Origin of the sequence: Paenibacillus roseus, from assembly GCF_016424485.1 — a bacterium.
In the GTDB taxonomy this organism is placed as follows: Bacteria; Bacillota; Bacilli; order Paenibacillales; family Paenibacillaceae; genus Paenibacillus_D; species Paenibacillus_D roseus.
Genome location: NZ_JAELUP010000037.1, coordinates 1 through 57671 on the forward strand (window position 1 = coordinate 1; position 57671 = coordinate 57671).

Consider the following 57671-nt stretch of genomic DNA (forward strand, 5'->3'; position numbering starts at 1 on the left):
CCACAGTCTGGAGCGGTACCTCAAGTCCTCCGTTGCTTTCGAAATTCACCGTATAGTAATTCACGCTGTACTGTGCTGTTATCGTTCTGTCTGAGGTGACATTCGTATATACACCATTCCAGCCCGTAAACGTGTAGCCCGTTCGAGTCGGATCATCCGGCGCTGTTGCGTACCCGCCATGGTCCACTGTCTCGGTCTTCAATATCGAGCCATTGTCATTTTCGAATGTCACGGTGTACGTTTTAATCGTCCACTTCGCATACAGGGTCATGTCCTGTCCAGGCATCGTATCATTGCCGAAGTTCCACGCATTCGTCAGCTCCGCTTCCTTATACCAGCCGCTAAAGTTGTACCCTTCTCGCCATGGGTCTTGGGGTTTCGTTAGCTTGCCCCCAAACCATGCCGACTGTTGAGGAACGTTAGTTCCTCCGTTGCTATTGAAGAACATCGTATACGCATTGGCGTTGTACCACGCCGTTATGGTTTTGTCCGACGTCACATTCGTATACGGCTCGCTCCAGCCCGAAAAGGTATGTCCTTCCCGAACCGGATTTGCGGGCGGCGTCGCATCTCCGCCATGATTGACCGTCTGCGTCTTCAATATCGTACCGTTATAATTTTTGAAGATCACGGTGTAGGACTTGACCACCCACTTTGCATACAGCGTTGTTCCCCCTGCCGGCATCGTATCGCGTTCGAAGTCCCATGCGTGTATCAGCTCAGCTTCTTTATACCAGCCGTCGAACGTATAGCCTGTACGCCATGGATCCGCTGGCTGCCAGATTGGATCTCCGTACCAGCCGTTTACGCGATACACCTCACCATCACGGTCTACGTTGTTATGGAAGATAATCGTATACGCATTGGTGTTGTACCACGCCGTTATGGTTTTGTCCGACGTCACATTCGTATACGGCTCGCTCCAGCCCGTAAAGGTATGTCCTTCCAGGACCGGATTTGCGGGCGGCGTCGCATCTCCGCCATGATTGACCGTCTGCGTCTTCAATATCGTACCGTTATAATCTTTGAAGGTCACGGTATAGACCGCCGACGCAAACACTTGTCCCATCGACACTTGCCAAAAAAGTACCAATGACATTACGATAAAAAATATTTTTCGAGAGTAAGAACCACTGAACCCAAAAAAGTTAGCACCGACCATAAATATCCCCTTCGATTTGTTTTGGGAAATCTGCAACTATCCGTTCGCTATTAAATTTGGAGCTTGTGACCCTTGACTTTAGTACTCACGCCCCCACTCCTTCAATTAGCTATTACAATATTTCGACAGAAACTCACAAACTCCTACATAGGATTTCAGGGGCAAAATAAAAATTTTTGGCGCGGCTAAACTTGTAGAATTAAGTTTAAATGCAAGTAGGCTCTGATCCTCTATACTGAAAAAAAATATTAAAATGCAACTTCACGATAGGATGTAAAAAAAGAGGGCATAAAACCAAGATAACTCTAGAGCAAGTGTAATAAATGGAAGGATAAATTCAGAAGCAGGACGGGGCCATTGTAAACAAAGCGGCGTACATGGTGATCAGTATTGATTGGGATAACAATAAGGATGTGCTGGGGATGTGGACTTGCGAGAACGAGTCCGCGAAGTTCTGGATGAGCATCTGAAGAACCGCGGCGTGCAGGACATTCTAAATGACGTGTGTGGACAACCTGATCTGCTTCACGCAAGCAATTACGGCTTGTTATTCCCAAACCGAAATTCAGAAGTGTGTGATCCATCAGATTCGGAATTCGACGCGCTATGTCTCCTACAAGGATCTCAAGAAAGTCACCGCGGATTTGAAACCGGTCTACAAGGCCACCACGGAGGAACCTGCCTTGGTCAGGGTGACCGCTTTGAAGAAGTCTGGGGCATGAATTACCCCCTCATAGTACATTCCTGGCGTAGTAACGGGTCAGAGCTCACCACTTTTTTCAAATAACCGCCGGAAATCCGAAAGTTGATCTATAAGACAACCATCATCGAGAGCTACCACCCGCCACTGCGCAAGGGGACCAAGAGCAAGAGCATCTTCCCTTCCGATGAGGCACTGCTCAAAATGCTCTCTCGACTATGGGTGTGATCCGCAAATGGACCGGTCGCGTTCAGAATTGGGGGCAGATGCTCCTCCAGTTCCCCGTCTTTTTCCCAGATCGGGTCGGGCAGCATCTTCGCTAGGTGAACCTTCCCCTCGGAGGAGGATATCTATAAAAGAGTTGGCACATAATTCTTGACAAGCCCGATTAAAATGAGGTTTTACAAGCTATCTATAGCAAGTACAAATTTAATATGCAATTCAACAAAGATTTAAAGTTGTTACAAGGGCCTTCCCTTTGAATGGCTTTTTTTGATACACCGTGCAGTACTTTTTGTACAAGTAATTCTAATTATATGGACAATTAAATACAGGGAGTCCTCGTACACAAAAGTTACAGTATTGACTTTTGAAATCTATGGCAATAGGTTTAATTCTATCAGTTTGTCATACGCTTCAGAAATTTCATTTTCAGTAAACTTTTCTTGCTTTATTTTTTTAACTTCTTTAATAACGCTTGCTTTCTCTGCACCATCATAAAATTTATTCATTGAATTAGCAACGAAATGTGTAGTAGACCACAATTCTAATGTTCGTGACTCATTTGGAAGAGATTCTAAAACAAATTCAATTTTACTTTGATGTTCTTCAATAAAATCCTTTCCAGATTCAATTAAGCTACTGCTTTTTTTTCCAGAATGAATAACAAATCCATTACCTCCAGAATTCTGCGAAACGGTGATTGCTCCTTCAATTTCCAGATTATCGGTCGCATAATCCAATTCAGAGGAATACGGCCCAAAATGATGGATTCTAAAACTTAAAGGTGTTGGCACACCTTTCGCATCTAAAAAATACATATATTTTTGAAAAGCTTTCTTTCCTGGTATTTGGCCTTTTTGATCAACTAAATATGCTACCAATGTCTGTAAACTCATTAATTTTTCCTCCTCAAGACTTCATACCTCATTTTTACATAATCGTGTACATCTTTGGCAACATCGCTATCAGTATATATTCTACAGATATAAATTGGTTCCTCTAATTTAGCTACAACAGGTGCCCTATCTTTTAAGGAGTAGATAGCTGTAGGGTCATTTTTACTAATTACACTAATTGTTGGTGAACCATCGGAAAGCGCAAACTTCATTGGTGTTTTTTGATATCTGTCAATAATAACTTGATACGGCTTATATTTTAACTCAAGTTCATCTTTAATCTGTAGCTCGCATTCTCTTTGAATAACTCGTTCCTCTCTTGTTACAGCAGGTTCTGACTCCCAAATGCATTTAAGATGTACCCTATTCAGAAACCTATCTGCCCACGGACTCTTTATCTCTTTTGCTTTCTCTATGACAGAGTAATCGTCCCATTTAATAAAATCCTGAACTTCTAAGGGGAGTCTTCCCGTAGAAGAATCTCTTACAAGAATCTCCTTAAGTAGTTGAATCATAATATTGTCATAGATTCTTCTGGTTCTATGAAGGTATACTTGAGTAAACATAAAATAACGTGCAAGAATTAACCCTTCTACTGCTTCAACTCCGTCGTATTCAACTCCTAATTTCCATTCGCCTTCTCTATAACATAGAGAAAGTACATTTAATACTCTATCCAGGTCAAAATTCCCATACTTTACACCCGTATATAATGAATCCCTTAATAGATAGTCCATTTTATCAGAATCAAGTTCCGATGCAAAGATATCGGCAATTAATCTTTCATCACTATGAAATGCATTCCCTGTTATTAAAGCAGCAATTGAACTAGAATTAAAACCATACTCTGCCCCTATTTTGTCAACAATAGGTGTAACATTCGAATTTGTGATTATTTTACCGGCCATTCCTTCATGACCTTTCACATTTTCATCAAATAGATCGTCTGAAACATGAGAGAAAGGCGCATGGGCAATATCATGCAATAATGAGGCCAGTCTAAGCATTTGACGATATTTTTTCCTTTCATCTTCTGACCAACCCAACACATCCTTTCTCTTTTCAAATACTTTGTCAAAAACCAAACTTGAGACTTGCATTACACCCAAAGAGTGTGGAAATCGAGTATGTTCTGCTGAAGGGTATAGTAAGTATGTTGTTGCTAATTGACGAATACGACGCAATCTTTGAAATTCTGGGGTATCAACAATTCTTTGTTCATCTTTTGTTAGACTAATAAATCCGTGTATCGGATCTCTAATGTCTGGCATTATTATCTCTCCTTATTATAACACGAACTTTTGTTCGTATATAGAATGTGTCAAAGATTTTCAAAATGTTTTATGTTAGTTATTTTGAATCATCAGATAGAATCGCTTGTTGGTTACGTTCGTATCAGTTCTAATTCTCAGAAAAATAATACTTTAGTCAGAATAAAAAAGAGAATATAGGCATATTGTACCAGAAATTCCTGGAAATTAAAAGGAATTTTGTCGATCAAATGCAATCTTGCTCTAAGATTAATGAGCGGATTGAATACAAAATTGTGGTACGCAAAGTAGTTTTCATTCATTTGTATCAATTCTTACCTTGATTTTCCGCTTACGACTATTTGTGATACGGTTCAGCTTAACGGGCCTATGGGCGAAAAATGGGGTAAGTATGCGGCGCTCAGCGGAAGCTATTAAATCATGGCAAGACTGGCTCGCGTTGCTTGTCTGGGCTAACATATTTCCATGATATAATTATTATTAAAAACTTGTGTGCACATGGAAAGAAGAAATTTCAGTCGGGAGCGTGATGAAATGCTGAGAGGAAACAACAAAGCAACAAATAAATCGGTAGCTTTATTCCCCACCACCGAGCAGCATGATAGTAGAGGAATCAATCTAAAAATGGTTGCATTTGTAGTTTTGAAAGGATTCAAGCCACAAATGCAGCCGAGTTCCAGGATAATAGCCAATGCGATACGATCTTAAGAGCGCAAGAGAGTTGGCTATTCGCGCGTGTGTTGCTTCTGGTGCGAGCAAAGAAGTAGCAATCTCTCTTGCTGAAGCAACGGTTGCTGCGGAATGTTCCGGTCGGAGTTCGGTTGGATTTGCTCATCTTCCTGACTATCTGGAAGGCTTTTTGAATGGTCGCATTAGCACAGAAGAGCCTGCGCTCTTCTTTCCAGCCCCCACTCTCATTCAGGTCGATGCCAAGGGTGGTATCGCCCAACTTGGTTTTGATCGTGCATTCGAGGAATTGCAAACACGGGCAAACGCTTATGGTGTAACCGTATTTGCGTTAAAGAACAGCTATACGGCTGGAGAGTTGGGCTATTACGTAAGGCGACTCGCCCGTAAAGGACTGGTAGCGTTGGCTGCGACCAATGGATCTGCCTTAATGGCTACGGGACAAAGTAGCCAGGCGGTTTATGGTACCAATCCTCTCTCATTCGCTGCGCCTGTCGACAACAGGGCTCCCTTGGTTATCGATCAGGCGTCCAGTGCCACGGCATTTGTTAACATACGGCAAGCGGCAGAGCGCGGTGAGATGATCCCTGAAGGCTGGGCCATCGATGAGAAGGGGCTAAACACTATGAATCCGCGTGAAGCGATCAAGGGGGCTTTACTTGCTTTCGGGGGTGCGCGTGGTGCCAATATCGCACTCATGGTTGAAATACTCGCCGCAGGTACAACAGGCGCGAACTGGTCACTTGATGCCCCATCCTTTGAGGAAGGCAGCTACTCGCCTGGTGTAGGCCTGTTCATTGTTGCCCTAAACCCCGAACTGCTCGCTCCAGGTTTTTCGGCTCGTATAGCGTATCAGATCGAACGGTTGTCCTCCAAAGGTATTCACGTCCCCGGGAGCAGCTTTGTTAAGGAAGAAATAGATCTTCCGTCCTCACTTGTTGCAACCCTTGAGAAATATTGTCAGCACTAACGATTATCAGACAGAGCGCTGAAAAGTGGATTGAAGCGACACGTCAATCCATCGAAAAAGCGGATAACTATGCTTTTCCCATGATAAAAAACATTGGAAATATGAGTATGGGGGTTACCGAAGGGTGGCGGTAGAAAACTAAGCCTTAAATTTCTCCTGAACAGCGGTGAAACCTTCGCTATTCTATTTCTTTTTAGAGAGTCCATATTTAAACTTCGGGTGAATTTATTGAATCATTCGAACCACGAAGAAGTTCAATCGACTCAGCAATTTCATAACCGGACGATGGCTACCTTTCGTACTTTGTCGCCCAGCCGAAGCGCAGCCTCCAGCGCCAACACAGCGCCCGAAGAATGACCGTACCCATACACGGTACCGCCGGCTGCATCGATCATGGCTTCCTGCCCTTTGTTGACTTATATGTATAGGCTCCAACTTAGAGCTTGCATATTTGATCAAACTGTTGTGTCTAACTCAGTGTAGCCGATCCACCAAGCGGTGGCCCAGCGTTGCTAGATTCTAGTTTTAAAGGCCACCCTTTTCCTAAATAGTCTCTCCGATGCATGAATATCTTATTTTTAAAATATGAAAAATGGCGTAATGGTGCACTTATCCAGACAGAATTACAGCGTTTTGCATTACGTTGGTATGGTGTCGAAGAATTTAAACTCATTTTAGAAAGCATCGGCTGTTCGGATACAGGCAACCGGTCAGTCGACCCTCCAATTTGTTGCAAAAATGACTTTAGCTCTTGAACTTCAGCATACGTAAGCTTTAGGGAGAAATCCTGAAAATCCATTATAAATAAATACTCACCGTCCGATTCCTTATTCGGCATTGCATATGCGGTCCGGTTAGAATAGCTGCCCAATAATTGATGGGCAGTATGGGGCGGTAGAATAACAAATGAAATGCCTTTCCGCTGAATGGAGTATGTGTTTTCATGCTCCGTCACCATTTCGATTAGAAACGGAATATTCTCATACGTTCCTTCAATATAATCCTTTAAATATTCAATCTCCTTGCTTTTCTCGTGACGCCGATTCATATATTTATCAATATAGCTAATCATTCTATGCATATCATCCGTTCGAATCAGAATATACTTGGTTTCCTGTTGAATGGCAAAAGAGGAGGTATCAAATGTAACCCCTGCCGTCGTTATATCATAATAGTTCCAATGATTAGTTTCTATCCTTATTTTATTTTCCTCCGGCGCATGTGTCACTTCCACTGGTTGAGCCGCTGTAATAAATTCAAAATTACTGTGCAGCTGTAAATCAAAGGAACCTTGGCTATCTTTTCTTAATTCTTTTAATTGAGCATGTTTTATATTTAGGCCCGCACCATACAAAGTCGAAAACGCAAGGCGTTCTCGTTTTGGGCTATGTAGCTGTTCTATGGCATAGTTTTTATCTACATATTGGGAATAAAAATCATAAAAGCTATTATCATAATGGTTGATTAGTCTATCTATTTGATCCTGCGAGAGTGGGAAATTCAAAAATGCCGGAACGTCGCTCTGATCTATACTAATTAAATTGTAGGTAAGTGATTTGTTCTCTTGCAAAGGAGGTAGAATCTCATAAATTAGAAAAGCCTGTTTCCAACCATCCGTCAGTACGAAGTACAGGTTATTACCATAATATAAAAACTCACTTGAAGGTTCGGACTCCACTACAAACGCTGGGTAGTCTGAAGGAACCTCCAGTTTATACTCATATGCCTGCCCGTCGAACTCCATTGCCAGAATCATTTCTGAGGTTTTATTTTTGAAATAAGGATTCACCTGTACCAATTGATATTTGACCGGCTTCTTTTGAAAAAAAGATGAAAGATACTGTGTTAGATCCACCGGGTGCTGGAACAAAAAATGAGGATCGGAAATAAACCCGCCATATAGCGGAAATATACCCGACCACAAAAAGTTTCTAAAATAATATTTAGTTCTTGTAACGTCCACGTAATGATGATCCGCTTGTTGTGTCGAAACTTGGCGCTTTGGGAGTATGTAGTACTCTGCGACTGGAATCAGAAACAAGAGAAATATAGCCGCCATGAACCATGCCATTACGCCCACCAGTCTTCTTTTCATCAGTGTCTCCGAGATACCGTTTTATTTAGGTTCACTATACAACGGTCTAGTCCGTGTCTATTATTAGGTAAGGTGAATTAGGCTTGTAACTGAACCGCAGGCTTTTGCAGCCGCTTGGCTGAATAGCGATTTTCCGGCTTTTCGAGCCCGAGATTGCCGCGGAACGTATCCTCCACATAATCCTCCCTGAAAAGTCCGCGCTGCTGCAAAATAGGTACAACTTTTTCAACAAACGATTCAAACGATTCATATGTTCTTGGTTGCAGAATAAAACCGTCTGCGCCCCGCTCTTCGAACCACTGCTGCAAGCCATCGGCTACCTGCTCTGCCGTACCAATAAAATGCGGCCTTGGCGCTATAACCCTCAAAGCAGCCTGGCGCAGCGTCAGATTCTGCTCTTTCGCTTGACGCTTGATCCGATCGGTCACGCTCTGAAAGCTGTTTTTCCCCAAGTCCCCGATTTCCGGGAATAAGTCGTCAAGCGGGTATTGGCTGAAATCATGATGGTCAAAAAACCGCCCCAAATAATCCAGTGCATTTTCGATGGAAATATAGGATAGCGTATGCTCATACTCTTGTTCCGCCGCTGCTTCCGTATCGCCGACAATTACGCTAACTCCCGGAAACACAAGCAGCTTATCCGCATCTCTGCCCAGGGCAGCTGCGCGCTCTTTCACATCCGAGTAAAACGCCTGTGCATCGCCCAATGTTTGGGAACTGGTAAATATGGCGTCTGCAGTTGCTGCTGCAAGGCCGCGCCCGGCATCAGACGAGCCTGCCTGGAAGATGATTGGATGGCCCTGGCGGGAGCGTGCGATGTTTAGGGGTCCTTGTACGGAGAAAAACTCCCCTTTATGATGCAAGGTATGCAGCTTATCCGGGTCAAAATATTGGCCGGTCTCCTTGTTGCGTACAAAAGCATCATCTTCCCAGGAATCCCACAGCCCACGCACCAGCTCCACATATTCAGCAGCGATGCGGTAGCGCTTAGGATGATCGGGATGATCTTCGATCGTCTTGTTGAAATTTAGGGCAGACTTCTCAAGCGGGGACGTAACGACATTCCAGCCCGCCCTGCCGCCGCTAATATGATCAAGTGAAGCAAACTGCCTGGCAATCGTAAACGGCTCACTGTAGGAAGTTGACACTGTTCCCGTCAGGCCAATATGTTTCGTCGCGCCTGCCAGCGCCGAGAGAATTGTCAGCGGCTCAAACCGGTTAAGAAAATGTGGAATCGACTTCTCGTTAATGTGGAGCCCATCTGCCACAAAGACAAAATCGAGTTTGCCTTTCTCTGCAAGCTGCGCCAGGCCTGTGTAATAACCGACATTGGTGCTCGCATCTACCGGGATTTGGGGAAACCGCCATTGCGTCACGCCAGCACCAACCAATTCCAGGCCAATCTTTAATTGTCGGTTTGATTTTGTCATGCTAATCTCTCCTCGTATAATTGTATTTTAGGCAATAGGATGATGAGTAGCGCCAGCAGATCAGGCTTGCAGGACGAGCTTTATAAGGTAAGCAAGTTGGTCGGGCAAACCCAGACATGGTCTTAATTTTGAACGAAATTTGGTTCAAAGTGGAGAAAGATACAGGTTGAATCGAGCGTTTAGACATTACAATTTGATGTTGATACTCACGCTTCCAATGCAGCTGTTCTTCGATCAGCCCTCCTCTTGACTTATTCCAACAATGTCTATCTTTTAAATCGGATTTATTAATGAGCTTATCTTAACATTCCGCCTGACACAGGGTCAATGAATTTACAATAGATATCTTTTATTGTAAAAAAAACAATTAACTGCATATAAATAGATTTCGGCCTGCTCAAGCCGCTCAATAATCGCAACATTCCCACCCTGTTCTTCCACTTAGTGGTATAATGACTGTGGCGCATCGAGTCATATCCGATGAAAGTTTACTCTTTCTGCTTCTCGCCAAAAAACGTTGCCGTCACTTGTGATACGGTTCTCCGCGCAGTCTGTAACGGCAAGTTTTTAAGGCCATCCTTTGCTGGATGGCCCGTCCTATGATCTTGCTTATTAACGATGTGTTTAAGAGCTTTATCAAGTTCGCTTTGTCCGATGCGGTAACTATTTTATTGTCTCGTTCTTAGCTGTTTTGAACCTTATCCAGACGAGGTTCTGTTGACAACAATCTTCCGACATAGAGGCCGCTTGCCGCTGCCTGTGACAGAGAATGGGTCGTGCCGGAACAGTCTCCTATTGCAAACATTCGAGAAATCTGGGTCTCAAATCGTTCGTCAGTCTTGATGCCCGGCGAGTACAGCTTGCCATCAATCGCGTACAGTATCGTCTCCTTGTCGATTGGTTCGCGAATCAGCATCTCTAAGGCGTCCAAAAATTCGAGCGTCGCACGAATGTACAACTCAGGCACTTCTGACCTCAGGTCCGTAAACTCCGCTTCGAGAGTTGGAATGACGGTGCTGGACTCACGATCCGATACTAGACTATTGGAACTTCGGGTCCCTTGAAGATCCCGAAGTCGCTGCGCTGCAATACGAGAACGTCCACGATTAATTTTACCGACAACGTCGTGAAGGTAGCGGTCCGCTTCTGCTAGCGATGGAAAAAAGGACGGTACGAATAAAGTGAAGTTCAAATTCGAAGTCCCTCCGTCCTTCTGCTCCCGGTAATTTTGTCCATCCGGCATCGCGAGTCTTTCCTGTTTCTTGAGGACCACCCGTCCCCGTGGGTTCATGCAATATGTTGTCGCCGAATATCCGTTACCTTCGTAATGCAATTTAGTTTCCACAGAACGACCAAGAATCGAATTCAGTTGGTTGCCTCGCATTTCGATTCGCAGCCCGAGATCAACCCGCGTTTCCCCCCGTTCGATGCCAAGAATATCGCATTGCCGCGCAAGCCACTCGTTACCGCTGCGACCGGTCGCGAGGAGGATCGTATCCGCTTGGACAACCTCCCCATTTTCCAAGATCAATTCGAAGCCTCCCGCCGCTTGCGGGATAATCGTGCGAACCTCCATTTGGAAGCAGAAGTCAGCTCCTAGCTTCAGTTCTTCATAAAATTCTCGCAAAATCATCCGAGACAGATTCGTCCCAAGATGACGCGTTCTTGTTGATAAAATTCCGAAGCCCGCTTCCTTTGCCAGAGCAACCAACTCCGGGTCATAGGTACTGTAAATCTCTGTCCGGTTTCCGCCATAAGCAGTTAACACGTCATCTACTTCGTTCATCAGCTCTAGCGCCCGTTCATATCCGACTTTACGCTCCAGATCTCCTCCGAAATCGTTTGTATAGTTAAATTTCCCTTCCGATAAACCCAAGCCTCCGAAGCCGACGTACTTGTCGCAAGTATCGCAGTTACACTCCTTGTTCTGATCGGAAGGACAAGCTCGATCTTCCAGCAATTTGCCTTTGTCGATAATGAGTACCTTGCGCCCCTTCTTCTTCAGCTCAAGCGCAGCGAAAATACCTGCTACCCCCGCACCGATAATCACAAATTCATATCTCAAGTTATTGCCTCCGCACTTTCATCGTTTTTCATCCATTCCTCTTAGTAAAACGGTACCTTCAGCATAATTATACCCCCCAAGACCCTGTCCCTCACTAAAAAATTTTGCCGTCACTTATGGTGAGGTTCAACTTAACAGGACTATCGGCGAAAAATCCAAAAGGATCAGATATCACTGTTGATCTGCTCCTTGTTTCGACTTGGGTATTTACAGTAGACAACGTATAGGTGATAAAATATAGATAAGAAATTTTGGAGGTGAAAGTGTGTATGACTACATATAAAAATAATAGAAATTTGAGCTTTTTAGTACGGCACCTAAAATGTGACAGCGCTCACAACTATTCACCTTTCCCTTATCAAATATATACGATTGAAGTATTTCCTCGGGAGGGCCATGCCAATGAAGGATACTGCAAAGGGTCAGCAGCAGCACGGGCAGCAAGAACATATCGAGCCGCTGCCGCTGTTCTCCACCACGGATAAAAACGGACGGATGACTATGCTCCTGCCGGGACGTCGCGTCGGACGCGCGGCTCCGCTGATGCCATGGCTGCTCACAGCCGCTGCACTGTGGGCGCTGACAGGCTCCGTGCCGTTCGGCGCACTGCTCAGCATGGCGCCGACACCGGCGATCAGCATGCTACTCGGTCATCCGGTCACAGTGGGCGTCGCGGTGGTGCTGCTGTTCGTCGCAATCGGTGCAACCGGCGGAGTGTACTCGCGATCGATTGAGCAGTTCGGACAGACCAGGGTAGCCGGCCTGTTCGCGACGCTATCGGCAGCAGGAGGACTCGCAGCAGTCGCGGGAGTCCTCCTGCTCTGGACACTGACAAGCGACCTGGCGCGCCCCTTCGACCTCGAGGCCATCGCGACATCGCCGACGATCCCGCCAGAGCTCGGCGCCGTCATCGGAGCTTGCTTTGCCCTCTGGGCCGCCATCGCGCTCCTGCGATTGCCCGGCTCTATCGCCCACGCCCGGCGGCGTCAGGCGGACATCGAGCGACTCCGCATGGAGGGTTTGTCATGCACCGGGACGTTGACCGCCGTGAATTTTACTAACCGCTGGCTCTTTAATTTCCCGATATTCACGGTTGAGGTAAGCTATACCGTTGACGGCGCTCCTCGTGTCGTCTCAGCACACATGCGCACCAGCGCCGACCGCGTTCCCCTCGTCGGGTCGCAAATGATCGTACTGACCGACGATCGCGGAACCACCCATGTGGAGCTGGACCTGTTCAATGGAGCGGTATTCGAGCGGGACGTAACGAAGTACGCCCCGTCGGACGGTTGATTTTGCGCCTCTGATGCAGCGTGAGTCCGCCTGGCCCTCCTCAACACTCCAATTTTCGCCGTCATTTATGGTAGGGTTCAGCTTAACGGTGCTATCGGCGAAATTGAAAGGCACCCTTATTGCAGGTGCCCATTATTATTTTGAATATGAGGTGGCTTGGCGAGGGAAATATATAAAAGATTCGCACTGTTAATCGAATTCGTTTCTCTGCACTTTAACTTAACGATTCATTGACACGATTTGCACGTGCTAATCATTCAAGCCTGCCAGTGATTTTCCAAATGGTGGACATTCCGTATAATATACGCGTAATCCCGCTTCACAGCAAAAAGCCAGGGTACTCAAGAGAGTATCCTGGCCAATCTATCAGCAGATGGAATCCAAATGAATGCATAGCACCGATGCTGCGCCCAATATTTTAGTTCTTAATCAGTCCTGCCGTCTGCAAATCTTCAATATTCAGGTACATTGAACCTTTATACTTCTTCACACGGATATCGCTTAACACAAAATCACCGTCTTTTGCTTTCTTGTATGCGTCCGTCAAAACGATACTCTTTCTAACGATGTCTCCTCCAATATATTTACCTATCACAATAGTGTTAGGTTCCCTGCTACCAAGATTGTTAATTTTCTCGATCTCCGACAGCAGCGCTAGTGAAATCCAGCCCTGACTCAATAACGGGGGCAGTTTCTCCTTCTTCTCTACAGCCGTAACATAATTGACGTCAAAATAGTCAGGATATCCTTTGTAGCCGGGATCTTTGGACTCCTCCGCTGTCGGCGGCTCACCTACAATACGAACCTTAGGGAAGTTCGCAATGACATTTTTAATGGCGTCTTCCTCAGCTAACTTGTAAAGAATCTTCTGTTCCTTCAGGGCCTCAGAACCGAAGAGAACAGCCCCATTAGCACTGAAATAGACAGGAATACTGTCAACAGTATAAGAAGCCCCCTTAAAGGATGGGCTATTAATTTGAATCACATTTGCTTTTGACGACCAGTACACAGCGTTGCCCGTTGCCTCTCCTACAATCCGAATCGGAATATACGTCGTTCCGTTCTCTGTGAAGGGTGCTGCTTGCAGCGTCTTCTTCTGACCATTGACGTAGGCGACCTTGCTGCCAACCGTGAAGGTGATTTTAAGTTTGCTGTTAGTACCTGTAACTTGCTTCAACTTCGCATCAAATTTGATATCCATATCCAGCTTTTCGAACAATTCCCGGAACGGTACGAACGATACATTATTCTTGCTCATAGATTTGGATTGAAGCGGCACCCCATCTACGAAAATGTGAGCACGATTACTAGCAGCCGAAGCAGGAATAACGCCCACACTGAATAACACAACGCATAAAATAGATAGAATCCAAGCTTTTTTCAATTCTTAACCCCCACATATGTATTAACTACCACTATTTCTCATCTTACTATGAATTAAGAGGCTGTCAAGCCAGAAAACTTTTTCACAATTTTTTCGAATAAAGGCAGTGGCCGAACGAACCTGATACGTATCAAAGCCCAGGTTGTTTTTGGACTGGCGGAAGAAAATTTCAATCGGCCATCTCTTGCTGTAATACGTGCAAATGGTTTCCGTAGTCAAGGAAACATCCGTACATAAAAAGGCTCGCAGTGCTTTTTGCTCCCCAAACGCCTGCTCTGGCCAACACAGCAGAATAACGGCATTCTCCATGTCGTTCAAAGCACCTTCATAACGGTACGTCCAGTAAGCAGAACCGTTCACGGTCACAAGGCGAACGTCTTCTTTGCGGATGTGCAAGGCAAAATCCTGTACCGAAATGCGGATGCCTTGCGGGTAGATAATTCGATTGGTTTGAAGACCGCCAATCAGGTGATAACCCGCGGCGGCGTAACTTTCCATGACGCGCGAGCAGGTAAACCAAGAGTCCACCAGCACATAACCACGGTGCGGAGGGGGCGGAAGCGTGGCTGCCATGTCACACACGCGGTCGATTTTGGTGTAGACCGTGCCATCGGGGTGCGTTTTCGTTTTGTCGTACGGATCAATGGCATGAATCAAGGAGATGCCGCCACTTTGGACGACGGTTGCCTGCACCTGATGGCCCCAAACGACTTTGCCTTCCAGATGGGAATGATGAAAGCCGGTTTGCTCGATCGGAGACTTTGCCTGTGACGAAGGTTTGGTCTTCTTGGCGATCGTGTCATCATGAATGACAAACAATGGCTCTGCCGCGTGATGGGGGATCTCGACCACCTGGCGAAGCGATTCCGCCTTGACTTTGTTTTGCAACACCGTTTCATCCCACTTGCCTTCAGCCAGAAAATGGCCAAGTGTCGTGCGATGGCGATCACTGTATTCGGCCAGATCGACAACCTTGCCTCGAAAGCCTTTCGCTGTAGCCGCTGCCATGTACGTCTCGATATGCGCGACAACCGGCTTGGAATAATAAAGGGGCAATCGGTGCTGCAACAAATAGTTGCGTAGCGTGTCATGATCGGGTACGATGGCGGTATGAGACATAGCGAGTTCTCCTTCATGTAAAATGGGGTTGTGGTGACTACTTTTTACCACAAGGAGCGCGCTTTGTCTCTATTTTTTTGATTTTACAGTTTACTGGAAGCGAATTTACTCATTTATAGTTTAATATTATTCAGCATCCAGCATATGGGGAATGTGACGCGGGAGTACTACGAATCAATCGGCTTGGGAGAAGCCTATGCGCAGCAGATAGCAAGAGAGGCAATGGAAGATCATGCATGCAAGTAACGCAGACCAGACTAAATGAAAGTTTTTGGACAAACCGAGGCTTGGCCATTTAATTTAGGAATATTTTTATATAAATCTTAGCTCTTGGAATCACTTAAAACTCACAACTATAACTCATACTCCCACGCAGATTGTTTAATTTTTTTGTATTTATTAACAAGTTCAGGGCGATACCAAATAGCAAGAGATAGCAACACTACTGAATTGACGAAAAGGAACCGAAAACGCTTTTCTTGTTTTGGATCTCCTGGAGTGCTCGCTTGCAATTGCAGGCAATAGTCACATACAGGGGAATCGGAAAAGCTAATATCATCAAGTTGATGAGCAAATTCATTTCTTACTTTTCTAATTAAATTCGCTTCTCTAGCTTCTTTATCCGTAATGAACCCCAAAACATGACATAATTTAATTCTGGAGCTAAATGTTCCTATCGGTGAATTAAATCCACTAAGTAATTCTTCTTTTGAGAAATTATCCAGCAGAGTTTGTTTCAGTAGTCTTTCCAGCCTAGATTCAACCATCGCAGCTCCAATTAATGCTGCCCCACGATCGGATTCATTTTGAAAATAGCCCAGAAACTCGGATAGGTTTTTAACATCTTCCTCTTTCATTAATCTCACTCCCATTAACTAAATTTCCATCAGTACTCTCCACATCACATGAAATTTCGCCCTAACTTATGTCGATGTCCTCCCAATTAAATCTATTCACCCGGTACACTGCTTCTGCAGAGCACAAGCATCACAACTGGTGCGGGTAGGTCATGCGGCCGAGCGATAGTATCTCGGCGTGGAGCAACCACAATACAATTAACTGGAGCGACTGTGTCCGGCTACCGCTTCCTTGCTACTGTCTATTGCACCTGAATCACATGGACTTCTGCCAAATTGAGAGCCGGGTATGACCCGAAGCGTTAGCATGGTGTTAGGCGATGTTGCTGACTTCGTAGCAATACATTTATAGTCACTTAATTAATTCATTTGATATGTATTCCATTTCATTCATCATCTCGTGGACTTCGTTGTAACTTAAGAATTTATCAATTGATTTAAAACCTTCATTAGTTATCCAGATAGGAATTGTATTTACCTCATCTATCTCTCCTTTACTTACTGTGCCATCATAATGTTTTGAAATATTATATAGCTTATTCAGTCGATCTAAAGAAGAATTATCATTAGAATTAAACAACTTAATTCCTGTTAGCCTTTGACCAAACATGTAAGCCTGATACAAATGAGATAAAGCAATCTCAAAGCATACAACAGCAGAAAAGTATCTCGATATACCCCTCTTATCACCAAGTAAATACTCGTCGAGTTGACTACTACCAAGGTTATATTGATGAAATGAAGATTCAACTCGTCTCAATAGGTTCATTATTAATAATCTTTTGGGCTCTTCAAATTTATAACGAAAAGCTGAATTTAAGATAAATGCATTTACCCATTTACTTGATATTTCTCGCTTTCCAGTATTATTACTGCTTAGGCTGGAGAGATCAAAAGAAACAAATTTATCTAAAAAATAATTCGATGGTTGAAGTTCCAAGACTCTCACTCCTGTTTTTAAATTTTCAGCAATTGCACATAACTTCTGATTAGCCATACCTCTATGTAAATTATCTTCCATCACAACGGTCAGAAACAGGGCGAATATATGGCGACACGAACTATTTCATCAATTTTCGCCGTCACTTATGGCAATGTTCCTCGGATTAATATAATCGCCCGATACACCTGCTCCGGTAGAGCACATGCATCAGTTGGTGCGGACGGGTCTGCGGCCGAAGGAGAGGGGCTCGTTGGCATAGACATGGTTATTATTCCAAAGACCATAGCCTTGCATCAGTTGCATCTCAAGATGATTCCATTTAGAAGATAGTCCATATTGACGGCTTAAAGCTCACTTTGAGAAGGAGCCCTAGCCCATATGTAACAAAGCAACAAAAGGGCTTTCCTTTCTCCGGAAAGTCCCTACTCAAGCAAAATCACGCAAAGCGGTTTTCGATTGCCCACTTTGTAATTGCTTTATCTAAAATATCAAGACGTGGGATCGACCTATACCAATGTTGTGCTTGATCTCCGGGCAAACAACTCGCACCTGCTAGAAATGCTCTTTTTATCCATGGGGTAAGTTCCGATACATTACGTCTTCTTGAACGGAACCAATGATCCAGTCCAGCGCGACCTATTGCTAAAATAAGCTCCCTTTGGCAATATTGATCGGTTAGTTCTGTGAATAACCTCGTGAACCGTTCATTGTTATTCCATTCATTATTGTAGGTAAATGTACTAAGTATCCAAATCCTATTATATTCTAAATGACCGACTATTGAATCTGTGCAAAGGTTCAGGAGTTCCGCTCCAATTCTATTCTTGGTATAAGCATCAATATCGATAGTCTGGAAATACACCATTACTTCCTTTAGAACCGGATACAACTTATTAATATTACGTAACAGACAATCGACACTGTCGGGACTTCCAATCTGCGTAAGGCGCTTCAAAAGGAATTTCACAAGAGAAATATCAATGTCTTCGGCTTCCTCCAGATGACTCTCTAAAATTCCCTCTAGATTCAAACGTTTAATTTGTTCTTGAACATCAGCACCAAGTTCTTCAAAGTCAAAGGAATCGTATGGATTCAAAATGATAACATCAGATAGTATTTCATGAAATTGCTCACTTAATCCATTAATCTCTCTATCACGCTCGCTTCCGAGTATCTTACTTTCAAAATTCTCAACTGTCATAACACGAGTCTTGTGTTGTTGTAAGGTTAGACCATGGTTCTCAAACAAAAGGTTTGCGAGTATACCTAATGCCCCGAGCGCTTCCTTTTCACTTTTGCAAAAAATTCTGAAATCATCTACAAACCGACAGTGCTTTAGTCCCTCACTTATTAAGCCTCGATCAACATCATTCAGTACCAAATCAGCTAAAAGTCGCGATGCCGATTGTCCGACCGGAATGCCATAGGAAACACTCCCATTAAGTTGGCTTAAGCATTTTTTCAAGGCTTTTACATGATTAGTCTTCGTGGTTGCTTCTCCAAGTGCTTGTTCCAATGGATGAGAATAGATACGAGGAAAGAAATCCGCAATATCCGCTACAACAACATATTCGTAGTCACCGGACTGTACTGTATCTGTACAGTGATCTTGAAACGCCTGCCAATTAAAATTTGGGTCATACATTCTCCCCTCATTATCGGGGTCAAATCTACTTGAGAAAGCAATATTTTGATCTTTTGGAATCCTGAAATTCTCAATATCCTGACCAATCTCATAGATAAGTGATGTAAAAATAATTGAATCTAATGGGTCCAACTGGGTAGAGATTCTGAAACCATAGCGATGTTTAGGCGTTAATAAACGGCGATACGACCGTAATTCCCAATTCAACAAATTTTGCTGAGTAATTTCAGTCTTTATTTCCGAGTCCCAATAAGCACGTATTGCGGCAAACTCAAATGGTAAAGGGAAAATATCAGTATCCCCATATTTCTCTATATGTTTTAATGCCCAGTCGTAAGACCGCTCCTGTAGCTTTAGCATATTACATCCTCCCTTTTACAAGTGGATAATTTCCTTTATATGAACTATTAATATTAAAGGACCCTTTTATTTTTCAATTATTTATTACGACAATTTGGAACAGGGCAAATATATGGCGAACTGTATTTTCAATAATTTTTCGCCGTCACTTATGGTACGGTTCCCCCCGATTTATCTTCACCGCCCGATAAATCTGCTCCGTCAGTACCAGGCGCATGAGCTGATGAGGCAGCGTCATGCGACCAAAGCTCATGCGCTGCTGTGCGCGGCGCATGACCTCATCGGACAGCCCGTGGCTCCCTCCGATAACAAACACAACATGGCTCGTCCCATAGGTTCCGAGCTGGTCCAGCTCCCTGGCAAGCTCCTCCGAGCTCCATAGCTTGCCATCAATAGCGAGCGCAACCACATGAGCTTCGCCCTTAATCTGCGACAAAATGCGCTCTCCCTCTCGCGCCTTAACCTGCACGACCTCCGCTTCACTCAGAGAGTCAGGCGCTTTCTCATCTGCAACCTCAATGATCTCAAATTTGAGATACGGTTTCAGCCTTTTCGCATATTCCGCTATACCGTCAATCAAGTACTTTTCTTTAAGCTTACCTACACCAATAATCTGAATAAACATGTAACCCTCCACTGTCGCTTCATCACATTTAACCTAACCAGTTACTTACTCTTTCTTCTCTGATCCTCGACCCTGTAAAAGCTCTTTTCATCCGTTCCTTCCGTCTCCGCCAACAGTGTCAGAATTCTCCTTTTCCAGTGCACATAAAGCTGCTCTGGCGTCTCCAATTATGCGGATTCATGATAGGACTGGCCCATGAAAGACCATCCATATTGTATATGTAGTTTAATAGCCCTCATTAGTATTGTCTATTATATATGTAGCTTCATAACCCTCATTAATTCCCTTTTCCCTTAGTGTACCACAAGACCCTGGCAGATAAATGAACTCCTTCGCGACGGAGAATTAAATAGGATGCCTATTCATTATCACTAACTGCTTCCAAAACAACCGCAGTAAATAATTGCCCTGCCACACATACATCCACAGCCACGTTGCTGCTTGCTTGTTCATCCTTTCCCAACATTCGGCTATACTCGTTGAGCTGCTGATCCAACTTCAGAGACTTCGACAGCTGTTAATCTTCATATCCTTTACAAAGAATACAACGAAAAGAAACCTCCGCATTCTGAACTGTAACCCGCAAGATGGACACTTGAAAAAAAGTGACCTCTTACCGGTTACAGTTCAATTTCGCAGGGTTTCCCGTTTTATACGAATTAAAACCGCCATCTATTTCAAAAAGCTCGGCTACTCTCATTCTATGTTTCTTTAGTTCAGCTTATATAGCTCTTGCAACTGCTCAAACACCCGCTTCGTCTGTTCAGGGTCCTTCTCGTTATAGAAAACATACGAGTCTTTGAGCTTGATTTGAATATAAGGCGGACTTTTGAAAATATACATTCTTGCTTTGCCCAGCTCTTTCAGCTTGAAGTGGCCGCGGGCAATCTTGTCTGTCCCCTCCCCATTGGTTTTCACTCCGGAAGGCACCTTGTCCACCAGCGATATTTGTTCGATGTCGGTCACATTGAAGTCAAAGGAGTACATCGGGTAATCGATCTCGATGTTATGCTCTGGCGTTACGGTTAAGACCGGCGGATTTATTTCGGAATTGATCAGCAGAAACGAAACCCCGATGACAATCGCAACAACTAACGGCACTGGCCCCCATGCGATCCATTTCCCGGCCAAAGTGCCCGTATTCACCGTTTCACCTATCCCGACCCGTTTAGGGACGAAAATCGCTTTATCGTCAGGATTGTGATAGGTTAATCCATTGCTCCAGTATTCGTCGTCGTCCGTGTAAATCGGTTTCCCGTCCAGTTCCAACGTTTCCTGCTCCAGATGAGCGATTTTACGATAAACGTACAGCACCAGAGCTGCCGGAACTACGCCGAGTGACAAAATGATCGTCAGCCAGATACCAACCGCCGTATCGCTGTCGCTCATGATGAACAAACCGATAAGCAGGAAAAGAACGTTCTCCAAAGTCGCCATCATGAACCACAAATATGAGATATACCTGCGCCTGGCCTGGTTCAAGCCAACGTTCACTTCGCTGTTCGAACTGTACACTTTAGCCTTCATCTTGCGCATCCCAAGTGCAGGGAGCAGACTCACCAGCGTAAAGACGGAACTTCCGATCGAGACGCCGAGAAGCGTCGGCTCGTTCACACTCCACAATACCAGGCCGACAGTCATGGCCAGCGGGATCGCGAACAGCCACAACGGAGCGGATCGCTGATTTTTCAAATACGCGGCGCGCAGGTCGCTCTGAATAACGCGTTTCGCACCGACGAACCAATCATTTTCCCGTTTTAAAGCCAGCGTCATTCGAAACGCTTGCCGAAACCAACTGAAGACGGCGGCATAAAAGCTGAAAATCCACACGAAAAAATAAAGCACCTGATAGCCGTTCGCATCATAGAGCAGCACCACCGGGATAAATGCTGCGGCCATCCACAATATAATCCGCTTAAGCCGCTTGCCGAACTTCACTTGAACATCTTTGATCTTCTCGTTGTCCATCGCATGAGGCGGCAATGTAACGGCGAATAGCATGCCGTTGTTATATTTGCCCTGTCCCTTGTAGGTTGCTAGTATGACAATGAAAGAGAGGACGGACACCGCTGACAAAATCACCGTTGTTAGGATCGGAATCAACTCTTTTCTTTTAGATATGGGTAGGCCGATACGTCATTTTGGAAAAAATCTGCGTGCACAGCGTTTGGAAACGAGACTGATCCATCCCTTGAATCGTAGCTTGCGCGATAATCAATTGAAGCTGTTCCTCCAGTTGCGGAGACGGCCCCTGACTATCTTGTATCCGCGGACTCACTTTTGCCCCATGCCGCCTGTCGATGACAATGTAGCCCTCCTGCTTGAGCAGCGAATAGGCTTTATTCACCGTCATTGTGTTAATGCCCAAATCCTCAGCCAACTGGCGGACGGTCGGGAGCTTCTCCTGGGCCGCCAGTTCACCGGTCGCAATTCCGATCACGATCTGGTTGCGCAGCTGTTCATATAGCGGGATTTCACTATCTAACTGCAATGAAATAAGCATAATTGCGCTTCACCACCTAAGTAACTTTTGTATTACATATTATAATACAAACAATACTTAAAATTTGCAACCCTACCCTTAAAATTTAACCGTGTACGGATGAAGTTGTAAGCTTAGGCATGTGTGAACCTTCAGCCTCTCTATTGCATGGATTTATGGTGGGAGTCAGAATGCGCGTTATGAGCAGCCCCTGGGCGCGTCCGCTTAGTGCAAAACGGCATCGCTACTTAAATTATCTAAGGATTATAAAAATTAATCCATTTAGATTCCAAATGAACCCCGTTAAGATCAATGGTAACCGCATCAATACTAACGGGCAGGTGAGAACATGAACGAGCTTCTGCGATTGGACGGAATAATGAAAGCGTTCCCGGGTGTGAAAGCATTGCAGGATGTACAGTTTGATGTAAGAAAAGGAGAAGTCGTTTCTCTTATGGGAGAGAACGGTGCGGGAAAATCAACGCTTATTAAAATATTAGCCGGAGTTTACCGGAAGGATGCCGGAACCATTCAATTTGACGGCCAGCGTGTCGAGATTGAATCACCCCTCCATTCTCAAAGTCTCGGTATCAGTGTCATGTTCCAGGAACTGAATTTACTGCCGAATCTTAGCGTGGCGGAAAATATATTTGCAGGACGGGAAAAAGGGAAGTTTGGCTTATTTGACAAGCTCGGCACGAAAAAGGAAGCGCTCCGCTATATGAATGAGGTGGGGCTGAATTGCCCGCCGCATACGCTGGTTCGTGAGCTTTCCGTTTCACAAAGACAAATGGTTGAATTCGCTAAAGCGCTATCCATTCAATCCAGGCTCATTATTTTGGATGAGCCAACCTCTTCTCTGACAGATCGAGAGGCAGAGAAATTATTTGAAATCGTAAAAAAGTTGAAAAGAGATGGCGTTTCGATTGTTTTTGTATCCCACAAGTTGAAAGAAGTCCAGATGATATCCGACAGGGTCCATATTTTGAGAGATGGTGCTTACGTAGGCTGTCTTGAAAAAGGGGAAATCACAGAGGACAAAATTATTCAATTAATGGTCGGGAGAACGCTGGAGAACATATTTGAGAAAACGCCTACCGAAATTGGGGATGAAGTACTTGAAGTTAAAGGGTTGCATGTGCCGGGCAAGCTGAAGAACATTAGTTTTTCGGTTCGAAAAGGCGAAATTGTCGGATTTGCAGGGCTGGTGGGAGCCGGTCGTACCGAAGTTATGCGCGCTGTTATGGGGGTTGATAAACGCAGCAGCGGCCAGATTTTCATAGAAGGTGAGGAAGTGCAAATTACGTCGCCAAGCCAGGCTATCCAGCATGGCATCGGTTTAGTGCCGGAGGATCGCAAGCAGCACGGCCTGATTCTTGGACTGAGTGTCAAAAAAAACATTTCGTTGTCTGCCTTGAAACAGTTGACCCGAGCAGGTATTTTATCCAGATCGGCAGAGGATCAGCTGGCGAATGAATACATTGATAAGCTTCGTATTAAAACGCCGCATAAAGATCAGAGAGCCGGCAACCTGAGCGGCGGAAATCAACAAAAGATTGTCATTTCCAAATGGTTGGCTACTCATCCACGGGTGCTTATTTTAGATGAGCCTACGCGAGGCATTGATGTAGGCGCAAAAAAAGAGATCTACACCTTGATGTCCCAATTAGCCCAGCAAGGTGTGGCCATTATTATGATTAGCTCCGAGATGCCGGAGATTCTCGGGATGAGTGACCGCATTATCGTGATGCATGAAGGAGAAATAAAAGGAACATTAGACCGGGAGTCTGCAACGCAGGAAAAAATATTGGAACTTGCACTTAAGGGGGCGTAAGCAGTGGAGACCGAAAAAATGACCTCTACCCCAATAGGGAAAGTAAAAGACAGTATGCTTAAATTGTTCAGAGGGTCAAATGACATCTTAGGCGTTTTCCTGATTTTGTTTGGCCTTTGTGTCGTAATGACGTTTGCTTCAGACAATTTTTTAACAGTAGATAATTTATCCTCTGTTGCCAGAGCATTTTCATTTGTAGCCATTATGGCGATCGGGATGACGATCGTCATCATAACCGGCGGCATCGATATGTCTGTTGGCTCCATATTTGCATTTGCCGGCGTCATTACCGCTTATAGCTATTCAAATCTTCAACTTGCGCTGCCATTATGCATTCTGCTGGGCGTCATTGGCGGAGCAATATTTGGTTTCATTAATGGTCTGCTCATTAACGAGTGCAATCTTCCCCCGTTTATCGCCACATTGGGAACCATGAGTGTAGCCAGAGGCTTATCCTACGCCATTACGAGCGGCTTTCCGATCAGCATGCCGTCGTCATTTAACCAGCTCGGGCAAGGCATGATATTTAATATCCCTTACCCCATCATTTTAATGATTGTGCTCGCTATTATCTTCACCTTTGTCCTTAATAAAATGATATTTGGTCGCCATGTATACGCCGTAGGCGGGAGTGAAGAGGCTTCCGCGATTTCCGGCATCAAAGTAAAACGTGTCAAATTAGCCGTTTATTCGATTTCGGGTTTTCTAAGCGCAATCGCCGGGATCATCATGACGGCCAGATTAGGGGTAGCCCAATCGACAGCAGGGCTTGGCTATGAACTCGATGTGATTGCTGCGGTCATTATCGGCGGCGCCAGCTTCTCTGGCGGCAAAGGAACGATTGTGGGGGCTATTCTTGGCGCAGCCATTATGGGCGTGCTGCGCAACGGTCTTGTTTTGCTCAATGTATCGGCTTACTGGCAGCAAACCGTCATTGGTCTTGTTATCATCATTGCAGTGACAATCGACCAGCTGCGGTACAAGAAAAAAGCGTGATCCTCATGTTCTGAGAGGGGGTGAGGCAAGGCAGCGCAAGCGTTATCGCTTTTTTAAGTTTTGCAATTTTGCTTTATTCAATCATTTCAGGAGGGTTGATTCATGAAAAAAATCGTGATGGCACTTGTTTTAACTATGCTTGTATCAGCTTTGGCGGCATGCAGTACATCATCGGATACAAAAAAGACGCAAGCCGGCGAAAAAAAGCTGACAATTGCTGTAGTGCCAAAGGCACTGGATAACGCTGTATTCCTCGATTCCAAAGATGGCGCTGAAGCAGCGGGCAAGGAGATCGGCGTAGAGGTGATCTGGACGGGTCCAACGAAATCGGATGCCGCAGAGCAGGTTCAGGTCGTTGAAGGTCTGATTCAAAAGAAAGTGGATGGCATCTTGATTAGCGTCATTGATCCGAATGCGTTAAAGGATGTGATTAACAAAGCTGTAGACGCTGGCATCAAAGTTGCGACCTTTGATTCCGACTCCCCTGACTCCAAGCGTTCCTTTTATGCGGGTACGGAGAACTTCAGCTTAGGCAAGCAGCTCGGAGAAGCCTTTGCCAAGTTGGCAGAGGGCAAAGGTACCGTAAAGCTTGCGACACTGACAGGCGTGCCGGGTTCCTTCAACCTGGAGCAGCGGATCAAAGGATTTAAGGAAGGCGCCGCTGGCGTGGACATCGAATATTTGCCTGTTCAGGCTTCTGACGACGATGTTAACAAGGCTGTAACGGTATTGGAGCAATATACACAAGCTAACTCCGATTTGAATGCCTGGTTTGTAGTCGGCGCCTGGCCGTTCCTGACACCTACCGAAACCTTGCCGACGCTCAAGAAGTTTGCAGGAAATGGCGGCATTATCGTATCTGTCGATTCCTTCTACCCGATGCTTCAATATGTAAAGGAAGGCACCGTTAAAGTTGAAATTGGCCAGGATTTTATCCAAATGGGTGCATTGGGAGTTAAAAATCTGGTAAAAGCTATCAATGGGGAACAGGTGGAGCCCTTTATTGATACAGGAACGGTTTATGTCGATGAGACAAATGTCGAGGAAGTATTAAAAAATACAAAGCCTTGGTAATAAGCTATGCCACACAAAGAGTAGAGGGGAATGGATATTCATTCCTCTCTATTCTTTTTAATCATTCCCTAAAATGGATCAAAACCAGAATTAGTGCTTGACCTCTAGGTGGAGGGGACGCTGCGTGGCAGAGGATTCTTCCGATCGCTGTTAAAGCCCGATTCCTTGATTTCATGGAAGTTTGCAGGGGGAATCGGGCCTTAAAGGCGACCACGTTCGTTTCTCCAGAATTCCTCTGCCCCTTCGCTGCTCTCTCCTGTTTGTCAAGCACTGATTTTAAGGTTGAGCCCCTAAAATAATGCATATTTTAAATTTATATAATAAAATAGGTACATTGTTGTAAACGATATTTCTCTTTTGGAAGGAGTCAGCGCATGCGATTTTCCCCAATTATTTTACTAATCGTATGGTTCATAAGCGGTTGTGAAAGCGATTCCAATAAAATAGTAATGAACCTTTCTGCGCCCACAGCGGAGACAAATCATGTCAACCCGACGAACACGGACACTAAGCCCAAGGACATGATCATCTCCTATATCCCCAAGTCGCTCGACAACCCGGTATTTCTGGAGACTAAGGATGAAGCGGAGCGGATAAGCCGTCAGTATGGGGTGAAAATGGAGTGGATGGCTCCCATGAATACGCAGACTGCAGGACAAGAAAAAATTATGGAAAGTCTCATTCGCCGTAAAGTGGACGGTATCGTGGTCAGTTGCATCGACTCGGATCGATTGAGTCCGCATATCGATAGAGCGATTGATGCAGGAATCAAGGTCGCGACCTTTGACTCCGATTGTCCAAACAGCAAGCGGCTATTTTACGTTGGCACCAACAATTATGAGATCGGCAAGGCAAGCGCCTATCGAATGCTGAACACATTAGAAGCAAATGGGAAAATGGATAAACCTTTAAAAGCGCTCATCATGACTGGGGATAAGGAAAGCTTGAATTTGAATGAACGTCTTAGGGGCTTTCAGGATGTTCTGAATGCGGCTGTCACAGTGGACTACCAGGCCGTGCTTGAATGTATGGACGATCTTACATTAGCGGGTGAATTGCTGGAAACCTATATCCGAACAAACGATGATATTGATTTATTTTTCAGCACTGGCGGATGGCCGCTGCTTGTCCCTGTGGATGCGCTCCCGGAATATCGGAAATGGCGGGAGAAAGGCGGCCTGGCCGTTGTCGTCGATACCTTTTACCCGATGGTTCTTGCCGCAAAAGAAGGGATGGCCGATCATTTGATCGGGCAGGAATTTACGATGATGGGCAGATGGAGCATGGAGCATATGGTGGAAGCGATACGGGGAAAGAGGATGACGCAGACCGAGTACTTTACCAACATCGAGTATGCCGATCAAAGCAACTTTGATAAGCTGCTGCTCATCAAGGAACCGTGGGAGATAAAATAAACATGAAAAAAATAATTGCTTCGAGCATGAAGGTGAAGCTGATCATATGCATTACCACCATCAGTATCGTACCCATTATGATTCTCGGCTATATATCCTATCAATTCTATATTAAAAATCTGCAAGAAAATACAATCTTGTATTCTGCTGAGGTCATTGCCCGGGTGGACAAAACGATTGAAACCTACGTCAGCGATATTATCAATATATTGAATTTTCGGAACGACTACTATTTATTGCATTATCTCAAACTTACGGAAGCGGGGAATATAGATAATAATCGCAAGTATACGGTTCGCATGCTGGAGCAATTCAATCAATACAAAATGATGAAAACAGACCTTGAGGATATTCGTATTGTGATGGAAAATGGCTATACGATAGGCTCGATGGGTCAATATTGGGACGATCAAAGTGATGCATTTTTTAAATTGATAAAAGACAAACCGACAGATGAAGCGATTATTATGGCCCCGCATCAAAATTTGCTTAATGAGAACGTATTTACGATATGCAAAGGAATCAACGCTTCTTCCTTGCATCAACTCAGCGCCATTTGCATTGATGTGAATACAGAGTTTTTGAACCGTATTGTGAAGGATATTAATATGGGGGCTCGTGGTTATGTGTATTTAACCGACGACCAAGGCAAAGTGATCTATCAGCCAGTTCGCTCGGATCATTTGAGACATCACAAAGTTATTATCGATCATAAAAAGCTGGGAAACGATGAGAGCGGCAGCTTCATACATACCATTCAGAATCAGGAATATATTGTAACATTCATCGCTTCAAGCTTAACAGGCTGGCGAATCGTTGGCGTATCATTAGAATCAGAGTTGGCCAAGGGTGTGGATCGAATACGCAGCATAACGGTGTTGGTCATCGCTATTTGCATTGTGGCCGTGATTTTAATCTCTATCTATATGACCAATCGAATGACAAAGCCGATAAAGGCGCTCCAGGAGCTCGCGTCTACGGCAGCAGATAAAAACTTCACCGATCATGCCACTGTACAAGGCAGAGATGAAATCGGCTATCTCGCACTAAGCTTCAACCGGATGATAACAAGAATCCGTGAGCTAATGGATCAGATTGTCGAAGATAAGGACCATATTCGCAAGATGGAAATTAAAGCTATGCAGGAAATGATCAAGCCGCACTTCGTATACAATACACTTGATTCCATTATTGGGCTGCTCGAAAGCAACCGGATCGATGATGCGTTGGATATGATTGAAGCGCTCGGCAAGCTGTTTCGCACAAGTCTCAGTCATGGCAAAGAAATGATCCCCATCCATGAAGAAGTGGATCATGTGCTCACGTACATCCGCATTCAACAATTTCGCTTTTTTAATAAATTCGACTATGGGGCGAATATCGATTCTTCCATACGTACCTGTCAGACAGTCAAGCTAATTTTGCAGCCGCTCGTTGAGAATAGCATCTATCATGGCATCAGAGGAATTGAGAGCCGAGGTCGAATTGAAATTAAAGGATATCAACAAGCAGAGCATCTTGTGCTGGAGGTTCTCGACAATGGGGCAGGCATCGAGAACACCAGGCTGCGGCATATTAATCACGTCCTTGCCGGCAGAACCAGTGTTACGGATGCATCTGATTATTTTGGCATTCGCAACGTCAATGAGAGAATCAAGCTTGCATTCGGGAGTGAATTTGGCCTGATGCTGGAGCAAGCGCCGGGCGGAGGTACAAAAGCCGTCGTTCGGTTACCGTTAACTAAGGATTCTAATGGAGGAATTCATTTATGATACGGGTACTGGTCGTGGAAGATGAGGATATGATTAGGGAAAAGATAAAACATAATATAGATTGGCACGGAAACGGGTTTGGGGAAATCTATGAAGCAGCTAACGGGGCTGAAGCTTGGGAGCTGTTCCAACAACATCGGCCTGAAATTGTAATTACCGACATTCAAATGCCGGAGATGGATGGGATTGTGCTAACGGAAAAAATTAAACAGGCCTACCCCGATTGCAAGGTTGTCATTATTTCAGGTCATGCAGAATTTGATTACGCCAAGGAATCCATTCGATTGAAAGTGAGTGATTATATTTTAAAACCCTTTCGATCCCGTAATTTGTTGGCCAAGGTGTTAAAGGTAAAAGAAGAAATTGATTCTTCGCAGCTTGACGTGCAAGAACGGGAAATTATGAGAAGGCAGCTAATAGAAAATCGCAAGTTATTACAGGAAAAGTTTTTTCGGGATTTGCTTAGTCATTGTGTCGTACATGAGCCTTATAAGCAAATATCCTTTTTGGGACTGGAAGAGCTGCAATCCTGTTCCTATCATACCGTCGTCTTGCAAATTGATTTCCCCCCGGGCGATACTCAACATGAAGATTTATATATTTACAACCTGATTCTATATCAATGGATCGAGCGTAAAATACAGGACAGCGAGCAAAAATTCTTTATTATCAACTATAAGCTGGACCAACTCGTTCTTATCGGATTTGCTCATATGCACACATGGTCTTCCTTATTAGAGGGGTGGATCGAGCAGGCGTGGATGGAAAAAGGGTGCCGGTTGACCGCAGGCATCGGGAGCAGGTGCGACTCGCTGCTGGAGATGCACGGCTCCTACCAGGAGGCTTGCAGCGCGGTTGCCTTAAGCACTATTCACGGCAAGGGAATCGTATTTACCTATAACGATCTTAACAGTGAACGGGAGCAGTACAGCAAGCAGTTGCAAATGCTGGTCGAGCATAAATTGTACCGGCAAATGAAATTCGGGCTGTTTCAAGACATTAAGTCTGATATTAAAGAGATTTTGGAAGAAATTAAACAGGCTCGTTTGAATGCAGAGGCTTCAAGCAATATTATTAACCATATGCTGCTGCTGGCATATAAAGCGATTAGTGAATTAGGGTTTAATGCGTTTTATTTGGCTGGCCGGGAAGATTTGTATCGCGTAGATGTTCATGACTTCCACGATTTTGAAGCCTTGTATGATCATATTTGTCAAATCTTTGAGCATTTCACCGAGCTTATCCAAACGAAATTGGAAAACCGGAACGTCTCTCTGGTCATGACGATCAAGCAGTATATTGATGAGCATTACAACAAGCATATTACCTTAACCTCGCTTGCCAAAGAATACAACATAAGCTCCAGCTACCTCAGCATCTTGTTTCGGGAACAAACTTCCCAGAACTTTATGGATTATTTGATGAATGTCCGCATACAGAGAGCCAAGGAGTTGCTGCGGACGAGCGATTTGAGGATTTACGAAATTGCTGAACGGATCGGTTATCGAGACGCGTATTACTTTAGTACGGCCTTTAAAAAAGCAGTAGGCATTAATCCAACTGAGTATAGAGAGTATTTGGATACGGGTGGAAGCCGTGCAGCAGAGTGATTATCGGATAATTATCTGCGTCAAGTCACACCATCGACACATCAAGCGTACCATAAATTTCATAAAGTTCCATCGAAAACGGTTCCAAAACCCCCCTGTCGAATATTGTTTTTATTTTTTATGAATTTCTTATTGATATCTGGGGAGTTTATGTTATTATGATATTGCGTTATTGGAAAGCTGCTATTCAAAATGTATACGGATCTTTCCAAGCAGATAATTTTTGACCACATCCACTTAGGAAGTAAAGGCCATACGGACAGCCGGGTCAAATGCCGACTGGCAACTTTAGTTGCCTTATTGATTGAGCGAAGAGCTCAAATTTTATAAGTTTGGTTTCTTTACGACCAGTGCATTGCATCGCACATCGACTTGTGAAACGATCAATAAGAGTGGTAAAAGTGATTATTTGCTATATAGACTCTGATCCGTTAGCGATATATTTTGAATATTAATTGGGCTTCCTTAAAAAAGCTATGTCCATTTTGGGGACATTTTAATATTTCATATTTATATCTAAACAAGAACAAGTGTGATACGCGATGAAGCGTTGTTCCACTTGTTTTTTTTGTGCGTAAGATAGTGATGGCTTGTTGAGAAATTGTGCTTTCAACACTTTATGAGTAAGGGAGATTGAGAAATGGGAAAAGCGTTAATCATTGGTTGTGGCGGGGTAGCATCGGTCGCTATCCAAAAATGTGTTCAAAATAGCGAAGTTTTCGAAGAAATTTGTATCGCAAGCCGTACGAAGTCCAAATGCGACGAGTTGAAAGCAAAGCTGGACGGTGGCAAAACGAAAATTACGACTGCACAAGTCGATGCAAATAACGTGGATGAGCTTATCGCTTTGATCGAAGAGGTAAAACCGGATATCGTAATGAACCTGGCACTGCCATACCAAGACTTGACCATCATGGATGCTTGCCTGGCAACCAAAACGCATTACATGGATACCGCTAACTATGAGCCGGAAGACACTGCGAAGTTCGAATACAAATGGCAGTGGGACTACCGCGAGCGCTTTGAGAAAGCCGGTATTACCGCTCTTCTGGGCAGCGGATTTGACCCAGGCGTAACTGGCGTTTTCTCAGCTTATGCACTCAAGCACTACTTCGACGAAATCGAATATATCGACATTCTGGACTGCAACGGCGGCGACCACGGCTACCCGTTCGCAACGAATTTCAATCCGGAAATCAATATCCGTGAAGTATCCGCCAACGGCAGATATTGGGAGAACGGTGAATGGATCGAAACCATGCCAATGGAAATCAAACGTGTCTATGACTTCGCTGAAGTTGGCGAGAAAGATATGTACCTGCTGTATCATGAAGAGCTGGAATCCCTTGCGGTCAACATTCCAGGGCTGAAACGCATCCGCTTCTTCATGACATTCGGCCAAAGCTACCTGACTCACCTGAAAGCACTGGAAAACGTGGGCATGACTTCGATTGAGCCGATTGAATTTGAAGGCAAACAAATCATTCCGCTCCAGTTCCTGAAGGCGGTATTGCCTGATCCGGCATCCCTGGGACCTCGCACCGTGGGCAAAACAAACATCGGCTGCATTTTCCAAGGTAAAAAAGACGGCCAAAGCAAAACGTACTATGTGTACAATGTTTGCGATCACCAAGAGTGCTTCAAAGAAGTCGGCTCCCAAGCGATCTCTTACACAACTGGCGTTCCTGCCATGATCGGCGCAGCTATGGTTCTGACCGGCAAATGGAACAAACCAGGCGTCTACAACGTTGAAGAGTTCGATCCGGATCCATTCATGGAAGAGTTGAACAAATGGGGACTTCCATGGGTAGAAGACTTTAATCCTGTATTGGTTGATGACGGGCAGGAAGTGTCCGGCACTGGAAAACAACCGGCGCTGGTTCGTTAAAATGCGGTTTGACGAATTACCGACACCATGTTTTGTCGTCGATGAGGCTCTCATTGAGAAGAATCTGAAAATCCTGAGCGGCGTTATGCAGCGTACAGGGGCCAAGATTGTTCTCGCTCAAAAAGCATTCTCCATGACAACCTTGTATCCCCTCATTGGCGAATACTTAAGCGGCACGACCGCGAGCGGCTTGTTTGAGGCCCGGCTAGGCTACGAAGAGATGGGCAAAGAAACGCATGTCTTTGCCCCTGCCTACCGGGAGGACGAGATGGATGAGATTATCTCCATCTGTGACCACATCATTTTTAACTCCTTCTCGCAGCTGGAGAAGTTTAAGGACAAAGCGCTTCAAGCTGGCAGGAAGATAGGCTTGCGCATTAACCCGGAGTGTTCGACTCAAGTTGGGCATGAGATTTATGACCCATGCTCCACTGGCTCCAGATTTGGAGTCGTCCGCGACCAATTCCGTCCGGAGCTGTTGGATGGCGTAACCGGACTGCACTTCCATACCCTGTGTCAGCAAAACTCTGATGATCTGGAGACTACGCTGAATGCGGTCGAAGAGAAGTTCGGCGAGTGGCTGCCGCAAATGGAATGGATCAATTTCGGCGGCGGTCACCATATTACAAGGGACGATTATGATATCGCTACTCTTGAAGCTTGTATCCAAAGAATGCAAGATAAGTATGGCCTGGAGGTCTATTTGGAACCAGGAGAGGCGGTTGCGCTCAACGCAGGCTACCTGACCACATCTGTACTGGATTTCCATAAGAACGGAATGGACATTGCCATTCTGGATACCTCCGCGACCTGTCATATGCCGGATGTATTGGAAATGCCGTATCGCCCGCCACTTCTGGGATCTGGTGAAGCTGGGGAAAAGCCGTTTACGTACCGTCTCACAGGCCAAACCTGCCTGACTGGCGATGTGATCGGAGATTACTCGTTCGATCAGCCATTGAAGATCGGTGATCGGCTCGTATTCGGAGACATGGCGATTTACTCCATGGTGAAGACCAACACCTTTAACGGTATGCCGTTGCCAGCCATTGCGGTTCAAGGCAAAGATGGCGATTGCCGAGTCGTGCGCGAATTCGGCTATCAGGACTTTAAAATGCGCTTGGCATAAATATAATATATATGCTTCAACAATGCTGGCACCGGTGTTCAATCGTTGCCAGTTTTTGTACTCAAGCCTTTGAACATCTTCCATTCATCCCATTCAAGCGAAGAACAAGGTCGAAATTCCGGCCAGACCCGCAAGGAGGAAAAATAGTCCACCAAATCGGGTAGAAAATAAATACAAACCCGAAGGCTCCTTGCCGTCATTGCTCTTCCAGCTCTCCGTTAGCACCCATAGAATTTTCGGCTTCAAAAACATAACAACCCCTACCAGGAGCAATACAATATACAGAACAGACATGGCAACATCTCCTTTGAAAAGAATCGTATCTTTAATCCTGAACTGGTTCATGCAGCAGGTGCTCACCTGTAACGGCAGCAGTCCCTTATGCAGCAAAAGCGCCAGCCGGAGACCGGCTTATGACCGTGTATCAGACTGACGCAATGTTCTTGTACCCTATTCAATTCGGTTGAGCTAGGCTCGTTGAGCCAAATCGGTTCGCCCTGACAACCAGGCTATACAACGAGAAACACTGCAGGCTCCTCACATAACTCGCATTTTACTGGCGGGTCCCAATTGGCAAAATGCGTCTCCTTCAGATCCACCACATCCGGCGCATCTTCAAATTCATCTACAAACTTGTCAATCGCGAGTTCAACATGCTTTTTACAAATACAATACATAGTCGGGTATGCAGCTCCATCTCTTGGCACTCAGCCCTTGGTTGGTTGAAATTAATCCTCTTCTTCTGTTATCTCAGCAAGGGTGAAAGAGGCTGTTCTGAGCTCTCCGTCACGGTAATAAGTAACCTCAATTGTATCACCAATTTGTTTTTTTGAGTACAGGTACTTCCGCAGCTCCATCATGCTGCCGATGTCCTGACGATCAAGCTTCACAATGACATCGTTGAAAGCCAGGCCTGCTTTCTTCGCCGGACCGACCGCCTCCAAAATAATTACGCCCCGCTTCACTTCCTTAGGCAGCCTGAGTTCCAGCCCGCTATCCTTGCTATCCTGTTTTTTCTTGCCGGAGTCGGCAAATGCCTGTTGTGCAAAATATTGCTCCAGATCCAGGGTATATACACCGATATATGGTCGTTTCACCTTGCCGTATTCAATCAGACTCTCTACGATCGGCATCGCATTGTTAATCGGGATGGCAAAGCCCAGCCCCTCTACGCCGTAGTCCGCTACCTTCATACTGTTGACACCGATCAGGCGTCCGTTCAGATCGATCAAGGCGCCGCCGCTGTTGCCTTGGTTAATGGAAGCATCAATCTGGATGACCTCCTGCTCCCAATCATAAATGCCGTCCTGATTCAGCGATATAGGGATCAAACGGCGGGTCTTGCTGACAATCCCCATTGTTAGCGAATCCCCTAGTCCTAGCGGATTGCCGATCGCAATGACCGTCTCTCCGTCACGGAGCTTCGTAGAATCGCCGATTTCAGCCACCGTCGTAATGCCTTTGCCGTCTATCTCCAGCACCGCCAAATCTGTAATTTGGTCCTTGCCGAGCACTTTGGCGCCCCGCACCTCCCCATCGGAAAGCACGACTTTAATCGACTCGGCGCCGTTTATGACATGAAAATTAGTGATCACTCTTGCTTTGCTGCCTATTTTCTCAAAGATAACGCCCGAACCCAGACTCGCGGTCTGATATGGGGATTCTTCGCTCTCCTCGTCCGTCTGCTTGCGGCTGGAGCTGGCGAGTTGCTCATTAATGATGCTGACCACAGCCGGTCCAATCTTAGCCGCTGCATGAATCGGCCGCTCATAAGGGTCCATCACCTGCAGTGAACTGATGGATACGGGCTTGCTCGCCGCAAATCCGCCTCCGTTGTCAAATATAAGGCCGAACAACAGCACCGCCGCCAAGGCACTAATGAATGAAGACGTGAAAGCAATTCGCAGCGGGGTCCAGCGGATCTGCAAGCTATTCCTGGAACCAGACTCCATCTGTTTGGAGCGAACCCTGCGTGACACCTTGGTCGAATAGAAATCGTCATCGAACAAACTCATGAATGATCGCTCCCCTCAATGCAGCACACATCAAAACTATTATGTCCATCGAATTTTATCGTAATCCTCTTAAATTGTAGTTGGCAGGAATGTTTTCATAACTTATAGACTACACTATTCATAGAGTTGTTGCTTGAGATACTGCTGACATTGCCGGGAAAAGCACAGCAGCTAAAAGCTTTCTGTCATTTTCATTATACCTTACTTCCATTTGAAAAGGAGCGATAAAAATGAGTACTTCCAAAAATAACGCCTGGGAGCAAGTCAATCTGGCTGCCTCGATTGCCGATTTGAAGGATGACCATTACCACTCCCTGCTGGCCCTGAGCGCAATGCTTGAGTTGCTCATCGATAAAGGCCTGCTTTCCAGAGAAGAAGTTGCCGCAAAAGCCGCAGTGCTTGACCAGGAGCTGACCAGCACTATCTCCGCTTCACTTCGTCCCATTCGGTAGGACGGTCATGATATGTACCCTTGATGGCAAATTCATCCCGCTTGAAGAAGAAGCCGCGGTTCTCTAATATACTATTCACCGTAAGCTTGGCCAAATCCATCTGATTATGATCCAGACTAAGGTGAGCGAGGTATACCCGCTGCGTCCTGTCCGTCATCAATTCGCAGAGCGCCTCGCCGGCTGCATCATTGGACAGATGGCCCATATCCCCAAGAATCCGCCGCTTGATATTCCACGGATATCTGCCTACACGCAGCATATCCACATCATGATTCGACTCCAGCACCAGCACATCCGATTCAATCACCTGCTGCTTGACCTTCTCGCTCATGTAACCAAGGTCCGTAACCAGACTCAGCTTCGTATTCCCGTTGTAAATGCAATACCCGACAGGTTCCGCCGCGTCATGAGATATCGCATAGGACTCCGCCCGCAGTTTGCCCAATACGCCGCCGAATTCCACCGAACTGCCGGTCGGCAAAACTTTGCGCTTGTCCTCGCCGATTGCGCCGACATGCTTGTGCATTTCCTCCCAGGTCGCTTCATTCGCGTAGACCGGCAGATCATACTTCCGCGCGATGGCCCCGAGTCCCTTGATATGATCCGAATGCTCATGTGTAACCAAAATCGCATCCAGCCTACTGGCTTCTACTTCGCGCTCTTTCATGAGCTGTTCCAGCTTCCTTGCGCTCAAGCCCGCATCAATCAATATCATAGCATCCTCCGACTGGACAATTGTCGCATTCCCTGTCGAGCCGCTCGCCAGCACTGTAAACCTTAATCCCATATCTCTTCTTGCCTTCTCTCTCCCTATGGGCCTTCTTCTGCCTTGCCGGCAGCTTCATTCTCAATGACGACCTCTGCGGTCAATGCATTAATATAATAGATTTCCCCGTCCTCCAGCAGCACCCGCCACGATGGGGATGCCACCTGCATATCTGTATCAAAGAACAGCCCATGGTAGCCCAGGCGAATATCTTTGATTGCCGACCCTGGCTGGAGATACTTCTCAATCAGCCTTCCGATTGCCTTGGAGGCCGACAGCACCGCCTGCTCTCTCGTTTTGCCGTGCTTTACCTGCTCGACCGCAAGCTGCCGATAAGCCATGATCTTCTGATTGCTGTAGCGCAGCTCCAAACGCACATCGAACATCGGCAGCTTGTCCGCCATTCGGTACATGACTAATACTCCATCGGTGCCAAACGTGCTAACCTCCGAATCGAAGGCATAGTCAGTTAGCGAAGGTATCGTGCCTCCAAGCTCATCCAGCAGTTCTTTTTCATTGAAGATGATACGCGTGTCCACTGGTGTCTGGAGCGGGATTTCCCCTGTGGTGTCCGGCGTCTTCGTGAATCGGTACTCCAAATCCGGAAGTACCGGGGTCCCCGCCGGAATTTTGCCTAGCAGGCGCACATTCTTCTCTTGCATAACACGTTGCGTTTCCGGAGGAAGGTCCGTCACATCCATATTGGAGTCGAGCCGCTCGCGGACATCCAGCCACAACTGATAGCCAAGCAGAATGTTCAGCATGACAAACGCGAATATCAAGACGCTTTTGGCTCTCCTCCAGTCCATTGACCTTCACCCCCGCAACTCATAACAGAATTGAAATTTCCTATGCTTAACGCTCTTGAACGCTTTGCGGCGGCAGACTGCTCGCCGGAAGCGCCTGGCTAAGAATCTCACTCGTCCCATCCTTCAGCCGGATTGCCCATACCGGGGTCAAGCGGATCAGCGCCTCCTTCGTCAGAGAAGGTCTGAGCGCCGGATAGACCGCCTCCACCTCAGCGCGTCTGTGGTAACTGGACAGCAGCCTGTCGAGCTGCTCGCCTCCCGGAAGATAACGAATTTGCTTCTCGGCCTTTCCATAGCTGATTGTCATAAGCGACCGCTCGTATTCGGTAACGTTGCCCTGCTGAAGCACCAGCTCCATCAGACCGAAGCGGAAGCCCGGCAGGCTCATAATCGGCATTGATTGATAATACTGCCTGAACTCAATGACGCCGCTCTCCTTCGGATTAATGAACCGGTGCAGACCGTCCCAGCCGCCATGCTGATTAATGAAAGAGATCGCCGAGTACACATTGCTGCTCAGTTGATCTTTGCTGCTCGACGCAGCTACCGGGTCCGTATATTTGATCCATTGGCCATCCTGCTCAACCTGCATCCCGCGCTTGCCGTCCGTATAAATCTGTGTTCCGCTGCGGTCTTCAATTGTACGGGTGCTGGACGGATCGAAGAACAGATTCTTCTGCATCTGCTCCGGCGAGTACGTCTCATACTTGATAACTGCCTCAATCGCCTCCAGCGGCTTCGTCGGCAGATACAGCTCGCCGTCATTGGTCTTATACGACGGCCAATATTCACCGTACCCCACATACTCCTGCACATCACTGATTGTCAGATCGGCACGGATCGATTCGTATACGACGCCGGACTGCGAACTAAAGAAATACACCCGTACCTCGTCCCGATCCGCCACTTTATAAATCCAGATCCGGTCAATATAATCATTCAGAAACATCAAATCGCCGTCAAGCTTCATCATCTTTTGCAGCAGCTCTACCGGCACGCCATAACCGAAGCGCAGCTCAAGCCCGATCTCGCCCTTGCGAATGGCGCTCCAATCCTGCACATTCACCATATTGCGCTCGAAGCCCTTGAATTCACGGCCGCGAAGCTTTTCCAATACACGCTTGTAAAATTCCGTATCCGGATACAACACGGTGTGCTTGTCCTCTCCCAGATGAAGCACAATATCCTCCGGGAAGATAAGATTCTCCACCCGCTCCTCTTTTCCAATCTTCTCCGTCTGCACATAATCCTGCTCGGAGGTAACGATCGGGCCGAGGCTCGGAAAGCTGTAAGCGAGAAAATAACTTTGCAGCAGGCTTAGCACAACCAGAAAGGCCAGCACGCCTGTCTTGAACTTCTCGATCATTCGGCCGTCCCCCTCTCCTGCAAGGTAGGAAGGGTAAAGGTGACGATCGTACCCTCATTCCATTCCGAATCCAGCGTGATCGTCCCGCCGTGCGCCTTGATAATTTCCCGGGCAATCGAGAGGCCGAGCCCGGTTCCCCCCATGTTTCGCGAGCGGGCCTTATCCACACGATAAAACCGGTCAAAAATTCGACTCAAATCCTTCTTGGGAATGCCGATCCCCGTATCCTTCACACTGATAGAGATTGAACCGGCATCTGTCATTATGGCGGACAGCTCGATAGAACCGCCGTCCATCGTATACTTGATCGCATTGGATACAAGATTGTCCAGCACTTGGTCGATCTGATCGCGGTCCAGCCAAGCCGGCGTGATTTCCTCCGCGATCTGGACTTCGGCATGTATTGACTTTTGGCGGAGCTGGAAGGAGAAGCGATCGGCCACCTCTTCCAACATCTCCGCAATATCCGTCTCCTGCCTGCGCAGCGGCGCCTGGCTGGAATCCAGCCGCGACAGATGCAGCAGGTCAGTTACGAGCCGAATCATGCGCTCCACTTCATTGCGGATAACACCGACGAACCGCTCGCCCAGCTCCTTCTCCTGCAAAGCGCCGTCCTCCAGCGCCTCCGCATAGCTCTTGATCGTTGTCAGAGGTGTGCGCAACTCATGGGATACATTCGCCACAAACTCACGCCGCGACTGTTCCAGCTTCTCCTGCTCCGTCACATCCTGAAGCACGACGATGGTGCCTGAAGCACTCTTGTCACGGCGGTGAATCGGCGTGAATGTGACCCTCATCGTGTAGTTATGCTCATATTCCGGCTTTTCCTTGCGAATCATGATGACCTGCTCGGACAAGCCGCGAAGCTGCGCCATCCGCTCCTCGCTGAGGCCTAGCAGCTCCGTCAGCGGCACACCGTGGCCAATCTCAATATCAAGCATCTCGCGCGCTCTCCGATTCGTCACGGCAACAATGCCGTGCTCATCGGTCGCAATTACGCCATCGCTCATATTTGTGAGAATGGAGGCCAGCTTCTCCTTCTCTTCCTCAATTGCGGACAAGGCCTCTTGCAGCCTGCCCGTCATTTCGTTGAATGCTTCGCTGAGCTGCCCGATCTCGTCATCGCCGTGTACCGGCACCTGCTGATCGAACCGCCCTTCAGCCACTTGTGTCGCATGGCGGGTCAGCCCTTTGATCGGATTCGTAATGGTATGCGCCAGCAGCACGCTCAGGATTCCGGTCAAGCCAAGCGCAATCAGCATCCCCGACATAAAGATGCCGTTGACCCGGTTGATTGTCTCGAATAGCTCGTTCATCGAGGCGACAATGTACACCGCGCCAATAATTTTGCCCTCATAAAAGGCCGGCTTGGCCACCACCTTCTTGCGAACATTGTCTTCCCCGACCATCTCCTGCTCATTGTCCCGGATTCCCTGCAGCGCCCGACTGACCGCCAGTGTCGTATTCTTACGCCCGACATACGATTGGTGCGACGGCACTGAAGTCGTCAACACCTTGCCGCTCGCATCCAGCACCTGAATTTCCGCCTCGTTGATGCTGAACAAAGTGCTTACAATACCTCGCAAATCCTCAAGCGTCTGCTCATCAGTTGTATTCGCATTCTGCGGAGACGGCGACAGCGTCTGCTCGACGAACTTGGTTAATATATTGGCCTGTTCATTCAAATTGTTCGTGAAGGATTCCATCAGCGATGTCTTCATCGTACTAATAAAATACACGCCGATCAGCTGCATGCCGATCAGAATCAGCAGCACGTAAATAATGATCAGCTTAACCTGTATCGTGCGGAAGATACGGGCTCCCTTCATCGATAACCAAAGCCTCCCGACTTCGGATTGCGCATCAAGTACCCCAGACCTCTGCGCGTCAAAATATATTCCGGACGGCTCGGGTCATCCTCAATCTTCTCTCGCAGTCTGCGAATGGTCACATCCACTGTCCGCACATCGCCGAAGTACTCAAAGCCCCACACCGCTTGAAGCAGATGCTCCCGCGTCATCACCTTGCCGCAGTTGCGGGCCAGATAATAAACCAACTCATATTCCCGGTGCGTCAGATCAAGCGGCTCTCCGTCCTTATATACCACATACATATCCGTATCGATAAACAGATTGAACAGCTCCAGTCCCTGACGCTCGGCCGGCCCGGTGGCTGAGGGCTGACTGTCTCCTCCTGCGGCGACAAGCTCCGCCGTCTTCTGCTGCCTGCGCAAATGCGCCTTCACCCTGGCGAGCAACTCTCGTGTACTGAACGGCTTTGTCACATAATCGTCCGCGCCCATCTCAAGGCCCAGTACCTTGTCCAGTTCCGTATCCTTGGCTGTGAGCATAATAATCGGCGTCTGCAGACGGGTTCTGATCTCGCGGCACACATCCATACCGTCCTTCACAGGCAACATCAGATCAAGCAAAATCAGGTCCGGCTCTTCCTCAAACGCCAGCTGCACCGCCGTACCGCCATCGAATGCGCAGATGACCTGGTGGCCTTCCTTTTCCAAATTAAATTTGATGATATCTGCAATCGGCTGCTCGTCATCGACAACCAATATTTTTCCACGCATCATTTCACCGCCCCGTCCATGCTTTGTTTCCTATTATTCTAACATACCTGCCCGGCTACATCCCAATTAAAGTTCCTTTACAAGATTGTCGCCCGAGCATAGTCAAACGTGACCAAGCGTAAACGGCTTTGCCGTCCTTTGGCAAGCAAAACTTATAAATTCTTCTATTTTCAAAAAAACATCCTCACCGATCATAGCCGGTGAGGATGTCTGATATAAAATAAGTGCTGGAATCTTCTGCTTATTATGATTCACCGCATCTTGCAGCGGTTTATAAATAACTAAGCGGATTTTTTGAAGCTCCGTCCTTAATGATTTCAAAATGAAGATGCGTTCCGGTCGATCTCCCTGTGTTGCCCATAACACCGATCTGATCGCCCTTCTCCACAATGTCCCCTTGACTCACTGTATAGCTGTTCAAATGGCCATACAATGTTTTATATCCATTCTTATGGTTCAGGATGACAACATTGCCGTATCCGCTTTTTTGTCCCGCAAATTCGACCACCGCTTCATCCGAAGCCTTGATCGTCTTGTTCCCTAAAATATCAATTCCTTTATGCTGGCGTCCCCAGCGTTGGCCAAAGGAACTGGATATCTTGGCATTGCTCACCGGCCAGGAGAACTTGCCGCTTCCTTCACCGCGAATAACTTTCGTGCCCTTCACAATAATGGAAGGAATTGCGGCCTCGATCATTTCTTCATTTACAATCTCTTCACTCATCAAATAACCGTTTTGCTTCACGAGCTTATAAGTCACGAGCTTCTTGCCCGGCTTGCCCGGCGTTATGACCTTGGATTCACCCGCTCGCATCTCTTCATTCTTTTGTATCGTAACCGGAGGCTCAATCTTCTCCGTCTCTTTCAATTCCTCTTCTGTCTGTACCGTTACGACCGGTTGAATAACCGTCAGATCCAGCACATCCCCAACTTTGATGATGTCATCTTCAATCCATGGGTTGTTCTGATAAATGACCTGTCTGGATATATCAAACTTGGAAGCGATGCAGCCTACGCAGTCGCCTTCCTTCACTGTATATTTCGTCGGCTTGTTCGTACCATTCGTCAACCGGTTGAACAGTTCATCCTCACCGGTAATACGATCGGGCGAAATATCGATATCATCTTTGGAGACCTGCTCCACAATCTCAACCTTCTTCAATTCCTTGGACTCTACCTTGACGGCATCGCCCCCATAGGACAGAGCCTTGACCTGCAACATGTTCTTCGAGGACTTGGCAGCAGAAGCATATTGTGCCTGAATCTTCTCCAGCACGCGTTCTGCAGTGGCGTTGTCAGGCGCAATGCCGATCAGCTTGCCTTCTACCCGCACCGCTATGCCAACAGCATGCGCCTTAACAAGCCCGCTCAGTTTCTGAAGGGTCTCTTCGCTGTTCGGAACCGCCTTGAAGCCGCTAGCTTCCGCATACTCCAGCTTGCCCGCTTCCAATACCATCCGAATACCCGGATTTGTTTCCTCTATCTGCTGCTGCTTCTCGGCCAGCAGCCCCTCTACCTGACTGGGATGGCTAATCGTTCCGAGCTCTTGTCCGTCTCTATATACATGGTAGTAATCCACTGTATTCGCTGATAAATATTGCTGCGTGCCAAAGCCGGCGACAGCCAGTAAGGCTAGTGCGCTTCCGGCAATAATGTAAGGCCTTCTGCCCCGTGATACGGTAAGCGGCCTTGAAGCGGACGTGCTGCCCGCAGTCTTGCTCTTCATATTTATTCGATTGAATCCTAGCTTGCGAAAGGCGGTGTGCAACCATTGTCCTACTTTCCGCAATGGATTCTTATCCCTGAAAACGGTCATGATCTGCTCCTTCTCTACGCATTCTCTAGTAAAGTACAAAGATTCGACAAAATCAATAGGTTAAAATCACCAAATTGTCACCCTGTGCTCTACTTTATCACATGCCAAAGAAGATGTTCAACCGAATCAGGAATATTGAAAGATTAATATTTTTTTAGAATTTTCATTAAAGCCTGATATTCTTCATTGTTCAAATGCTGCGCAACGACCTGCTGAAGCTCCTGAAGTTCGCTCTCCGTAAGGCCATCCTCCATATAGGCGGATATCTTCTGCCAGGCTTCCTGAGGCAACTTATCAATTAATAAAGCAAACATCTTTTGCCGATCCTCTGTACTGATTTGCCCCTTCGTACTCGTAAGCTGGTCGGACGACATGACCAGCGGGTCCGAACCTTCGCTCCATATTTCGGATGATGGCCCGCCCCCCGCTCCGGGTTCGCTGCCGGATGATCCAATAGGCGAATTGGCCTTCGGGCCAATGCCGCCGCCAACTTCAACGGACAACGGAGGGGAATTTTCCTCCACATTCTCCCTGGAAGCTCCAGAAGCTTGGTCTGATTCCAAGTTTCCGCTTGCCTGCTCTTCTCCCTCCGACGCATTTGCTCCGCTTGATACACCTCCCGGCCCGCTTGCACTCCCGGCCCCATTTGGCTCGCCCGGTTGCCCGTCGCTTCCCGTACTGCCTTTGTTCTCGTTCACCGACCCGTTCCAAGCCCCTGTCCCTTGCTCTGATTCCGCACCACCGGAACTTGTATCGGTCCCTTGGCCAGTTATATCGCCAGTGGCTATGATCGGACCCTCTGACGCCGAGGCTCCGATTTCCTTGGACCCGCCCGAAGACGAGCCCCAGAAGCTTTTCCATACTCCTGACAAAGCGATTGGCTGTACTTCAATCGGCAGGTTGTACTGCTTCACCAGGTTTTGTACGTGGCTGTTTATAATAAAGCCCGTTGTCCAAACGGACAGCGCACTGACCAGCAGCGCCGCAGCAGCCCACTTGCCAACCCATCCTGCAATCCTCCACATCTGCATCTGCATCCATCCTTTCCATTTGCCCATGCCCTATTCTCCTTCAGCCTTGATCTTTGGGATTCCTGACTGCTGTCTTTACTAGCATTATGGGCAATCCGGCGCTGCGCCAACCGTACCGAAACGAAAAAACAGCCTCTCCAGCTTCACAAGGGGCTGACCCCAATGAAGCCGAAAAGGCTGTTGGTTAATAGGTTTTATTCATAGATAGCAATTACAGGATTGGTCTGTTCGCGATTGCGTCCAACGGAGAAGATTGCAATCGGAATGCCTGTCAGCTCGGATACACGCTGTACATAACGCTGAGTCGTCTCCGGGAGATCTTCAAGCTTCTTCGAATTCGAGATATCCTCGCTCCAACCCGGCATCTCCTCGTATACCGCTTCACACTCGGCCAACATTTTCAGGCTGGCAGGATAGTGTTGGATTACTTCGCCGCGGTACTTGTAGCCGGTGCAGATTTTCACAGTCTCAAGTCCAGTCAGAACGTCCAGAGAATTCAGGGACAGGCCAGTAATCCCGCTCACGCGGCGCGCATGGCGCACAACAACGCTGTCGAACCAGCCGACGCGACGCGGACGTCCGGTTACCGTGCCATACTCATGGCCAGTCTCGCGGATTTGGTCGCCAATCGCATTATGCAGTTCAGTAGGGAAAGGTCCATCGCCGACACGGGTTGTGTAAGCCTTCGCTACGCCGATAATCTGCTGAATTTTGGACGGTCCCACACCGGAACCGATGCATACGCCCCCCGCAGTCGGGTTGGACGAAGTTACGAACGGATAGGTTCCCTGGTCGATGTCCAGCATAACGCCTTGCGCGCCCTCGAACAAAATATGCTTGCCCTCATCGATTGCATCATTCAAAACAACCGATGTATCGGTAACGTAAGGGCGAAGCTTCTCTGCATAGCCCAGGTACTCTTGAATGATGGAATCCGCATCTACCGGCTCCCCGCCGTATACTTGCTGGATCACCTGATTTTTCTCGCCAACGAGATGACGGACCTTCGTTTCGAACTCCTCCGCGTCCATCAGATCGGCAATCCGAATGCCCGCTCTTGCCGCTTTGTCCATATAGCAAGGTCCGATCCCCTTGCGAGTCGTTCCGATCTTGTTATCACCCTTACGATCCTCTTCCAGACCATCCAGAATCATATGATACGGCATGATTACATGCGCGCGGTCGCTGATTTTCAGGTTGGAGCTGGAAAATCCGTTATCATGAATATATTGAATTTCATCAATTAGTGCTGCCGGGTTGATTACCATTCCGTTACCGATGACGCAAACCTTGTCATCGTTGAAGATACCGGACGGAATCATGGTCAGCTTATATTTTTTATTGCCAATAAGAATGGTGTGGCCAGCGTTGTTTCCGCCTTGATAACGAGCGACGACGTCGGCGCCATCTGCCAAATAATCCGTGATTTTGCCTTTACCTTCGTCTCCCCATTGCGTTCCGACAACAACAACTGTTGACATTCCCATACCCCCGATTCAGATGTAAAACAATAATTAGCGATTCAACTTTTTAGTTATAAAAACTCATATCCGTCTGTCTGCGTGATTGCAAGCAGAAATGGCTGCCTGGGCCTCAAACCCGGCAGTGAACAATAGCGCGCAGACAAAGATTGCTCTTCCCGGGAGCGCCCGACATATCAACACTGCATCTCGATAAAGCAGCACTATAAGTGTAGCAGTATGAAAATTCAATGTCAACAAAAAACGAACAATAATAAGGGAAGCCCTATTATTGTTCGTAACCTCACTCATGAAGCAGCCCCAGGCTCCTGATGCGTCCGGTCGAGCGACACGAATTTATTATAATTTTTCAAAAACGCCAGTTCGACCGTTCCGACCGGGCCATTCCGCTGCTTGGCGATGATAATCTCGATAATATTCTTCTTCTCGGTCTCCTTGTCATAGTAATCGTCTCTATAAAGAAACGCTACAATATCGGCATCCTGCTCGATCGAACCGGATTCCCTCAGGTCGGACATCATCGGACGCTTGTCCTGCCGCTGCTCAACACCCCGGCTGAGCTGAGACAATGCAATGACCGGAACCTCCAGTTCCCTGGCGATATGCTTGAGCGTACGAGAAATCTCCGATACTTCCTGCTGCCGGTTCTCCCCAGCCTTGCCGCGGCCCTGAATAAGCTGAAGGTAGTCAATCAGAATCATGCCAAGCCCCTTCTCCTTCTTCAGCCTCCGGCACTTGGCCCGGATTTCCGCGACCGTAATCCCCGGCGTATCATCAATGTAGATTTCCGCTTCCGACAGGGAGCCGATCGCCATCGTCAGCTTCTCCCAGTCGTCCCCTTCCAGGTAGCCAGTTCGCATTCTGCTCGCATCTACATTGGATTCGGCGCAGATCATCCGCTGCACGAGCTGCCCCGCAGACATCTCGAGACTGAATATGGCAACAGTCTCTCTCGCGCGCACACCGACATTTTGAGCGATGTTCAGGGCAAAGGCCGTCTTTCCCACGGACGGACGGGCAGCTACAATAATCAGGTCGCTGCGCTGAAAGCCCGAGGTCATTTTGTCGAGGTCGGTAAAGCCCGACGGTATGCCTGTCGCTCCGCCTTTATTGGAATAAAGATGCTCTACCCGCTCGAAGACCTCCATCAGCACATCCCGAATGGAGATGAACCCGCTGCTTGCTCGCCGGTTGGAGATCTCCATAATCTTCTGCTCGGCTTCGCTGAGCAGCATCCCGATATCATCCGAACCCGCGTATCCGTTCGTTACAATCTGCGTCGCTGTGCGAATCAGCTTGCGGTACATCGCTTTTTCTTCGACGATCTGAGCGTAGTAGTCCACATTCGCTGCGGTCGGCATACTGCCGACAAGCTTGGCCAGGTAACTGACGCCGCCAATCTCCTCCAACTGCTGCTTGTCCTGCAAGCTTGCAGTCAGCGTAACCAGATCGATCGGCTGATTCGCTTCACCCAGATCAACCATCACTTCAAATATCATTTGATGAGCCGTGCTGTAAAAATCCTCGCTGCGAATGCGCTCCATCGCTGCAATCAAGGCCTCGCTCTGCAACAAAACAGAGCCGAGCACAGCTTGCTCGGCTTCCAGATTTTGCGGCGGTACTCTCTCAAACATCAGATCCGGGTCCATCGTTCCAGCTCCTTACCCGTGTTCATTATTCTTCGACAGCGTGTACACTGACCTTCGCTTTCACCTCAGGGTGCAGTTTGATTACGACCTGGGTCACACCCAATGCACGAATCGGCTCATCCATCTCAATTTTGCGCTTGTCAATCTTGACTCCTAGGGACGCCAGCGTCTCTGCTACCTGCTTGCTTGTAATCGCTCCGAACAATCTTCCGCCTTCGCCGGCTTTGGTTTTAATAAGGACCTTCATCTCACCAAGCTTGACCGCCAGCTTCCCAGCATCCTCTTTCTCCTTCTCCTTGCGCTTCACTTCCGCAGCATTCTGCACCTCAAGCGTCTTCAAGTTGCCGTCGGAAGCCAGCTTGACGAGATTTTTCGGCAGCAGAAAATTACGCGCATACCCTTCTGATACTTCCTTCACTTCACCCTTCTTGCCTTGACCCTTTACATCTTGCAGAAAAATGACTCTCATTCGAACAACCCCTCTTCCTCTTCGATTTCTTTTAGTACCTGCTTCAAGCGTTTGGCCGCTTCCTTCGGCGAGCATTCAAGCTGAGCAGCCGCATTCGTCAGATGGCCTCCGCCGCCCATGCGTTCCATGACGACCTGGACATTCATATGGCCAAGCGACCGCGCGCTGATGGCGATAAAGCCATCAGGACGTTCCCCAATTACGAACGAAGCGAGTACATCATTCATGTTCAACAGCGTATCCGCAGCCTGTGCGATCATAAGCTGCGAATATTTACGGTTCGGCTCCGTAACAGCAATCGCGATATGGTCGTGGACGATCTCTGCTTGTTTGATAATCTCGGCTTTCTTCACATAATCATTCAGGTCTTCCTTGAGCATTCTCAAGATAAGCGTAGAATCCGCCCCATTGCGCCGCAAGAAGGAAGCCGCTTCGAACGTGCGGGCGCCCGTACGAAGCAGAAAGTTCTTCGTATCGACTGTAATTCCCGCCAGCAAAGCCGTCGCCTCCGTTACATCCAGAGATACGCGCTCATGGATATATTGAAGCAACTCCGTGATCAGCTCGCATGTAGAAGACGCGTAAGGCTCCATATACACGAGCAGCGGGTTGTTAATAAACTCCTCGCTGCGGCGATGATGATCGAGCACAACGACCCGCTCTGTCATGGACAGCAGCTTCGGCTCCTTGACCATGGAGGCCCGGTGCGTATCCACCACGACAGCCAGAGATTTTGGCCCTGTCAATGTCAGCGCCTGCTCCGGCGAAATGAACCATTTCGACAGCTTCGGCTCTTCCTTGATCATCTCCATCAGCCGTGAGATAGCCGGGTTAACACCCTCAATCACGATGTAAGCCTCTTTCTCAAAAAGCTGGGCCGCCTTAAGCACCCCGATGGCTGCGCCAACCGAATCCATATCCGGCATTTTGTGCCCCATAATAATCACATTGCTGCTTTCTTTGATCATATCGCGCAGTGCATGGGCGACCACTCTCGCTCTGACGCGCGTGCGCTTCTCCACTGCCCCGGACTTGCCGCCATAGAATGTCTGCTTCTCGCCGATCTTGATCGCTGCCTGGTCACCGCCGCGTCCAAGCGCAAAATCAAGACTGGTCTGCATCCACTGCCCCAGCTCAATCGCATTTGCGCCTCCCGCAGCGATCCCGATACTAAGTGTCATCGGAATTTTCTGCTCATGCGTCATCTCCCGCACCTGATCCAAGATGTCAAATCGCGACTGCTCTAACTGCTTGAGCGTAGCGTGATCCGTTATAAACATATATCGGTCGGACGTCAACCGTTTCAGGAACAACTGATACCTTTGCGCCCAATCCGTAATTTCACTGGTTACCTTGGACAACAGAGCTGCTCGCTGCTGCTCATCCATTCCTTGCGTAATCTCTTCCAGATTGTCCATCATTACAATGCCGATCGCGAGCTTCTCGTCCTCATATTTCCGCTCAATCGTCCAGCGCTGAGTAATATCGCGAATATAGATCAACCGGTCATCCGCTTTCAGCGTGAAGGAATACACTTTGGAACCTACGGGAACTTCGCTGTGCAGTTCCTTCCCTTTGGGAGGCTGCCAGGAAGGGAACAGCTCCTTGAGCGACTGTCCAATGAAGGATTCTCCCCCCAGCATTTCTGCGACAAAGGGATTATGCCACTCTACGATTTTTTCGTCATTATAAAGGACAATACCAAATGGCAGCTCACTAATAACTTCATTGCCCGCCTTCTTGACCCGGTAGGACAACGTGTTTAAATAAGCCCTTAAATCCCTGCGAAACGCACGCTCCGCAAAGAGGGTGAACAAACCGTATCCGATCGTAGCCAGCAAGCTGAGCGCTGCCGCAAGCCAATGAAGCCAGCTTAATGCAGCCGTCATTGCGACCATAATAATGAAAGCGCCAATATGGTGCATTCCGTGCCATCTTTTAACCAAAAACTTCGGCATTCTTTATCCGCCCCTGTATTATGTTCTTTTGAACGATTTGCGAATCGGGAATGCCACGTCCAGCACTCCGATCAGACTTAGCGGCGGAAACAAGAAGACGGGTACCGCCAGTAATAGAGGAACAGCCTTATGCCATCTCTTCTGGTCGGCCAAGAAAAAGAAAAAGCCTACAGTTTGAATCGCGAATACCAACCGTAAAAGAGGGATCATATTTATGAGTACAACACTGATGTAGGAATTATGATCTCCTGTCATGAAAAGCTCCAAAATAAGCGCCACAAGATAGTAGGCAACAAGCGACTTGGGCATCATCCAATCTTTTGCTGGCGGCATTCCCTGAATGTCCAATCCATAGCCATTGTTCAGCACTCTTCTGCTAACCCACTGCGCAACAACGGCCAGTATGAATGACATGACGATAAAAATTAACGGTATGGATTGTGTCATTAGTCTAATCAGCATATCTGTCATGCTGTCGTCCCAGACCGGAGGCATCAGCCCTTGCTGGCTCAATTCACTGACGGAGTTGCGAAACAGATTGCCAAGCTCCGATACCAGGGATACTTCCAGAACGGCGGAGAACAGCAGCAGCTCCAGCAGCATTTGACCAAGCAACACAATAGTTATTACCGTTAGTACCGTCCTCGCTTGCGCCTTGCGCTGGTACATATGCCCTGCCACAATGGCTGGCACCAGGAAGAACAATCCGAAGATTAATGCCGCAAGGCCCGTCAAAGCGTAGCCCAGGCCAAGAATAATGACCACATAGAGGACAAACAGCCTTCGCGGCGACGTGGTGTACAGCACAATGAAAGGAACCATAATCAAGACGCTTGCTAAAATGTTGATGAGCGGTATCGTCATCATTAACAGCAGCAAAATAGCTGCGGCGCTCCATAGCACCGATTTCAAACCGGTATTCAAGCCGTTCACCTCTTGCATTTTATAAGCTTGCGGGCAAGCTTTACTCCCCATTATAACATAAAGAAGGCCTTGCCAGAAACTAGGACAGCCAGCAAGGACGGATAAATTAGGCCGGTATCTTCTACCGGCCTCCAAATTTATTATGCCTCTTGTTTCATCGAAAATTTCATCATCGCTTCTGAACAATAATCAATAATATCACTGCGCCGCACAATACCTATGAAACGGTTCATATCATCAACGACCGGCACAAAGTTCTGCACCTTGGCAAGGGAAATCAGGTCCTCCATATTGGCATTGATCTGCACGGCCAAATTTTTTAGCCGGCGCGGGATATCGGCCAGCTTGACCTTATGGCATTGCTCGAATGTAATTTCCGGGTGGCTCTTCATGAACCAGAGCAGGTCGCCTTCTGTGACCGTACCTGCATAGCCGCCCTCCTGATCAAGAATTGGTACAGCAGTATAACGATGGTACTCCATCCGCTCCAGCGTCTGTCTCAGCGTAACTTCTTCCGTGACAAATATAACATCCTGTTTAGGTAATAAGAAAAACGCGATATTCATTCGTATAAAACACTCCATTCCTGAATGGTAAGTTGCACTCTTACCCTGCCTAGTCTATTTTAACGTTTTTTGGCATTGCAGTTCAATAACACTCCACCTGATTATTAAACCAGTGTCATTTTACTTAAACCATTCCGTTAAAATGAAAGCCCTGAGGAGGCAAGGAAATCATTTCTTGCTCATTCAGGGCTTCGTTGACTTGGCAAATGGATTCACTCTTTATCAGATTGCTCCGAATTCGGAAGAGGCAACTGATTCTGCGCAAGAGAATCGTCCTTCCAGCTTTTAATCCATTGTTTGGCTTGCTTTACATCTTGATCATTCAAAAAATAGTACCATGGTCCGCCATCAACCAAGCGGCGCCCTTCACCATTGAGTGTGTAACTGTAAACATCATGCTTGCCCAGCATCGATTTGCCTAATCCGATTATTTGCTCCGGCTTCAAGTCCGTGGTGAAGTTATCCCCCATGATGGCAAATAACCCCGGAAGCTTCGACCACTGGGATACATGCGTGGCTTCGTTCATCAAAGTTGTAATAAAGATCTGGTGGCGCCCGGCACGGCTGCTATCCCCTCCCGCATCCTCACGGTAACGGACATAATTCAACGTATCCGTTCCATTGTAACGCTCCTGCCCTCCCTTTATCGTAAATTTCTCATGGTCATAGCCTTTGTTGACAATGTCCTTGTCGATCGGAAGCGTAATGCCGCCAAGCGCATCGATGGCTTCACGGAAACCTTGGAAATTAATCGCAGCATAATGGTCAATTTTTGTGTCCAGCAATTCCTCGACAGTCTTGACTGCCAGATTGGCCTGGCCGAACGCATAGGCATGTGTAATTTTATCCTTGGACTTGCGGCCTGGAATGTCCACATAAGCATCACGGGGTATGGACAAAAGGAGCAGTGCGCCATCCTTTGGCCGTACCACCGACACAATCATCGTATCCGAACGCCCTCGCTCCTTATCACGCTGGTCAACGCCAAGAAGGAGCATAGTCATCGGTTTTTGGAGCACTTCATCCAATTTTTTCTCGGGTTTATTCTGATTCAGCCGTTGCAACGGCTGATAACTTTTCACCAGTTGGTTTTCCACATGATTCGACAGAAAATGGTCAAAACCCCACAAAGCCAATGCAGTTCGGTTAAAATAGCCCACACATCCGAGCAATACAATAGCAACAATAAGAACCGGCAGCCATACTTTTTTATTGAATCGACGCATGACGCATTTCTCCTAAATCTAATTTGTAGTTCTCATCCAGTTGACGATCTACTCTTGCAGAAGGTTACAACAATCGTGACGCTAAATTATTCCTTACCCTTTTTCTATAAAAGTTGAGCGAATGAAAGTCAGGCAAGGCCTTGGTAAGGGGACTACCCGATTTCGTTTCTTTCGTTCAACTTCTATAAAAAACCACGGTTTTACTATGTGTAACAGGGAGTTATTTTATGTGCATTTGGAGGTTTGGGGCAAGCGTAACCGGCTTTATCGTTCCTTGACGGGCAAAACTTCGTTTCGCGGAGAAATAGAGGCCATTTGTAAAAAAGAAAGGCTGCTCGCCAATGGCGAAGCAACCCTTCAATCCTGTTCGAACTATTCCGTTGTGTATGGCAGCAACGCCACTTGACGTGAACGTTTGATCGCAACAGTCAGCAGGCGCTGGTATTTAGCGCTTGTGCCTGTTACACGACGCGGCAAAATTTTGCCGCGCTCGCTGATAAACTTACGGAGCAAGTCGATGTCTTTATAGTCAATGTTAGTAATTTTATTTACGGTAAAGAAACATACTTTACGACGTTTGTTACGTCCGCCTTTACGGCCGCCGAATTTGCGTTCTGGACGCTCATCGCCGCCTTCTCTTTGCTTAAAGCTCATTCGTCATTCATCCTTTCATCTAAAATGGCAAATCATCTTCTGAGATATCGATCGGGCGACCGTCATCCGAGAACGGATCATTGTTGTTGTTATTCCGTGAAGGAGCATTCCCCGAACGGCTTGAGCCATAGGAAGAGCTGCTTCCGCCTTGCTGATTACCACCATAGTTGCCGCCGCCATACGAGCCGCCTCCACCGCCGCCGGACTCCTCGCGGGGCCCATTGTCGCGGTTGCCGGACTCCAGAAAGCGAACATTGTCTGCGATGACTTCCGTCACATAGACACGCTTGCCTTCGTTGTTGTCATAGCTGCGGACCTGTATACGTCCTTCAACTGCAGTCAGACGGCCTTTGCGAAGATAATTCGCACAGGTCTCAGCCAGCTGCCGCCAGGTCACAACCGGGATAAAATCAGCTTCACGCTCGCCTTGATTGGACGAAAACGGCCGATCTACAGCCAGGGTAAATTGCGTTACCGCTACGCCGGATGGTGTATAACGCATCTCGGGGTCTCTTGTAAGCCTGCCGATCAGAATAACACGGTTCAACATTGGTTATCGCCTCCAATCGAAAAAAACATCCGCGCATGTGTATTAAGCTACATCTCTGACGATCAAATAACGGATGATTTCATCCGTAATCTTCATGACACGGTCAAGTTCAGCAACAACTTCAGATGTTGCATTGAAATGAACCAGGACGTAAATCCCGTCACGAATTTTGTTGATCTCATACGCAAGACGGCGTTTTCCCATCAGATCGGATTTTGTAACCTCTCCGCCATTATTGATGATGCCTTCGAATTTCTCGACGATAGCTTGTACAGTTTCCTGCTCAGCTTCCGGACGAATGATGTACATCACTTCATATTTGCGCATATTGTTTCACCTCCTCTTGGACTAGCGGCCCTCACCAAAAAACTCGAGAGCAAGGAGCGAGCAGACTCGCATTCCATAATACTATACCAAATCAGATTTATCATGGCAAGTCACTATCAAAAATTAATGCGTAGACAAACTGGAAGCCTCAACTCCGGCGAAGCTCGGCCCAGCAGAACTGAATCACAAGATAGATCAATAGCACAGCCTGCGTCAGCGTCGTCTCCCATGTCGGATAAATGCCTGCCCACTCCACCATCAGCAGCTTGTCGGACGGATGAGCAGAAATATAGCCTGCCACCTGCAAAGAATGGAGACTTTCCCCGGCAAACCGGAATACCAAATAATTCATCAGCACAACAGCAGCTAGAAAGAATGGCCGGAGCGGCAGTCTGACGCTGAAGCGTATAATAAGGAAACCTGCAACTGCCAGTATAGCAAAAGCAATCAAAATACCTAGCAACAGCTCCGACATAGGGATTGAGGCCGCCATGCCGACATAGATGACAACAGTCTCGGCTCCTTCCCGCAGTACCGCAAGTCCGGAGAGGATAAATAACGACCACAGGCTGCCTTTCGCCAAAGCCCCGCCTGCCTGACGGTTCATATAAGCATTCCATGTGCGCGCATTGGATTTGCCGTGCAGCCATATACCGACCGCGAGCATGAAGACTGCTGCCATCAAGCCCGTGAGCCCTTCTACAAGCTCTCTGCTCGTTCCCGCAATAGCTTGTGAGATATAATAGGTAAGGACAACCGCCATCAGACCGCTCAGTAACAACCCCGTGCCCACCCCCGACCAGACCCATTTGCGTTTGTCAGCATGGCCTGTACGATTCAGGAAGGCAAGCAGCGCCGTAAGCACCAAGAGGGCTTCCATCCCTTCACGGAGCAAAATAATGACAGCATCCCACATCGAAAAGATTTCCGTTTCTTTATAAGGCTCCAACTCCGAATGAAGATCGCCTACCCCTTTGGACGCTTTCTCAAAGTCAGGCGGCTGTGATACCAGAAACCCCGACAGCTCAATCATTTTATTTTCCACACGCTGATAGGCGGACTTGGAGCGCGTGGATACTTGTGTCTCGATACTTGGCCATAGCAAGATGAATTGCTGAACCTTGTCATAGGCCGCCGCCGCATTCAAGGCCGAGATTTGTGTCTGCGCTTCCTCCAACAACAAGAGCATTTCTGCAACGGTTATATGCCTGTCGGCTTCGGTTGCCTCATCGGCTTTGTTCAGCTTGCCGCTGCTATAATCCTCTACGAGCTGAATGATTACGTTGAGCTCCTGCTCTGCCTGTTCAATTCGCGGCGGCTCGGCTTGCAGCGCAATACGCGTCAGACTCATCGCTGTCTCCAGTTTGCCGTATACGGTTCTGTTGTCTTGACGAATCGCCTTCTCCAGACGCGGCCAGGCAGCAATTACTTGACGGAAGGATTTTTGTGCGGCTTCCAGACTTCCATCTTGCAGCTTGGCAAGACTTTGTTTGAACAGCGGCAGCAGCTTGGCTCCCTGTTCCTTTCCATCAGGCTGCTCAGTTTTCCCGGCAGCGGCGGATACATATTGATCTGTCAGCTTCGTCAGCGCCGACAGCGCCTCATAAGCCTCATCCGGCTGCTGCCCCGCCTTCTCAATCGCTTCATGGGCGGTCTTGAGCGCATCGGTGATACTGCGGGTAAGATCCGTCTGCTCCGGCTGGAGCTTCCCCCATAGCTCGGAGAATCGCTCCAGTTCCGCTTTGACGTCTGTCCAATTGTGCTTGCCCGCATCCACCAGTGCGCCACCGGCAATTGTAAGCAATGAAGCCGCTAAATCCTTTTGCTCGGAAGCTATTGCTGACCGTGCCCATGGGAGTGCGCCCAGGAGCAGCATTATAAGCAAAATAGCGCCGATTCGCCGGACCGAATCGGCACGATAAAAATTAGAAAAGCGTTTCACCGATATAGCCCCCCTCACGTACGCCAGGGAAGCAAGCAAAGACCGCACTTCCAACATGTACAATATATTCATTTAGTTTATCGCTTTGGGAGAGACGCTGCTGCATCGGTATAAATTGCTTCGCAATACTGCGTTGATAGCTGACAAAGAACAAGCCGCTATCCATTTGACCGGTTCTGCGATCAATACCGCTGGAGTAGGAATAGGATCGACGCAAAATTTGAACGCTTCCGTCGCCATGAGCCAATCTAACATGAGAATTCACCGGAATAACCGGTTCGCCGTCTTCCCTTACCCGATCGAGGCCGAGCGGATCGAACTCCTTGCTCGCACCTAACGGAGCACCGCTGCTGCGGTATCTGCCAAAGGTAGCCTCCTGCTCGCTCAGTTGTGTGCGGTCCCATACCTCAAGCCGCATTCGGATTCTCCTTGTAACCATGTAGCTGCCATTCTCCATCCAGGCAGGCCCTTCAATCTGCTGTACCCACACGGTCTTCGCCATTGCCTTCTTATCGGTGACATCCGGATTCCCGGTACCGTCCTTGAAGCCCAGCAAATTACGGGGAGTTTGAGCGGTAGGATCAGCCCCCGCTGTGCGCTGGAAGCCTTCCTGCGTCCATATCAGCACGGCTATTCCCCGGGCAATACGCGCCAGATTGCGAATGGCATGGAAGGCAACTTGCATATCATTTGCGCACACTTGAATTCCAATATCTCCTCCGCACCAGTCTTCAGACAGTTGATCCCCGTTAAAAGCCGGAAGGTCCCTAAGCTCCGCTGGACGCTTCCCGGACAGACCAAACCGGTCGTCAAAGAAGGATGGGCCCACACCAAAGGTAATTGTTACCTTTGAAGGGGACAATCCCTCTGCTTCTCCTGTATCTGATGGAGGCGAGTTATGCTGCTCATTCCATTCACCGATCATGCGCCCTTGCGTCATCTCCGCCGCTGCTGCCGTCCATTTCTGAAACAACGCCCTCACATCCGCCAGCTTCTTTGACCGGATTGCGAAGGCGGCGAAGCATAGAAAGTCTTGCGGAGGGGTAATAATTCCTGATTGCTGCAAGCCATAAAATGGTACCTGATCGCCTGTATTCCTAGCAGGAGATGAATTTGCATTGAGGCTCCTGCCCGCTTGCAGAAACCCTCCCATCCCGCCTGCCCC

At 47.4% G+C, this 57671-nt stretch carries 46 protein-coding genes and 3 pseudogenes (1 of these 49 running past the window's edge); 13 read left to right on the forward strand and 36 right to left on the reverse strand.

The window, feature by feature from the left end; genetic code table 11:
- Window positions 1–1069: InlB B-repeat-containing protein (locus JFN88_RS09995; protein WP_199019182.1), on the reverse strand; the 1069-nt coding region annotated here is incomplete at its 3' end.
- Between the two features lie 470 nt (window positions 1070–1539).
- Here JFN88_RS09995 and JFN88_RS24495 point away from each other — a divergent pair.
- Window positions 1540–1884 (forward strand): annotated as a pseudogene (locus JFN88_RS24495) (transposase).
- 574 nt (window positions 1885–2458) lie between these two features.
- Here JFN88_RS24495 and JFN88_RS10005 read toward each other — a convergent pair.
- Both JFN88_RS10005 and JFN88_RS10010 read right to left on the reverse strand, forming a co-directional pair.
- A complete protein-coding gene (locus tag JFN88_RS10005; RefSeq protein WP_199019183.1) occupies window positions 2459–2980 on the reverse strand; it encodes a hypothetical protein in 522 nt (173 codons plus the stop codon).
- Window positions 2980–4251, reverse strand: a complete 1272-nt coding sequence (locus tag JFN88_RS10010; RefSeq protein ID WP_199019184.1) for an HD domain-containing protein — start codon at window positions 4249–4251, stop codon at window positions 2980–2982. Before JFN88_RS10010 ends, JFN88_RS10005 begins: the two co-directional genes overlap by 1 nt.
- A 691-nt stretch (window positions 4252–4942) precedes the next feature.
- Here JFN88_RS10010 and JFN88_RS10015 point away from each other — a divergent pair.
- Complete coding sequence (locus JFN88_RS10015) at window positions 4943–5908, forward strand: Ldh family oxidoreductase (RefSeq protein WP_199019185.1); 966 nt, start codon at window positions 4943–4945, stop codon at window positions 5906–5908.
- 272 nt (window positions 5909–6180) lie between these two features.
- Here JFN88_RS10015 and JFN88_RS24830 read toward each other — a convergent pair whose 3' ends face one another.
- Window positions 6181–6303, reverse strand: coding sequence for a hypothetical protein (locus tag JFN88_RS24830; RefSeq protein ID WP_269846535.1), 123 nt, complete (start codon window positions 6301–6303; stop codon window positions 6181–6183).
- A gap of 180 nt (window positions 6304–6483) precedes the next feature.
- Here JFN88_RS24830 and JFN88_RS24500 point away from each other — a divergent pair.
- Window positions 6484–6663 (forward strand): annotated as a pseudogene (locus JFN88_RS24500) (hypothetical protein); the annotation flags it as partial.
- A gap of 1417 nt (window positions 6664–8080) precedes the next feature.
- On the opposite strand, the gene JFN88_RS10025 reads toward JFN88_RS24500, so the two are convergent.
- Complete coding sequence (locus tag JFN88_RS10025; protein ID WP_199019187.1) at window positions 8081–9433, reverse strand: LLM class flavin-dependent oxidoreductase; 1353 nt, start codon at window positions 9431–9433, stop codon at window positions 8081–8083.
- 682 nt (window positions 9434–10115) lie between these two features.
- Window positions 10116–11498, reverse strand: a complete 1383-nt coding sequence (locus JFN88_RS10030; protein ID WP_199019188.1) for an NAD(P)/FAD-dependent oxidoreductase — start codon at window positions 11496–11498, stop codon at window positions 10116–10118.
- Window positions 11499–11900: 402 nt separating this feature from the next.
- On the opposite strand from JFN88_RS10030, the gene JFN88_RS10035 reads away from it, so the two are divergent.
- On the forward strand, window positions 11901–12791 hold the full coding sequence (locus tag JFN88_RS10035) for a hypothetical protein (protein ID WP_199019189.1): 891 nt from the start codon (window positions 11901–11903) through the stop codon (window positions 12789–12791).
- A gap of 418 nt (window positions 12792–13209) precedes the next feature.
- Here the strand turns inward: JFN88_RS10035 and JFN88_RS10040 are convergent, their stop codons facing one another.
- The 8 genes and pseudogenes from JFN88_RS10040 to JFN88_RS10075 all read right to left on the reverse strand — a co-directional run bounded on the left by JFN88_RS10040 (window position 13210) and on the right by JFN88_RS10075 (window position 22227).
- Complete coding sequence (locus JFN88_RS10040) at window positions 13210–14175, reverse strand: copper amine oxidase N-terminal domain-containing protein (protein ID WP_199019190.1); 966 nt, start codon at window positions 14173–14175, stop codon at window positions 13210–13212.
- 93 nt (window positions 14176–14268) lie between these two features.
- Window positions 14269–15294, reverse strand: a pseudogene (locus JFN88_RS10045) (IS701 family transposase); the annotation flags it as partial.
- A gap of 353 nt (window positions 15295–15647) precedes the next feature.
- The gene (locus tag JFN88_RS10050) at window positions 15648–16151 is read right to left on the reverse strand and encodes a hypothetical protein (protein WP_199019192.1); all 504 of its coding nucleotides are present in this window, start codon (window positions 16149–16151) and stop codon (window positions 15648–15650) included.
- Window positions 16152–16503: 352 nt separating this feature from the next.
- Entirely contained in the window at window positions 16504–17148 is a 645-nt protein-coding gene (locus JFN88_RS10055) for a hypothetical protein (RefSeq protein WP_199019193.1), read from the reverse strand.
- A gap of 382 nt (window positions 17149–17530) precedes the next feature.
- Entirely contained in the window at window positions 17531–19099 is a 1569-nt protein-coding gene (locus tag JFN88_RS10060; RefSeq protein ID WP_199019194.1) for an RNA-directed DNA polymerase, read from the reverse strand.
- 145 nt (window positions 19100–19244) lie between these two features.
- The gene (gene rlmH / locus JFN88_RS10065; RefSeq protein WP_199019195.1) at window positions 19245–19724 is read right to left on the reverse strand and encodes a 23S rRNA (pseudouridine(1915)-N(3))-methyltransferase RlmH; all 480 of its coding nucleotides are present in this window, start codon (window positions 19722–19724) and stop codon (window positions 19245–19247) included.
- Between the two features lie 711 nt (window positions 19725–20435).
- On the reverse strand, window positions 20436–21827 hold the full coding sequence (locus JFN88_RS10070) for a DUF5808 domain-containing protein (protein WP_233167670.1): 1392 nt from the start codon (window positions 21825–21827) through the stop codon (window positions 20436–20438).
- A gap of 10 nt (window positions 21828–21837) precedes the next feature.
- Window positions 21838–22227, reverse strand: a complete 390-nt coding sequence (locus tag JFN88_RS10075; RefSeq protein ID WP_199019196.1) for a GntR family transcriptional regulator — start codon at window positions 22225–22227, stop codon at window positions 21838–21840.
- 328 nt (window positions 22228–22555) lie between these two features.
- Between JFN88_RS10075 and JFN88_RS10080 the strand changes: the two genes are divergently transcribed.
- The 8 genes from JFN88_RS10080 (at window position 22556) to nspC (ending at window position 33924) form a co-directional block, all read left to right on the forward strand.
- Window positions 22556–24040: a sugar ABC transporter ATP-binding protein gene (locus tag JFN88_RS10080; protein WP_199019197.1), complete on the forward strand. Its 1485-nt coding sequence runs from the start codon at window positions 22556–22558 to the stop codon at window positions 24038–24040.
- Between the two features lie 3 nt (window positions 24041–24043).
- Window positions 24044–25036: an ABC transporter permease gene (locus JFN88_RS10085; protein ID WP_332908461.1), complete on the forward strand. Its 993-nt coding sequence runs from the start codon at window positions 24044–24046 to the stop codon at window positions 25034–25036.
- 102 nt (window positions 25037–25138) lie between these two features.
- Window positions 25139–26110 (forward strand): sugar-binding protein, encoded by a 972-nt coding sequence (locus JFN88_RS10090; protein ID WP_199019198.1) that lies wholly within the window; start codon window positions 25139–25141, stop codon window positions 26108–26110.
- Between the two features lie 374 nt (window positions 26111–26484).
- Window positions 26485–27525, forward strand: coding sequence for a substrate-binding domain-containing protein (locus JFN88_RS10095; protein WP_199019199.1), 1041 nt, complete (start codon window positions 26485–26487; stop codon window positions 27523–27525).
- Between the two features lie 2 nt (window positions 27526–27527).
- On the forward strand, window positions 27528–29297 hold the full coding sequence (locus tag JFN88_RS10100) for a cache domain-containing sensor histidine kinase (protein WP_199019200.1): 1770 nt from the start codon (window positions 27528–27530) through the stop codon (window positions 29295–29297).
- Complete coding sequence (locus tag JFN88_RS10105; protein ID WP_199019201.1) at window positions 29294–30907, forward strand: response regulator; 1614 nt, start codon at window positions 29294–29296, stop codon at window positions 30905–30907. Before JFN88_RS10100 ends, JFN88_RS10105 begins: the two co-directional genes overlap by 4 nt.
- Before the next feature lie 640 nt (window positions 30908–31547).
- Window positions 31548–32795 carry a saccharopine dehydrogenase family protein gene (locus JFN88_RS10110; protein ID WP_199019202.1) on the forward strand — a complete coding sequence of 416 codons (1248 nt, stop codon included), beginning with the start codon at window positions 31548–31550 and terminating at the stop codon, window positions 32793–32795.
- Window position 32796: 1 nt separating this feature from the next.
- On the forward strand, window positions 32797–33924 hold the full coding sequence (nspC, locus tag JFN88_RS10115; protein ID WP_199019203.1) for a carboxynorspermidine decarboxylase: 1128 nt from the start codon (window positions 32797–32799) through the stop codon (window positions 33922–33924).
- Window positions 33925–34017: 93 nt separating this feature from the next.
- Here the strand turns inward: nspC and JFN88_RS10120 are convergent, their stop codons facing one another.
- The 3 genes from JFN88_RS10120 to JFN88_RS10130 all read right to left on the reverse strand — a co-directional run bounded on the left by JFN88_RS10120 (window position 34018) and on the right by JFN88_RS10130 (window position 35939).
- Complete coding sequence (locus JFN88_RS10120; protein WP_199019204.1) at window positions 34018–34218, reverse strand: DUF6199 family natural product biosynthesis protein; 201 nt, start codon at window positions 34216–34218, stop codon at window positions 34018–34020.
- Between the two features lie 215 nt (window positions 34219–34433).
- Window positions 34434–34601 (reverse strand): CxxH/CxxC protein, encoded by a 168-nt coding sequence (locus tag JFN88_RS10125; protein ID WP_199019205.1) that lies wholly within the window; start codon window positions 34599–34601, stop codon window positions 34434–34436.
- Window positions 34602–34652: 51 nt separating this feature from the next.
- Entirely contained in the window at window positions 34653–35939 is a 1287-nt protein-coding gene (locus JFN88_RS10130; RefSeq protein ID WP_199019206.1) for a S1C family serine protease, read from the reverse strand.
- Window positions 35940–36169: 230 nt separating this feature from the next.
- On the opposite strand from JFN88_RS10130, the gene JFN88_RS10135 reads away from it, so the two are divergent.
- Window positions 36170–36391, forward strand: a complete 222-nt coding sequence (locus JFN88_RS10135; RefSeq protein ID WP_199019207.1) for a hypothetical protein — start codon at window positions 36170–36172, stop codon at window positions 36389–36391.
- On the opposite strand, the gene JFN88_RS10140 is transcribed toward JFN88_RS10135, so the two are convergent.
- The 19 genes from JFN88_RS10140 to efeB form a co-directional block, all read right to left on the reverse strand.
- Window positions 36360–37178 (reverse strand): MBL fold metallo-hydrolase, encoded by an 819-nt coding sequence (locus JFN88_RS10140; protein ID WP_199019208.1) that lies wholly within the window; start codon window positions 37176–37178, stop codon window positions 36360–36362. The genes JFN88_RS10135 and JFN88_RS10140 overlap by 32 nt on opposite strands.
- Before the next feature lie 23 nt (window positions 37179–37201).
- Entirely contained in the window at window positions 37202–37966 is a 765-nt protein-coding gene (gene yycI, locus JFN88_RS10145) for a two-component system regulatory protein YycI (protein ID WP_199019209.1), read from the reverse strand.
- Window positions 37967–38012: 46 nt separating this feature from the next.
- Window positions 38013–39332 (reverse strand): YycH family regulatory protein, encoded by a 1320-nt coding sequence (locus JFN88_RS10150; RefSeq protein ID WP_199019210.1) that lies wholly within the window; start codon window positions 39330–39332, stop codon window positions 38013–38015.
- The gene (gene walK / locus JFN88_RS10155; RefSeq protein WP_199019211.1) at window positions 39329–41161 is read right to left on the reverse strand and encodes a cell wall metabolism sensor histidine kinase WalK; all 1833 of its coding nucleotides are present in this window, start codon (window positions 41159–41161) and stop codon (window positions 39329–39331) included. Before walK ends, JFN88_RS10150 begins: the two co-directional genes overlap by 4 nt.
- A complete protein-coding gene (gene yycF / locus JFN88_RS10160) occupies window positions 41158–41913 on the reverse strand; it encodes a response regulator YycF (RefSeq protein ID WP_199019254.1) in 756 nt (251 codons plus the stop codon). The genes walK and yycF overlap by 4 nt, the downstream gene beginning before the upstream one ends.
- A gap of 271 nt (window positions 41914–42184) precedes the next feature.
- Complete coding sequence (locus JFN88_RS10165) at window positions 42185–43729, reverse strand: M23 family metallopeptidase (protein ID WP_199019212.1); 1545 nt, start codon at window positions 43727–43729, stop codon at window positions 42185–42187.
- Window positions 43730–43872: 143 nt separating this feature from the next.
- On the reverse strand, window positions 43873–44787 hold the full coding sequence (locus JFN88_RS10170; protein ID WP_199019213.1) for a hypothetical protein: 915 nt from the start codon (window positions 44785–44787) through the stop codon (window positions 43873–43875).
- Between the two features lie 167 nt (window positions 44788–44954).
- A complete protein-coding gene (locus JFN88_RS10175; RefSeq protein ID WP_199019214.1) occupies window positions 44955–46241 on the reverse strand; it encodes an adenylosuccinate synthase in 1287 nt (428 codons plus the stop codon).
- 287 nt (window positions 46242–46528) lie between these two features.
- A complete protein-coding gene (gene dnaB / locus JFN88_RS10180) occupies window positions 46529–47890 on the reverse strand; it encodes a replicative DNA helicase (protein ID WP_199019215.1) in 1362 nt (453 codons plus the stop codon).
- Between the two features lie 25 nt (window positions 47891–47915).
- Entirely contained in the window at window positions 47916–48359 is a 444-nt protein-coding gene (gene rplI / locus JFN88_RS10185; RefSeq protein ID WP_199019216.1) for a 50S ribosomal protein L9, read from the reverse strand.
- Window positions 48356–50317: a DHH family phosphoesterase gene (locus JFN88_RS10190; RefSeq protein ID WP_199019217.1), complete on the reverse strand. Its 1962-nt coding sequence runs from the start codon at window positions 50315–50317 to the stop codon at window positions 48356–48358. The genes rplI and JFN88_RS10190 overlap by 4 nt, the downstream gene beginning before the upstream one ends.
- 18 nt (window positions 50318–50335) lie before the next feature.
- On the reverse strand, window positions 50336–51241 hold the full coding sequence (locus JFN88_RS10195; RefSeq protein ID WP_199019218.1) for a DUF2232 domain-containing protein: 906 nt from the start codon (window positions 51239–51241) through the stop codon (window positions 50336–50338).
- A gap of 140 nt (window positions 51242–51381) precedes the next feature.
- Entirely contained in the window at window positions 51382–51807 is a 426-nt protein-coding gene (locus JFN88_RS10200) for a CBS domain-containing protein (protein WP_199019219.1), read from the reverse strand.
- A gap of 212 nt (window positions 51808–52019) precedes the next feature.
- Window positions 52020–53033, reverse strand: a complete 1014-nt coding sequence (locus tag JFN88_RS10205; protein WP_199019220.1) for an LCP family protein — start codon at window positions 53031–53033, stop codon at window positions 52020–52022.
- 372 nt (window positions 53034–53405) lie between these two features.
- On the reverse strand, window positions 53406–53687 hold the full coding sequence (gene rpsR / locus JFN88_RS10210) for a 30S ribosomal protein S18 (protein ID WP_199019221.1): 282 nt from the start codon (window positions 53685–53687) through the stop codon (window positions 53406–53408).
- A gap of 19 nt (window positions 53688–53706) precedes the next feature.
- The gene (gene ssb / locus JFN88_RS10215) at window positions 53707–54237 is read right to left on the reverse strand and encodes a single-stranded DNA-binding protein (RefSeq protein WP_199019222.1); all 531 of its coding nucleotides are present in this window, start codon (window positions 54235–54237) and stop codon (window positions 53707–53709) included.
- Between the two features lie 42 nt (window positions 54238–54279).
- Window positions 54280–54564: a 30S ribosomal protein S6 gene (rpsF, locus tag JFN88_RS10220; protein WP_199019223.1), complete on the reverse strand. Its 285-nt coding sequence runs from the start codon at window positions 54562–54564 to the stop codon at window positions 54280–54282.
- Window positions 54565–54712: 148 nt separating this feature from the next.
- Window positions 54713–56506, reverse strand: a complete 1794-nt coding sequence (locus JFN88_RS24975; RefSeq protein WP_199019224.1) for an FTR1 family iron permease — start codon at window positions 56504–56506, stop codon at window positions 54713–54715.
- Window positions 56490–57671, reverse strand: partial view of an iron uptake transporter deferrochelatase/peroxidase subunit gene (gene efeB / locus JFN88_RS10230; RefSeq protein WP_199019225.1) — the 3' portion only. 111 nt of this gene lie beyond the right edge of the window; only the last 1182 of its 1293 coding nucleotides appear in the window; its start codon lies off the right edge, out of view; the stop codon is at window positions 56490–56492. Before efeB ends, JFN88_RS24975 begins: the two co-directional genes overlap by 17 nt.

Excerpts from the sequence above, each read along its gene's own strand:
- JFN88_RS10005 (WP_199019183.1), bottom strand. The coding sequence starts at position 2,980 with ATGAGTTTACAGACATTGGTAGCATATTTAGTTGATCAAAAAGGCCAA.
- JFN88_RS10010 (WP_199019184.1), bottom strand. The coding sequence starts at position 4,251 with ATGCCAGACATTAGAGATCCGATACACGGATTTATTAGTCTAACAAAA.
- JFN88_RS10015 (WP_199019185.1), top strand. The coding sequence starts at position 4,943 with ATGCGATACGATCTTAAGAGCGCAAGAGAGTTGGCTATTCGCGCGTGT.
- JFN88_RS24830 (WP_269846535.1), bottom strand. The coding sequence starts at position 6,303 with ATGATCGATGCAGCCGGCGGTACCGTGTATGGGTACGGTCATTCTTCG.
- JFN88_RS10025 (WP_199019187.1), bottom strand. The coding sequence starts at position 9,433 with ATGACAAAATCAAACCGACAATTAAAGATTGGCCTGGAATTGGTTGGT.
- JFN88_RS10035 (WP_199019189.1), top strand. The coding sequence starts at position 11,901 with ATGAAGGATACTGCAAAGGGTCAGCAGCAGCACGGGCAGCAAGAACAT.
- JFN88_RS10050 (WP_199019192.1), bottom strand. The coding sequence starts at position 16,151 with ATGAAAGAGGAAGATGTTAAAAACCTATCCGAGTTTCTGGGCTATTTT.
- JFN88_RS10055 (WP_199019193.1), bottom strand. The coding sequence starts at position 17,148 with ATGGCTAATCAGAAGTTATGTGCAATTGCTGAAAATTTAAAAACAGGA.
- JFN88_RS10060 (WP_199019194.1), bottom strand. The coding sequence starts at position 19,099 with ATGCTAAAGCTACAGGAGCGGTCTTACGACTGGGCATTAAAACATATA.
- rlmH (WP_199019195.1), bottom strand. The coding sequence starts at position 19,724 with ATGTTTATTCAGATTATTGGTGTAGGTAAGCTTAAAGAAAAGTACTTG.
- JFN88_RS10075 (WP_199019196.1), bottom strand. The coding sequence starts at position 22,227 with ATGCTTATTTCATTGCAGTTAGATAGTGAAATCCCGCTATATGAACAG.
- JFN88_RS10080 (WP_199019197.1), top strand. The coding sequence starts at position 22,556 with ATGAACGAGCTTCTGCGATTGGACGGAATAATGAAAGCGTTCCCGGGT.
- JFN88_RS10090 (WP_199019198.1), top strand. The coding sequence starts at position 25,139 with ATGAAAAAAATCGTGATGGCACTTGTTTTAACTATGCTTGTATCAGCT.
- JFN88_RS10095 (WP_199019199.1), top strand. The coding sequence starts at position 26,485 with ATGCGATTTTCCCCAATTATTTTACTAATCGTATGGTTCATAAGCGGT.
- JFN88_RS10100 (WP_199019200.1), top strand. The coding sequence starts at position 27,528 with ATGAAAAAAATAATTGCTTCGAGCATGAAGGTGAAGCTGATCATATGC.
- JFN88_RS10105 (WP_199019201.1), top strand. The coding sequence starts at position 29,294 with ATGATACGGGTACTGGTCGTGGAAGATGAGGATATGATTAGGGAAAAG.
- JFN88_RS10110 (WP_199019202.1), top strand. The coding sequence starts at position 31,548 with ATGGGAAAAGCGTTAATCATTGGTTGTGGCGGGGTAGCATCGGTCGCT.
- nspC (WP_199019203.1), top strand. The coding sequence starts at position 32,797 with ATGCGGTTTGACGAATTACCGACACCATGTTTTGTCGTCGATGAGGCT.
- JFN88_RS10120 (WP_199019204.1), bottom strand. The coding sequence starts at position 34,218 with ATGTCTGTTCTGTATATTGTATTGCTCCTGGTAGGGGTTGTTATGTTT.
- JFN88_RS10125 (WP_199019205.1), bottom strand. The coding sequence starts at position 34,601 with ATGTATTGTATTTGTAAAAAGCATGTTGAACTCGCGATTGACAAGTTT.
- JFN88_RS10130 (WP_199019206.1), bottom strand. The coding sequence starts at position 35,939 with ATGAGTTTGTTCGATGACGATTTCTATTCGACCAAGGTGTCACGCAGG.
- JFN88_RS10135 (WP_199019207.1), top strand. The coding sequence starts at position 36,170 with ATGAGTACTTCCAAAAATAACGCCTGGGAGCAAGTCAATCTGGCTGCC.
- JFN88_RS10140 (WP_199019208.1), bottom strand. The coding sequence starts at position 37,178 with ATGGGATTAAGGTTTACAGTGCTGGCGAGCGGCTCGACAGGGAATGCG.
- yycI (WP_199019209.1), bottom strand. The coding sequence starts at position 37,966 with ATGGACTGGAGGAGAGCCAAAAGCGTCTTGATATTCGCGTTTGTCATG.
- JFN88_RS10150 (WP_199019210.1), bottom strand. The coding sequence starts at position 39,332 with ATGATCGAGAAGTTCAAGACAGGCGTGCTGGCCTTTCTGGTTGTGCTA.
- walK (WP_199019211.1), bottom strand. The coding sequence starts at position 41,161 with ATGAAGGGAGCCCGTATCTTCCGCACGATACAGGTTAAGCTGATCATT.
- yycF (WP_199019254.1), bottom strand. The coding sequence starts at position 41,913 with ATGCGTGGAAAAATATTGGTTGTCGATGACGAGCAGCCGATTGCAGAT.
- JFN88_RS10165 (WP_199019212.1), bottom strand. The coding sequence starts at position 43,729 with ATGACCGTTTTCAGGGATAAGAATCCATTGCGGAAAGTAGGACAATGG.
- JFN88_RS10170 (WP_199019213.1), bottom strand. The coding sequence starts at position 44,787 with ATGGGCAAATGGAAAGGATGGATGCAGATGCAGATGTGGAGGATTGCA.
- JFN88_RS10175 (WP_199019214.1), bottom strand. The coding sequence starts at position 46,241 with ATGTCAACAGTTGTTGTTGTCGGAACGCAATGGGGAGACGAAGGTAAA.
- dnaB (WP_199019215.1), bottom strand. The coding sequence starts at position 47,890 with ATGGACCCGGATCTGATGTTTGAGAGAGTACCGCCGCAAAATCTGGAA.
- rplI (WP_199019216.1), bottom strand. The coding sequence starts at position 48,359 with ATGAGAGTCATTTTTCTGCAAGATGTAAAGGGTCAAGGCAAGAAGGGT.
- JFN88_RS10190 (WP_199019217.1), bottom strand. The coding sequence starts at position 50,317 with ATGCCGAAGTTTTTGGTTAAAAGATGGCACGGAATGCACCATATTGGC.
- JFN88_RS10200 (WP_199019219.1), bottom strand. The coding sequence starts at position 51,807 with ATGAATATCGCGTTTTTCTTATTACCTAAACAGGATGTTATATTTGTC.
- JFN88_RS10205 (WP_199019220.1), bottom strand. The coding sequence starts at position 53,033 with ATGCGTCGATTCAATAAAAAAGTATGGCTGCCGGTTCTTATTGTTGCT.
- rpsR (WP_199019221.1), bottom strand. The coding sequence starts at position 53,687 with ATGAGCTTTAAGCAAAGAGAAGGCGGCGATGAGCGTCCAGAACGCAAA.
- ssb (WP_199019222.1), bottom strand. The coding sequence starts at position 54,237 with ATGTTGAACCGTGTTATTCTGATCGGCAGGCTTACAAGAGACCCCGAG.
- rpsF (WP_199019223.1), bottom strand. The coding sequence starts at position 54,564 with ATGCGCAAATATGAAGTGATGTACATCATTCGTCCGGAAGCTGAGCAG.